We start from the raw sequence: 57671 nt of genomic DNA, 5'->3' as shown, positions 1-57671 counted from the left end.
ACTAGTTTTAGTTTCTCGAAATAGTTTTCTTTGTTCTCAAACCAGCCAATGGCAGCCGAAAACTGGGTTTTCCAACTATCTGTACTTACAGGTGGGTCGATATCTGTTGTTCTCTTTTTGATTCTTTGCAAAGATTCCAAACCCAGTTTCCTACTGCTGCTAGAATCAGCAAAGAACATCTTTAAATGATCCTCATCCGTATAATTTTCTTTCACAGCAACATCTTTAAATCCTTGAGAGACAGGTACAAATTCAGGATTTCCTGGTGGTGTAGATGCTACTAAGATCGCACGACGGATGAGTTTCGGATATTTAATAGCCATCGTTTGAGCCACCATTCCACCAAGCGACCAACCAAGAATATCTACTTGTTCATATCCCAGCGCTTTCACGAAATGCTCTGCATCAACCGCCATGTCTGTGATTGTGGAAGGAACCTTTCCATTAGAGGAACTAATACCTGTATTGTTGAAGACAATCACTTGGTGCTTTTGTGCTAAACGTTCCAAAAATAAAGGGTCCCAGTCATCCATCGTACCTCTCAGTCTTTGAATGAGCAGTAGTGGACGACCGCTTCCGAGTATTCGATACGCAAAATTATGTCCATCGCTCTCTACATAACGTGTAGGAATATTTGTCGCAGATAATTGACTTTTAGCGGTATTTTTCACATGAGGTATGGGGATATCTGTTGCATATATATGATTATTGGGAGCATTGACAATCAGAAAATTTCCCAAAAGTCCCACTAAAGAAAAAACTAAGAAAGATTTTCGCAAATTAAAGATACGCATAATACTCCTGCAAAATGTTGGCATGAGATTGATTTTTTTGCTGATGTAAATCGTAATATCGCGCATTTTATTTGCTTGAATTGGGCGGGCTTTTCGGCCCACCCTCGCAAGACTTCAGTTAGTTACGGTATGCAAATTAGATAACTTTCAGCTTATCCTCCATTGCAACCAATCTCTGGATCAACCATGATGTAACGGTGTTTGAATGCAATCGGCGTTGACTCTGCTCCAGGTATAACAGCGATTGCAACATCGTTACGCCAGACTAAGGGCATAGCAAGTTGCTGTAAGCGGTGAACAGAAACAGCTGAGTTATGCCAGGGGCAAACGATCGCATTGTTTTGACAATTAAAGTACCCTAGATGAAGTGGGCCACCACGATGAGGACAATTATCTCTCACTAAGAATGTGCTGTTATACAAAGATATGAGGAAGAAACGCCGATCGCCATGAATCATAAAATTTGATTGATGCGGATCAAATTTTATGACAGGCATTTTTGATAGTCTCCGATTGAATAGATGTTGTACACGCATTCTTCGGATTCAATGATGGCTCCGTGGAGTCGATTGTGCTGAATAACCGTGCCTTCGCCAGCATTAAGTATTGTATAGCGATCGTTACCAGTAACGAATTTCATTACCCCAGACTGAATGTAACAAAGCTCATCACCATCATGAACGTGAGTAACCGACAATTCACCATGAGGCTCAATAAACTGCTGCATCTTCGGATTAATGCTGCCATCTTGAATTTTCCCATAAATCGGTAATGCTAAGGCTTTGTACTTAAGTCCGTCGTCAGCCCAATGCACCTGGTCGATAAAATCTCGATCGGCAATTTCGGATATCAGCTTGGCTTCTTCAAAACCCCGCACAATCTCAGGAATTATTCCTTCACCATAAGTAGTTATCGCTGGTTTAATCAGTTTTTCCAACACCATTCGACTGTGATGACGATCGATATGGACATGTTCCAGAAAATAGCGGTTGTTAATCGTTGAACCAAAGATTTTCTTCATTGTTTTAGCAGTAAGTTCGCAGAATTTGATGAAAGTAGTTTCTGCGTAAAAAATAGCTCCTAAATAGCGGAAGAACTTCGAGTGGTCAGTGCAAATGTAATTGAAGTAATTATTTAACATCAGGGAAGATGTTAAATAGAACTGCCAATAACTATGTGGTGTCGATTCTAAGCCAATGCTAAGAAGTGTTTCTTCAAATAACTTGCTATGCTTTGTCTGATGAACACCATAGCCGTATTCGTCAATCACAACCTTAAATAGCTCTGATTGCAGAGAGCCATAGTAACCCAAAATATTCCTAGACATTGCTGAAGATTCTACTAGGAAGTCGCCAGCTAGTTGGATCAAAAATGTTTTGGCAGCGTGGACTGGATCTGTAGAACCTTCGATGGTTTCCATTACCTGATTAGTTTGTGTTTTCTTGACAGTTTCAATATATTCTTGGAAATACTCCTCAACAGCAGCAGCACTCCAATTACCAGTCACAGATATTTCACTATCAAGGAATGAGAAAATGTAGCGTTCCAACCAAGGTCGGATAATATTGCCCAGAGTTAGAATTTGGGTGTCATAAAAATTTTCAAAATCTTGGCGTTTATGAGCAAAATCATGTTTTGGCAGAAATACAAAGTTGCTTTCATACACAGTCAGCAATGTTCGATTAGCAGTCAAACTATTGTAAGTCAGCAAATTATTTCGGTTTAGAGGTTTTGAAAAGTCCAAATGATGGAAAATATGCGGTCGCAAGGTTCGACGATAAGGATTGTCTTGCAACAACCATTCTTCTGTATCCTTAAAGAGATTGCATTTGCCATATTCAACTAAACATGACTTGAAAAAATCATAGTCAATAATGTTCAGAGCAGCAGAGGTTTCTTGTGAGAATCTAGTTTTTGCTTGCATGATGTATCTAACCTACTTAACCTAAATAGAAATCACTAACACTTTCGTTGGCTTAACAAACAAGCGAATTAGAGGATATTTTAAAAGTTGAAATAACTCAAAAGACGATCCGAATCATCGCTATATAGATAACAGTCTCTTGGCTTTGCAACAGTATTTCTCTTTTAAAACTTCCTCTTATTTTTCAGTGCTTTGGTAATCTGAAAATCGATACTGGTATCACTTTGTATAACCGTTAATTTCAACAGTTCGCCTTGTTCAACAATCATCGGTTTTTCAAAACATTGCACTGCTTGCATCCAGTGTGATTTTTCGTTATCTACTGCATTGCTTAAAATAACTCCGTTACCTAAATCCAACTCAAACCAAAAAACAACACCATGAACAGTCCCCTTGTGTTCAACTTCCACAGATATTTCTTTCTGACGCGATTCCAGCGAATCGACTCGGAAATCGAATTCAAATGCTGTGGTGGGTTTACTTAACAAGCGATGTGGCCAAATCCACAGCCGAACTGGAAAATACCCGGCTGTAGAGAAGATATTGAATGGCGAAACATCAAAGTTAGCTGCCTCGGATGCAGAATTCAGATTATGTACTACACTGCTCTCTAACAAGCTAAACTTAACCACTGCTTTAGCTGGAATAATCGTCGCATCTGGAGTCAACAATGCTTGCCGAGCGTGGCGAATGGTTGGCAATATACCTTCGCCGACAAGCCCACAATCAACCGTTTCAGTGATTAAAACATCGGCTCGTTTAGCTAAATCTAGACCAACGACAAGATTATCTGACTTTTTCGGGACAATTTTAATCCGGTCTTCAAATCCATTGATAGCAATAATTTTATTAGCTATATGTGCGATTGGTTGCATCATTTCACAGGATGTCACACAACTAGCTCCATGACGAGCAGCCATCATCGCCAGTAATCCCGAACCTGCTCCTATGTCTAGCACTGTGCAATTTGGACGCACGACGTGTTTGATGGCAATTTCAAATGCTTTGTTTCGTTCCACATCATTGAGCATAGCAAAGTGCCACCGTGGAATCAGCTTTCGATAAACCTGATTGAACCCAAGATTAATCTTCGATTTATCAAAGACAAGAATCTTTTCCATATCCTCCGACATTTGCTGTAAGAGGGCAAGAGGTATCAGGCTCTGTTGTTGTAACTGTAACGTGTCAAATGTTTCTATTTCTAAATCGAGTTTTTGGTGTTTTTTGACAACAGATAAAGTCATATCGTTTGACCTTCTAATTAAAGTTGTTATAGGCAATGTGATTTAACAAAACAGAATTCAGGAATCAAGAGCCAGAATCCTCTTGCTTGTATTCTGTGTGACTCGCGGATAGCACTGTGTAAAGACTTCTCTACGAGAGAGAGGCTGTGCCAACGGCATAGCTTCGCTTAGAGCAAGTTCGCGAGCGTCTGGATTCTGTATTCTTCTTCAAGCGCTCTTGACAAATCTCAAGGACTTATACCTTTAAGAAGCAAGCTACAAATAGCAGATCGCTTTTTGTCCGATGCGATCGCAAGTATCTAGTAGTATTGCTATTACTCCCTGAACTGCCTAGATTTGGCAGAGATGGTGCGTGAATATGTGTGATACCCAGTCAGGTTAATTTCCGAAAATTCTTCAAAGCTATCTACACTCAGTCGTCAGCCTTTACTACTACAGCACTTGAGTGGTGGAGTAGTCGAAGGAAAGGGTATAGTTGGCGGGGTCGCCATTAACCTGATAAGCTTGCAAAAAGTAGTTACCAGGAGTATTCACTCGAATACTATCAGTCTGAGTATCGGGATTTTTAGACCCTAAAATTACATCGTTTTTATCTACGATGTGATTTCCGTTATGGTCTGCAATCAATCGGATATCAACATTACCGTCTACCGGATTCAGGACAATATTGGTAGCTTCAAAACTGTCAAGAGAGAAAGCAAAGATATCAGAAGTGTCATTGTTGCTGATGTTAGCGTTGACGGTTAGACTGCTTGACAGGTTTCCCAGAGGAATTTCATTCAACAGCAGATTACTGGGATTAGCAGTAGACAAGGATAAACGGTAAGAAACATCACCTAAACTATCTTGAGCAGAACGGCTAACTTCCGCAAAATATGTGCCTGTAACTAAATCACCAACATTGATTGAATCATCTACATTGGTTCTGCGAGCAGCAGTTGAAACGAATACATCATCCGTGTCTGGTTCAAATGTCTTGTCACCATCGTCTCGAAAAAGTCGGAGATTAGCATTATCTCCTGCACTGATATTAGTCAAAGCGAGGTTGATATTACCAAGACTTTTAGTATCGAACACAAAGATGTCTTGAGGATCTGTTGAAGTCAAATTACCATCGCGGACAACAGGGTTTTTTCCCAAGTTACCAAGACTTATGAGATCCTTTTTTTCTCCCTTAGTCGGTACAGCGCCAGGTGTGGTGAAGTAGTCGAAAGCAAGATTATATTTGGTCGAGTCAGCACCACCTTGATAAACTTGCAGTAAGTAGTTACCAGCAGCGTCTACTCGAATACTATCAGTCTGAGTACTAGGATTCGTAGAACTTCGGAGTACATCCCCTGGGTCAACAACGCCATTTCCATTCACATCTTGAATCAGTCGGATATCAGCATTACCACCTTCTGGAGTCAAATTGATGTTGGTTCCTTCAAACTTGTCCAGAGAGAATGCATAAACATCAGCAGTGTCACTATTGCCTACATTGCCAATGAAAGTTTGACTAGCTGATAAGTTTCCGACGCGGAATTCAATGGGTAGAAGGTTGCTAACACTGGTATTAGACAAGGATAAACGGTAAGAGGCATCACCGAAACTGCCTAGATCGAAACGACTGACTTCTACAAAATAAGTGCCTGCTGCCTGATTGGCTACAGTAATTGAGTCATCCTGATTACCTGGACGAGGACCTGCTGAAATGTATGTATCACCTGATGTTGGTTCAAAAATACCGTCACCATCGTCTCGAAACAGCTGAATATCGATATCATCACTAGCGCTGATGTTGGTCAAAGCTAGGTTGATATTACCAAGACTTGTGGTATTGAACACAAGAACGTCACTAGAGTCTGTTCCGGTGAGAGTCGCATTGCGGACAATAGGGGTACTACCCAAATTACTTAGAGCAATGGGAGCTTTGACGAAAGTGAATTGGTCTGGATTAGTCAAGCTAACATCAGAAGATGATATACCCTGTAAAATAGCAATCAGTTCTTGCGTGGAAGAATCGTTAAAAAATATCGCCGTACCAGATGGTAGTCCAGTGGGAGATGAACCTAAAGAATAATTTCTAGATGAACCTGACAATTGGATTTTGTCTACCCCACGATTGAGATTGTTGTTAACTAATCCAAAGTCCGTAATCAGTGCGTAGTCTTCGCTTCCCAAAGATTTAGTATTACCGTTATCGTAAAAAACAATATTTTTGTTATTTAATACCTGCCCCAGGACAAATATGTCGTCATTTTGATTCCCAGTAAGGGTATCAATCTCACCTCTACCAAAATTTAAATTTGGCAAAAAAGGATCGACACCAATCAAAAGGTCATTACCTGAGCCACCAGACAAAGAGTCATTGTTACCACCACCAATCACAACATCATTACCAACATTACCTCTAACAACGTCATTACCAGTCCCACCAAAAACAATATCGTTACCACTTCCACCATCGAGAATATCATTCCCGATATCTCCGTTTAGTTGGTCATTGCCGTTCTCACCAAACAGTTGGTCGTTACCATTACCGCCAAACAATTTATCATCTCCTAGACCTCCTCTAAGAGTGTCGTTTCCCGAACCTTCATCAGTAGTGAAGTCGCCAATAATAGTATCATTTCCATCATCACCTAAGAGGCTATCATCACCCTCTTCACCGATGATAATGTCGCTATCTGCACCACCAGCAATCGTGTCATTTCCTGCACCACCTATTAGAAGGTCATTTCCTGCATCTCCATTAACTAAATCGTCACCAGTTCCTGCAACAACTAGGTCATCACCATTACCTCCATTGGCTGTATCATTGCCACCGATAAGCACGATGGTGTCATTGCCACCTAATCCAGAAATTTGGTCTGGATTATTAGTTCCTAGAAGGGAATCATTGTCGGATGTGCCAACTACGGTGTTTGTTGAACTGGTAATTTCTGTGAGAGTCTTTACTTGGCTTGTTATCGAACTAGATTTTGATGCAAGAAGTGCTTCTTGCTCTAATTGCAGAGCAGTTTCTAATTGAGATTTTACCTTTGCCATATTTTTCCTCTTGCGTTTGATGAATGTTGTTTAGATAAATGGAAGTTATTTTTTGATCGGCATTGGGTAGTACTCAGCCAACCAAAATTTGCTGGGAAAAGCAAGTTGGAGAATCTGTAGGTACAGCAGAAGTTGGGGAGTGAACAATTATTGTTCAATAATTCTCTTTCTTCCTAGCTTTTGCCACCCGTTAATATGGATTTTGACGTAAAAAGCAAGGAACTAATTAGCGGTAAGTAGTTTTACTGTTGCCGATGAGTTACACAATATCTGACATATTCACGCCACACATCGACTTTTTCTGCTTGTTTATGTGCAGTTTTCACACCTGGAGAATGCAAGAATGCGATCGCCTCATTGCAGAAAAGTGCATAATTAGCGAATATCCTCTTGCCTATTTGCAATAAGGGTTCAAAAATTTCCCATTCTGCATAAGTGAGGTTGCTGGAATACGCCATTAGCATAGGATTGTAGATGCTGAGGAGTAACTTAATTCAAAACCTCATAAGCTGTCAAACGGGTTCTATGTAAGCAGTGGCAGAGGTAACAAGAGAATAAGTTTGCAGGCAAGTTAGTCTGATAATTTAGCCTATTTACCTCCATAAATATAAAGGTATTGATAATGGCTTTATCTCTATTAACTTGATATCCAACTGAACAGGTAGACTATATTTTTAATTTAAATGCTTTTTTATGAATAAGCAATACTTTTATTAATTATTTGAGAATTTAAATGGAGACTTGTTTCCTATTTTATTAAATCGAAAATTCTAGAAATTTACAAGATTTTAATTAGATGATGCTTTGAAAGTCCCTTTCGCTCTCATATATAGTTTGAAAAGTTTTGGGCGAATATAATTCGCTACTACACAGGCAAAGTCTGCCTCCGCGGACTAACACTAACACAAAATTAAGGGTTTTAAACCCACGCAGGTGGGTAAAGTCTCGTGTAGCTGCGACTTTAAGTCGCCCAGTGTGTAATAAATTAGACTTTTAAAACAACCTCTCACTATATATAGATATAGCTAAAACCTTCTTTTTTGTTGGAGTTTATCCAGTCAAGATGGCAGAACTATACATTCTAAGAGTTTCAACACATACTCTGAGAGAAGGCTATATTTAGCTATTTTGAATTATTATTTTAGAAATAAGTACTAAATTTATTTCTCATTTATTGTTTATGCTGTTAGCAGAACTTTCTATAGTATTAGGTTTTGGACAAGTAGAAAGTCCCATTCGTTTCAGTAACTGGTTGACATAGCGATCGCTCACCTCAATACCCAATTCTTTTGCTAAATGCTTACTTAACCATTTTCCTGTCCAACGTTTAAAGGCATAGCCGTAGTCACGGGGAGTGTGATTCATCAATTCTTGTAGCCTATCGAGATATTGCTCATTTATTGTTTTGGGTCTACCGATAGGAGGTTCATTCCAGAGATGTGCTTTACCAGCACGTGCCATAGCTATCCAATAACGTGCTGTGTCTTGAGAACATTCCAGTGTTTGGCAAATTTGTGCTTGAGATTGTCCTGCATCTACCATGAGCATAATTTCAATCCGACAACGGTACTCTGGACGTAAATCCGGTGTGAGACATCTGAGTAAAAATTGGCGCTGAAAAGGTGTTAATATCATTTCCTGTTTAACTGACGTGCAATTGAGAGAAACAAATAGATTGTTTGCTTGCGGCATAGTTGCATTAATTGCTTCTAAGTAAGTAGAACGGCGTAAATATTTGTAGTTGGGATAAGGCAGAAGTCAGGAGGGAAGGAGGTTTTAGCCTCGTTTATCTTTCAAAACACATAGTTATGTTTTTTCCCACCGACTTACTTAATAGCGATGAATCAGTATTGATAGGGAAATTTTTACTGCCTCTGTTTTTATGTATCTCCAGGTACTCGGGAGGGTATGCAAAAATTCTGGTTTGCTCAATCTCGTCTCATCTACCAAGGCACGCAAAGTTACCTTACAGTTTTAAGATCCTAAGTTTTTGTCCTCAATGAGTTTTTGCCATACAAGCTGAAACTGCATAAAATCAGTGAGTCTAGAGTTAAGACTGAATGTCAGGCGATACTGCTGTTGATGGTTTAGTTCAAATACTTATGGGTGTGGCATCACGATATTGGCAACTAGTGAAAATTGATGGGGCGGGACGGCGACAGGTTCAGGAAATTAGTCCAGCTAAGGCGTTTTTTGTAGACGTGTTCCCAGCGATCGCCTACGGTGGGCAAAATGCCATCGCAGATAATACAGATCGTCATGTCCCAGATGCAGAAATTCAACTCCAACTGCTGCAACTATCGCGGGATGCGCCTACTGATAGATACTTGTTAGCACAACGTTGTCTACTGTGTTTTATATCTTGGCAGATTGAGCAAGTTTGCTTACAATTGGCAGCCAACTTTGGGAGTGTTCACGGTTTCGGTTGTGCTGATTTGCTGCCTTACGTCCTAGATGATGATGGCAGGTTACAACCGCATGGCACTTATCAATCTCTTTCTCAAAAGATTTTGCAGAGTTTTGACCCACAACAAAGCAGTCTCACAACCTGGACAACTACCAGAGTCAAACACGATGCAGCACTCAATCAATTTTTGCTGGAGTGCGGAGTTTACATGGTGAGTGACTGGGCAATTCTGAATGATACTCGACCTCAACAGCTAGAGCGCATTTTCAGAGAATTTTACGCTTTAACACCTCCAGAAATTCAACAAGCACAACAGCTTTTAGAAAGCTATCATGCTATTTATCGGACAGCGCGTCTGCAACAGCGATCGCTCTCCATCGGGGGAAAATGTACTACACCAACAACACAACAACTACAAGAAATCGCCACTCTCCTCCAAAGTCAAACTAGTCAAACTCTCAAGAGTGAGACTGTGATGACACAACTGCAAAAACTCGCCACTCAACTAAGAGAATACCGGATTCATGTGCGGGGTGGGTCTTTACCGACAAAATCTCTAGATGCTATTACTGTTGATGAGTATACTGACACTACTAAAGCGTTAGATAATGAAGATGAACAAACAGAGTTTTTGCAATTATATCGCCCCCAATTTCTGGCTTGTTTAGAACAAGCATTGGCTGTAGTAACTCAATCACGGGTAAATAGATTACAACGGAAAAAGGGTGAAAAAGCTAAAAAGTTTTTGCAAGCACTCAAGTTATTTCACTGTCAAAATTTACGCATGACCGAAATTGCTGAGAGTATGGGATTACGCGCCCAAGATGCAGTAACTCGTTTGCTAAAACTAAAAGAATTTCGTGCTGATGTCAGACAACAGCTTTTATTATTGTTATGCGATCGCGTTTTAGATTTGGCAAAAAACTACTCTTATCCAGACAGGCTGATAACTCTAGAACAGCAAATTAAACTTGCTCTTGACGAACAAATTACTCAGGTTATAAAAGAAGCAGGAAATCAATCTCAAACAGCAAAAATCAACACAATAGAAAATGGTCTGTTTCGGGAAAGACTCTGCCGTTATCTCGATTCGCTTAATGAGGAAATATGACTAATTTATCCCAAAATACTCCGCAGATGCGGCTAGATTTTGAATCTTTACCAACAGCCGCCATTACTCTCTCTGCCGATCAAATTACTCAAGCAGTAGAAGTCAGTAGTCAAATCAAAAATTCGTCTCAGCAGTGGCAAACTTATATTCATGCTTTGGCGTTATGCGCTTTTGAAGAATGGTTAGCAGAACGGGCTAATTCTCTGACAATTAACCGGGAAAGATGTACAATTTTCCAGCCGGCACTTGCAAAGGCGATTGGGGCTGTGGCAAATTTACAGATAGGTAAATTTAAAGTTTGTTTAATTACCACTGGTAGTCTGACTGACGATCAAATTTATTTGCCGCAAGCAGTTGTAGATTTACCAGAATATATTGCTCATTTTTATGTGTTGGTGGAAGTTTTAGAAGAAGAAGATGCAGCAATGATTTCGAGATTTTTATCCTATCAGCAGTTAAGAGAATACCAGACAACAGTTAATTTCCAATCATCAGCAGATTGGAATTATCAAATACCTGTGAGTTGGTTTGAGAATAATCCAGACCGCTTATTGTTATACTTGCGTTGTTTAGAACCAGAGGCAATTACTTTACCATCTAGAAGGGACAACACACAGATTTTATCGACAATACAAAGTGAATTAATAGCATTATTACCCCAATTGCGATCGCCTGGAATAGAACTATGGCAAGTGTTGACTTGGGAACAGGGAAAGGTAGTATTGACTCATCCAGAGTTGCTGAATTGGATTGATAATTTGCAACAGCAAACACACACGTCTTCAATTAGTGATAGTTTAAAAGATTTACTTAAATTGTTGACACAGCCAGCACTGAATGTGGGACGTTGGTTGTGGGATGAATTAGATGAATTAGCAGAGGAATTTTCTTGGCGATTATTGCCCAGTTTGACACCGACGGCGGCGATGCGAAGTCCAACAGAAGAGTTTCCAGCCATTATTAACCAACTTCAGCAGCGAGGTTTAGAAATTCCGGCTGTGGCGCGGGGTGCGTATCAAGATTTTCTCTTAACAGCAATTCCACTGCGGTTGTATGCTGTAACTTGGCATTTGTTAGCGGAATCAGAATCAAATTTGTGGACATTATTGTTAGTTCTTGGAACAGCTTCTCACACAGCTTTACCGGGTCATTTAAAGCTGCGGGTGAGTGACCAAACTGGGGTTTTAGTAGAACGGGGTATAAATCCACAACAGGGTGATTCTTATTTATTTACGCGTGTGGTGGGGAACTGGGATGAGAAGTTTTTGGTGAGTGTAAGTTTAACAGATGGTGTTGAAGTGAATTTACCTCCATTTACATTTTCTCCCAGGCGGTCGGTTTAAGTTCTCCGGTTACATTTTTGGGAACAAATATTTTGTGTATAGGTGTTAATGTATATAGTCGGTTAGGAGAATTTTTGGTCAAGCGCTTAACGCACCGCTATACAAAACGGTGCGTTAGGCTAACGCCATAACTTACTTAAAATTTAAAATCAACTCTTAACTTTCTCATGATGGCTGTTCAGCAAATCTTGCTAACAATTCCTCACGAGATAATTGTGATAATTGGAGTAGCAAAGAAGTTAAATCTTTAGGCGTTAATGACAATAGAGGCTCAATAATTGCAGATAATTGCTCATCTAATTCACCAAAACGAGCTTTGAGTAAATTTTCTATAACTACACGCTGTCCTTGCTGAACTCCTCGCTGAATTCCTTGCTGATTTCTGTAGCCTAACAAAACTTGTTCGTGAGAAACTTTTGTAGGTTAAATTTGGCAACCAGAAACAAAATTTTTGCATAACTTCCCCAAGCGTGAGAGATATAGATAATCAGCCAGTAAATACTCTCACTTCTGTTGGAGAACTGCTAACCGTGCATTACCGTCTCAAATCCCTGTCTCTTGCTACTTTAGTGCTTTCCGTATCCTTCCCTGTATGCGTTGCGGCATCACAGACAATGGGAAATATGCAAACTACCCTGACTGCACAGGCGCAAACGATACAACAACGCAAAGCTGAAGCAGAACGGCTATTACAACTAAGTAAACAACAAGTACAGAAAGGGCAGTTTCGAGAATCGTTAGAGACACTTCAGCAGGTCTTAGCGATCGTCAGAGAAATTCGGGATCGCAAATATGAGGGAGGAACTCTCAATAATATTGGAGTAGTCTACCGTAAAATGGGAGAGTATGCTAAAGCCTTAGAGTTCTATCAGCAAGCTTTAGTTATTTTTAAAGAAATTGGCGATAAAGCGACCGAAGAAGCAACTCTCAACAATATTGGAATAGTATATGAGCGATTGAAAGAGTATAGCAAAGCTTTGGAGTCTTATCAACAAGCTCTAGCTATTGTCAAACAAATCGGCAACAAAGCAAGGGAAGCAGCAACTCTCAACAATATTGGAGATTACTACAATAATTTAAGAGATTATGCCAAAGCCTTAGAGTTTTATCAACAAGCTTTAGTCATTCAAAAACAAATCGACGATAAAGCAGAGGAAGGAAATACCCTCAATAATATTGGTGAAGTTTACAATAGTTTAAGAGATTATGCCAAAGCCTTAGAGTTTTATCAACAAGCTTTAGTCATTCAAAAACAAATCGACGACAAAGCAGGAGAAGGAATTACTCTCAACAGTATCGGGAATATTTACAACGACTTGCGAGACTATGCCAAAGCCTTAGAATTTTATCAGCAATCTCTAGCTATTCGTAAACAAATTGGTGACAAAGCGGGTGAAGGGCAAGCTCTAAATAACATTGGAAATGTTTACAACAGCTTGCAAGAATATACCAAAGCTTTAGAGTTATTCCAACAAGCTTTAGCCATTCGCAAACAAACTGGCAATAAAGCAGGGGAAGGAAACACTCTCAACAATATTGGGGCAGCTTACCAAAGTCTAGGACAGTATAGTAAAGCCCTACAGTTCTTTCAACAAGCTTTAGCCATTCAAAAACAAATCGGCAATCAAGCAAGAGAAGGTGCTATTCTCCACAATATTGGGGAAGTTTATGCAAAATTGGGAGACCATACAAAAGCTTTGGAGTTCTTGCAACAAGCTTTAGCTGTTGAAAAACAAATCGATGACAAAGCAGGGGAAGGAATTACTCTCAACAATATTGGGGATGTTTACAACACCTTGCGAGACTATACCAAAGCCCTAGAATTTTATCAGCAAGCTTTAGCTATTCGCAAACAAATTGGCCAACAACGGGAAGAAGAAATTACTCTCAACAATATTGGGAACGTTTACGAAAAATTGCGAGACTATACTAAAGCTCTAGAATTTCATCGGCAAGCTTTAACCATTAATAAACAAATCGGCGATAAAGCGGAAGAAGCAACTACTCTCAACAATATTGGAATAGTTTATGCCGACTCGCTAGACTATACCAAAGCCCTAGAATTTTATCAGCAAGCTTTAGCCATTAACAAACAAATAGGCGATAAATCAAAAGAAGGTTTTATTCTTAATGATATTGGATTAGTTTATCGCAAATTGGGGGAATATACCAAAGCCTTAGATTTATTGCAACAAGCTTTAGCCATTAGTAAAAAAAATGACGACAAAGCAGGGGAAGCAGGAACTCTCAACAATATTGGCTTAGTTTACGACAGCTTACGAGACTATAACAAAGCCCTAGAATTTTATCAGCAAGCTTTAGCGATTAACAAACAAATCGGCGACAAAGCTGTGCAAGGAACTATTCTCTACAATATTGGTAATGTTTATACAAATTTGGGAGAGTATGCTAAAGCCTTAGAGTTCTTACAACAAGCTTTAAGCATTCGTAAACAAATTGGCAACAAAGCAGGGGAAGCAGCAACTCTCAACAATATTGGTAATGTTTATGCAAATTTGGGAGAGTATGCTAAAGCCTTGGAGTTCTTACAGCAAGCTTTAGCTATTCACAAACAAATCGGCAACAAAGCTGAGGAAGGAACGACTCTCAATAATATTGGGGGAATTTACCGGGAAATTGGACAGTATGTCAAAGCTGTAGAGTTCCATGTAAAAGCTTTAAATATTTGCAAACAAGTAGGACATAAAGAATGTGAAGGAACTGCTCTACACAATATTGGCTTGATTTATGAAATTGGGGGAGAGTATAACAAAGCCTTGGATTTCTATCAGCAATCCTTAGCTATTAAACAAGTTTATGAAGTAGAGCGAGTAAGTACTCTCAACCGTATTGGAGCAGTTTACTACGGACAAAAAGAGTATATAAAAGCTCTAGATTCCTTCCAACAAGCCTTAGCTATACGCAAAAAAATTGACGACAAGAAAGGGCTGGGGACAACTCTGGACTTTATTGGATTAGTTTACCAAGGTCTGGGACAGTATGACAAAGCGTTAGATTTCCATCAGCAAGCTTTAGTTTTTGTCAAACAAATTGGTGACAAACCAGGTGAAGGGATAACTCTCAGTAATATTGGTTCAGCCTACAAGCGTCTTGGTAAGTATGCCGATGCCGAAAAAACTCTATTCGCTGCAATTGACATTTTAGACTCCCTACGACCTGGGTTAACTGATGATCAAAAAATTTCCATTTTTGAAACTCAGGCTAACACCTATCAGAAACTGCAACAAGTCTTGATTAAGCAAAATAAAATTAATCCAGCATTAGAAATTTCTGAACGTGGGCGAGCTAGAGCATTTGTTGAGTTATTAACCGCAAAAATATCTGGAAATATCAACAATCAACAGACTGTCAAACCACCTAATATTGAACAAATTAAGCAAATTTCTAAAGCACAAAATGCTACACTTGTTGAATATTCAATTAATGAATCCAAGCTTTATATCTGGGTTGTGAAGCCAACTAGTGATATTGCATTTAAGCAAGTAGACTTGAAATCTTTGAATACACCACTTACAGGCCTTGTGAACAAAAGCCGCCTGTCCATCGGTGCTGGGGGGAGAAGTGTTATAAATGTAAATCCTACAGGTAAAGTAGTTCAAAAAGAAAATTTACAAAAGCTGTATCAGATATTAATTGAACCCATTGTATCTCTTCTCCCTACAAACCCAGATGAACACGTCATCTTCATCCCTCACGAATCACTGTTTTTAGTTCCATTTGTTGCACTGCAAGATAAAGACGGCAAATACCTGATTGAAAAACACACTATCTTAACTGCACCAGCAATTCAAGTATTAGACCTCACACATCAACAACGCCACAAGGTGACAGGTAAAGATGTGTTAGTTATGGGCAATCCTATCATGCCAAAAGTAGGTATTCCACCTGTGCAACTTCCACCATTAGAAGGTGCAGGGAGGGAAGCAGTGACAATTGCAAGTTTATTCAAGACTAAAGCTATCACTGGTAAAGATGCAACAAAAGCAGCTTTCAAACAAAAATTATCATCTGCGAGGATTATTCATTTAGCAACGCATGGATTGTTAGATGATGCTGATAAGAGTATACCAAGTGCGATCGCTCTTACACCCACCAATAACGATGACGGTTTACTCACCCCTGCGGAAATTGTCGATTTAAAAATCAACGCAGAGTTAGTAGTTTTGAGCGCTTGCGACACGGGGAGAGGCAAAATAACAGGCGATGGTGTGGTTGGATTATCTCGTTCTTTGATTACGGCTGGCGCGTCTAGTGTGATTGTCTCTTTGTGGGCGGTTCCTGATTCACCGACATCAGAATTAATGACGGAGTTCTATCAGCAATGGCAGAAAAATCCTGATAAGGCGGCGGCGTTACGCAATGCGATGCTGATTACTATGAAAAAGCATCCTCAGCCTCGTGATTGGGCGACTTTTACGTTGATTGGGGAGTCTTAGGAAAAGTTCACGCAGAGGCGCAAAGAGGGAATGGAAAGGGTTTACAGTGTATTTTATCGGTGTTTATTGGCGGTTAATTAATTATGACTGCTTCTAATTTTAATTTAAAAGTTCAACAATTCGATCAACTTTGTGCATTTGAACTATCTTGGGGTAAGGGTCAGCAACTTGGTGTGACACTCGCCTATCCTGATGACCTGAATTTCAAATATCAAGAATGGCAGCGAATTTATTTACGTTTTTATAACACAAAATTGCGAGGAAAAGTAGCAGAAATAGGCAGTTTTACTGCACCACCTGTTGATTGGCATTCCCAACTAGTCCAGGCAGAAGCACAACTTTTATCGGAATTTCATCACTGGTTACGCAGTGCAGAATTACATGAAATTCGTGCAAAAATTGCTCAATCAACTAGAAATGACGCTTATCCTAATGTTGATGTTTTTCTCACTTGCAATCCTTTAGATTTAGCACGATTACCTTGGGAGGCTTGGGAAATTGGCACTGAATTTAGTTCATCATCTAGTAAGATTAGGATTGTTCGTACACCAATAAATAGGCGAGAAACTACTTCTTATCCTAATGTTCGCTGTTCTGGTAAAGCCAGAGTTTTAGTAATCCTTGGTGATGAAACTGGTTTAGACTTTCAAGCAGAAAAGCAGGCTATGATTTTTTTAAAATCAGTGGCGACAGTAGAATTTATTGGTTGGCAACCTCAAGAAAGTATCCCAGAATTAAAAACTAATATTGTCCAGGCGATCGCCTCAGCGCCAGGATGGGATATTTTATTATTTGCAGGTCACAGTAATGAAACTAATTTGACTGGGGGAGAAATAGCGATCGCTCCCAATACAGCTTTATCAATTAGTGAAATAGCACAGCCATTAATTATTGCTAAACAAAGAGGATTGCAGTTTGCTCTTTTCAATTCTTGTAATGGTCTAAGCATTGCTAATAAACTGATTGATTTAGGTTTAAGTCAAGTAGCCGTCATGCGCGAACCTGTTCACAATCAAGTCGCTGGCGAATTTTTATTAGAATTTATCAAAGCTTTATCTGAATATCAAGATGTCCAAGAATCGTTAATTACTGCTGCTCAACATCTTAAACTAGAAAACTATCTGACTTATCCGAGTGCTTATTTAATCCCTTCTTTATTTTGCCATCCAGAAGCAACCTTATTTCGTCTTCAAGCTTCTGGTGTCAAGCGATTTATCCAATATTGGCAACCTAGCCGCAAAGAAGCGATCGCACTGACAATTTTATTATTAATGAGTTTACTATTACCAGTACAAACTTTCTTATTACAGTGGCGTGTATGGGTACAAGCTATCTATCGTGACGCAACAAATCAATCTATCACCTCAACAAATCCGCCACCAGTATTATTAGTAAAAATTGATGAGGATTCTATTGTCAAAGCTAAAATACCCGATCCTAAACCAATTGATTATCAGTATTTGGCAAGTTTAATTAACCGACTCACAGCCGATAAAGCTAAAGTCATCGGTATTGATTATCTACTGTCTAGGCATCAACCACAAAGCGATCGCATTCTTGCTAAGTCTATTCAAACTGCTGTTAGTTCTCCCAATCATACATTGTTTGTGTTTGCAGCCACCCGGAATCAGAACAAGAAATTGTTACAACCATTGCCTGAAATTGCCAACTTTAACTGGAGTTTGGAAGGTGAAATTGAGTTTCGTCCTTGGTATGTACCATTATTACCTCATGATGATTTTCAAACTCAGCCTTGGAATTTTGCTAACTTACTAGTTCTGGGACAGCAATTACAGCAAATTCCTGATAGACCACAGCCAAAATTAGATAGTAAAACAGATTTTTTTCAACAAATTGGAGATTTTTTTCCAGGCAATTCCAAATCTCATCAAACTATTTTACAATCACCGCGATCGCGTCTCCAATTAATAACAGCTTTGAGTTACTGGCTGAATCAAATGTGGTTGCACCCAATCGCTGATTTTTCAATTCCACCCAATCAGATATACCATACTATCCCAGCTTGGAAAGTCCTAGAAAATCAAACTCCACCTCAAAACTTACAGCAGCAAGTTGTCATTATTATTCCTGGTGGATATGACGAAGCTGGTATTTCTCAAGATGGAGAAGATAATTTCGCAGATGTAAATTTACCACCAGCTATTAAATACTGGCAGCCTAACACTAATTTATTCACAGGTGGTGAGTATCATGCTTATATGATACATCATTTACTGAATCAGAGATTGGTTGTACCGATTCCTGATTTCTGGGTAACTGGTATAGCTCTATTATTAGGAAAAATACAGTATTTACAACAAAAAAATAGAAAATATCGTTGGCAATGGTTGTTGCTGATGACAATATTCACAGGGATTTATGGAATAATCAGTTTGCAGTTATACATTTCAATGACGGCGATACTTTTGCCTTGTTTCTTACCATCAATCGGCTTGTGGGTTTACTTTGTCCCTAATCTTTTATCAAGGAAAAAATCATGAATAAATTGCTGTTTCATACGTTATCACTATCAGTAATAGCTTTGAGTACTACACCTGTTTTATCAAATCAACCAATACCTACTCAACCAAAGCAACCACAGTCATTTATATCTTGGATTTCCCAAGCTATCTTTAAAAAAGAACCACCGATCCGACCACGCAAAGGTGGTTCTCGCCCAACTGTACGTAATCCTAATGATATCTGTATGATTTCTCCAGATAAACCAGAGACTACTAGAATTGTTTGGAGCGATCGCCCTTTATTTATTTGGCAAGGTCAAGTAAATAAAATAGTATTACTTAATAAAAATACTGGTAAAAAGTGGACTCAACCAGTAACTGAAACTCAAAATATTTCTACTTATACAGGAGATGAACCACTACAACCAGGGCAAACCTACGAATGGCGAGTGTTTTTTGAAGATAGTCTGTCTAAAGAAGAGTTGTCTAGTGGCGTTAATTTTCAGGTTATGGAGGCGCAACAAAGCGATCGCATTACCGCCGACTTACAGATTTTAGAAAAACAACTCAAAGCTGAAAATAAAGATACCGAAGCGATCGCTCTTGCCAAAGCCAAATACTTTGCCGAAAATCAGTTGTGGTCAGATGTATTACAGCAAGTATACTCTGTGCAATTCCGCTCAGATGAATTGCAAAAGACGATCAAAAATATCGATAAATTGTGTGACTTACCCAATTTAAGCGGTAATAATTCCCTAATTCGTTAGCAAATAGCTCTGATTCTGCATAATCTCTGAACACTCAGAGATATATATATAGCTGTGAGCAGCAATAAAACCTCTGTGATTAGGAGATACAAAAATGAAAGGTTTGAAATTAGCAGCAGCAATTCTAGTATTTGGAACACTGACTTGTACACCCAAATCTGAAGCTAAAAGCTTGTCCAATACTCAACAATTCATAGCACAAGTTCCTGACTCGGAAACTGAAAATCCGAATGATACCGAAACATACTTTAAACGGGGTTTTAAGCGGATAGAATCGAAAGATTATCGAGGAGCAATTGAAGATTTTAACCAAATCTTGAAGATTGAACCTAAAAATGCTTATGCCTACGTTGGTAGAGGATTAGGTAATTTTGGTTTGGATGAATATCAAGCAGCAAAGACAGATTTTGACAAAGCTATAGAAATTACTCCCGATATAGGACTCCTATTTGATTTTTGAAAAAACTCCGTACATCTGAAGAGTGGGGAAATCAAAGGTAGTGTGTCGAATAAACCACTCAAACATCCACTTCAAATGCGAGAATTTTGGGATCAAGGCACAGAAACGTCGAACCCATGTTTTAGCTTGCAACCAAATATCCTCGATAGGGTTTTGTTCTGGACAATTAGGAGCAAAGCGAACGCAGTGTATTTTCCATTGCTCGGCTGGTAGACCAAGATTTACCTCATCTAAGAAGCCTCGAACTTCGTTGGAACGGTGATAACTAGCGCCATCCCACAAAATTAGCAATCGCTGGTTGGGGGAGTGAGCTAGCAAATACTGTAGGTAATCAATAGTATTTTTAGAATTTCCGCTATCGTAGGCTTTTAGTAGCAATTCTCGTTCGAGATAGTCAACTGCTCCATAGTATGTCTGTTTATCTCGTTCGTTCACAACTGGAACTGCTATTTCTTGGTCAGTTTTCCCCCAAACATATCCACTTAAATCTCCCCATAGCAAATGGCATTCATCAAGCAGCAACACTCTCAATAAGCCTGTTTCAATTTCCTCTCGGTGGTTTGCCAGCAGTGTTGCAATCTCTTTTTTTTTGCTGCGACAGCATTCTCGTCGGCTTTGGGATTTAATTTTGTGGTTTTCTTCCAGCTAATTCCTGCTGCATCAAACAGGTCGTAGTAACTTTGCTTTGATTCATAAATTACGTCGTACTCAAAAGCTAATTTGTACTCTAGTTCACCTAGCTCCCAGCAGTTTTTAGTTTGCAGCCAACTCAATACTTCTTCTTGCTGTTGAGTACTCAGGTAGCTCTTTCTCCCTTTGTAGTTCAAGCACAGTCCATTAATTCCATCTTCCTCATAGGCTTGTTTCCAGCCTGTTATCGAGCCTAGAGACACATCTAAAATAGCTTGGATTTCTTCGTACAAGTAATCTTGGTAAACCAATTTGACTGCCAAAGCTTTTCTTGCCTCACGGGCATCACGACAAGCTGCTATAAAATCTTGTAACTCAGCGATCGCAGTTGCCACTCCTCCAGGTAGTGTTGCCGTTTGTAGATGCTGATTTATCATTGTCTGCTCTTACACTTGTAAACTCTTGCGTATTATCTCGTAATCTTTTTCAAAAATCAAATAGGAATCCTATATTCCCTATGCCTATTATTTCCGAGGTTTGACAAATTTTGCTTTAAAAGACAAACCAGGAGCGATCGCTGATTTACAGAAATCATTCACACTGTTTAAACAAGAAGGGAATCAGGAATTCGCCCAAAAAGCCACCGACGCAATTGAGAAGATACAGCAGAGTTAAACTCTATTGCATAATTATTACGACCTATGCAGCCAACCGGGTTTTGCAATTGTTTGTCCGTAAAATCCGGTTTTTATTGAAATATTCGCCCAATTTTTGCATATCCTTTAAAAGCTGAGAAATATATATCACTAAGTCAGCCTGCTGGAGTTTTTGCTTATAGACTATCGTCTGAAGTACCTCATCTTTCCTACTGTAGCGATTTTATTATGCATAAAAAATCAATTTATCAAATCACCTCAATTAGCCTAATTATTCTAGCAACTATCTCTTTGTCAAATCTAGCCAAACATCCCAAAGTTTTGGCACAAACAACATCTAAAAATTCAACTATATTAGAAACTAAAACATCAAGTTACCACCAGGTACAAAAAAACCTCATTTCTCAAAACAAATATCAAGCAGCCTTAGAAATTTCTGAACACAGCCGTAATCGAACATTAGTAAAATTATTAGTGCAGCAATTAACAATATCAGAAGTTAATCCGCCAAGTACCGAGCAAATTAAACAAGTAGCTAAACAACAAAATGCCACACTTGTGCAATATTCCATCATTAATGATGAAGTGATTATTGATGGTAAAAAACAAACTCAAGAATCAGAATTGTATATTTGGGTGATTAAACCCACAGGTGAAATAGCATTTCGTAGCGTTGACCTTAAACCCCTATGGCATAAAGAAAACACATCTTTAGCTGATTTAATTATAAAGAGCCGTCAGTCTATTGGTGTAGTAAGTAGCAATCTTAAAGGCGGCATTAAAGTGCCGGATCAAAATTTAACTAACTCTAACCAAAGACTACAGAAACTACATCAATTGTTAATTCAACCCATCGCAGACCTTTTACCAACTCAACCAGATGAACACATCATTTTTATTCCCCAAAGTGAATTATTTCTTGTACCTTTTGTAGCCTTGCAAAATGCCAAGGGTAAATATTTGATTGAGCAACATACTATTGCTACTGCACCATCAATTCAGGTATTGGATTTACTTTATCAGCGACAACAGCAAAATAAAGGTGTAGCTAAAAATGTTTTGGTAGTCGGAAATCCCACGATATCATCTCAGCCAGGGAAATCGCATCAGCTACTAGGTGCAGAACAAGAAGCAAAAGCGATCGCACATCTTTTTAACACTCAAGCACTCATAGGCGATACCGCAACCGAAACCGCAGTTGTACAACGAATGCCACAAGCAAAAATTATTCATCTAGCAACGACAGCATGTCCACACGATCGGCAAGGGTTAGCTTTGACACCATCTGCTAAAGATGATGGTTTGCTCACATCTGAAGAAATTCTCAACTTGAAATTAAAAGCAGAGTTAGTCGTGCTGAGTGCCAATGATACAGCACTAGGGAAAATCACTAATGATGGTGTAATTGGCTTATCACGCTCTTTCTTTTCGGCTGGAGTTTCCAGTGTTATTGGTTCTTTATGGGATATATCGGATCAACAGACAGCATTTTTAATGATAGAGTTTTATCAAAAACTCAGTAAAAACCCAGATAAAGCAGTTGCCTTGCGTTATGCAATGCTAGCAACGATGAAAAAATACCCAAATCCTCAATATTGGGCGGCTTTTACCCTGATTGGTGTGTTGTAGTTCTAGATAGGCTGGTAAATTATGAGCGATCGCCGCAGGTGGGGCATAGCCCATCGCACAAGCAGAATCATTTTAATCGCTTTGAGTGCTTTTTTGGTAACAATTGCACCTACCTGTACTCAGAATTTTTCCGGGGTTTTGTTTGCACCCCAGGTGTTAGCGCAAACATCTATACACCGTAAAGCTGAAGCAGATAAACTCTGGCTCAAAGGTACTGAGCAGTTTGATAACATTCGCTTTCAAGCAGCATTACAGTACTGGGAAAAAGCATTGTCTCTGTATCGTAAGAATAACGATCCTCAAAGCGAAGGGAGAATTTTAGGAACCTTAGGAATTGCTTATAGCTATTTAAATAATTACAACAAAGCTATTGAGCTTCTGCAAAAATCTTTACTTATTGCCCATAAAATTAAAGACCGCAAAGGTGAAAGTTTGGCTTTAGGATATTTAGGATTTAGTTATTCTTATTATTTATTTAATGATTACAAAAAAGCTATTAAATATCAAGAGCAAAGTTTAGCTATAGCAAGAGATATAAAATATTCTCAAGTTGAGGCTTGGAATCTAGAAAATTTAGGTAATATTTATTTTTATTATTGGCCAACAACATTAACAGATTTTAGAAATTTTCATTTGATTGATATAGAAAAAGCTCGTAACTATTATCGGCAAGCTTTGGTAATTGCTCAGAAAATAAATGATTACCAAGGGCAGGTATCTGCTTTGATGAATTTGTATAAATCTTCTCTGACTTTAGGTGATTATGCAATAGCAATTACATACAAACAAGATTATCTAGATTTAATAAAAAATCTCCAAAAACCTTTGGTACTTGATTTACTATCACCATTAAGAACATCACAAGCATTAGCTCGGACTACTGCTTATCGTAAAGCTGAAGCAGAGCGACTCATAGGAGAAGGATTTAATTTCTATCGAGATTTAATTTTTGAAGCAGTATTAGAATCTTGGCAGCAAGCTCTGGTTCTATACAGAGAAATCAAAGACTAGTACGGGGAAAGCAAGACTCTGCGATATTTAGGTATGTCATATATTGATTTAGGCGATTTTCCTGCTGCAATTAACTATTTTCAACAGAGTTTAATTATCGCCAGAAAAGCAAAAGATCATTACAATGAAAGTTTGAATTTGGGATTTTTAGGAATTGTATATATCAAACTGGGTGAACCAGTTAAAGCTATTGAATTTCTGAACAAGAGTCTAGTATTTAAAGAATAAATTAAAGATACTCGTCCAGATTTTTTTATATTAGATAATTTGGAAAACCCAGAATTATGGCTAATCATTAATTTGGGTAATGCTTATCTTTTAGAGGGCAACTATACTAAAGCTATTGACTACTATGAGCAAACTTTGAAAATAGCAAAAGCAACTCAAAACACTTATATGGAAGCAATGGCATTAGGTAATATAGGAAATCTTTATCTTCAAGAGAGTAATTATGAAAAAGCCATTGAGTATTTAGAAAAAAGTTCAGCAATTTTTCTAGAAAGATTTTTAACAGAGACGAATGGTATTCAAGAAAGAGGTACTGTTCTAACAAATCTAGGCAATGCTTATCGCAAATCTGGCAAGCTTGATGAAGCAGTCAAGGCTCTATATTACGCGATTGATACGTGGGAAAGTGTAAGGGAAAATTTAACAAATATCAATCAAGTGTCTGTTTTTGAGACACAGGCTGATGCATATCACCTTTTACAACAAGTTTTCATTGCACAGGAAAATTACGAAGATGCTTTAGAAACTGCTGAAAAAGGACGTGCTAGAGCTTTTATTGATTTACTCAATAAACGATTATCCCCTAGTCAAACAGAGCAATCGAAACTTCCAGCAGTGAATATTGAACAGATTAAACAAATTGCTAAAAACGAAAATGCAACCCTGGTTCAATATTCAATTATTACTGATGAATTTAAGGTTGATGGTAAATTGCAAACTCAAGAATCGGAACTATATATTTGGGTTATCAAACCCACAGGTGAAGTGAGTTTTCGCTCCTCTGATCTCAAACCCCTGTGGCAAAAGGAGAATACAACATTAGCAAAACTCGTTACCACGAGTCGTCAATCCATTGGTGTCAGAGGACGCGGTGCAATTGATGTGAGTTACAAACCTGATGCTCCCAAAGCAAAGCAAAGATTACAGCGATCGCATGAATTGCTCATCAAACCCATTGCAGATATCCTTCCCAGTAACCCCAATGACCGAGTTATCTTTATTCCTCAAGGTGAATTGTTTCTTGTTCCTTTCCCAGCCCTGCAATATGACCAAGATAAATACTTAATTGAAAAACACACTATCCTCACTGCACCATCAATTCAGGTATTGGATTTCACATCCAAGCAAAAACGACGTGTAGAGACATTAAGTGCCAAGTATTTAATTGTAGGTAATCCGACAATGCCGAAAGTAGAGTTGGAACCAGGAAAACCCCCTGAACAATTAAAAGATTTACCTTGGGCGGAAAAGGAAGCTAAAGATATTGCCTCAATCCTCAAAACGCAAGCCTTGACAGGTAAAAAAGCTAGCAAAACTGCAATTTTACACAAGATTTCCCAAGCCGGAATTATTCACTTTGCCACCCACGGTTTACTTGATGATAACCGGGGATTGGGAAGTGCGATCGCTCTTGCACCTTCTTCTCAAGATAACGGTTTACTAACCGCCGAAGAAATCCTCAATCTGAAGCTAAATGCAGATTTAGTCGTTCTCAGCGCTTGCGATACCGGACGCGGACGCATTACTGGTGATGGTGTTATCGGCTTATCTCGCTCTTTAATTAGCGCAGGTGTCCCCAGTGTAATTGTCTCCTTGTGGGCAGTTGATGATAATTCCACATCTTTTCTGATGACCGAGTTCTATAACAATCTGCAACAAAAGCTTGACAAAGCTACCGCATTAAGAGGAGCGATGCTGACAACAATGCAAAAATATCCTGAACCCTTAAATTGGGCTGCATTTACCTTGATTGGGGAATCTTGAACAATTTTGAGACGGGATAAATCGCCGTCTCTACAAAGATGGGGATTTATCAAAAAACTGAATTTTGCATATCTTCCCACCGACAAGAGATATATATTTGTAAATTTCTAAACACTTATGAAACGTATTACTTCTGGCATCTTACTCACTGGTTTTATTTGGTCTAGCTTGGGTCTGTTCTCTCTCCCACCAGAAGTTACCGCAGTTGCCCAAACCCAAAAGGATGGTGATTTATTTTACCTTTATAAAGGACAACATATTCCCCTAAACCAACGGCAAGATACGATCGCAGTTGCCTTTAAAAAAGTAGCAACCCGTGACTTAGCGGCTACCCCTCTATACCTCCAACTTCAAAAAGACCTCCAGAGTAATATTCGCGCCATTACTCCACCAAGGGTCAGTCCTTTGGGCGAGAACTATGCAGTGGTCAGTCTGCCAACGGGAACTAGGGATGTTGTGCAGCAGAGCATTCAACAACAACCTTATGTACAAACTACCCTACCCGTGCTGAGTCGCAGCCAACGCCAAGAAATTATCGTCATCCCCAACGAAATTATCATCAGCTTTGATGCTAAACTGACTGAGACTCAAAGACAGACAATTTTAGAGCAAAATAATTTAGCGATCGTTCGTCCATTGCGCTTTAACCGCGATCGCTATATAGTCAAATCCACTGTTGCTTCTGGTATAAAAATTCTCAGCACCGCTAATCAGCTAAACGAGGTCAAGGGAGTAACTTCTGCTGCACCCAACTTCATCCAATCCATTACTGACCAAAATCTCCAAACAGCGACCAAACAAATTGCTAATTTGAAGGCGGCTGGGGATTGGGGATTTGGAAAAATCTTACCCAGTTCCCAGCCCTCAGTATCAAGCCCTCAATCTACCAGAGCTATTTCCCCGAAAACCAACTTACTAGGATTGGCGTGGCATTTGGATAGCTTACCCCTCAAACAATGTCTGCAACAAGAAATATCTAGCTTAGAATCACTGCAAACTTGTCTGCAAAAACCAAATGCAGCGACAAAATCGACTATTTCTCGCACAGATATTCGGGTTACAGATGCCTGGAAACATAGCAACGGCGGACGCGGTGTAGTTGTCGCAGTCATAGACAGTTTAATTCAATGGGATCATCCCGATTTGGCAGATAGTTTGTATACAGTGAAAGCTGCTGATAAATGTCCAGGGGAAGTCCACGGTTGGGATTTCTCTACTGGCGGTGATAGCAGTGACCCCTGTAAAAACGGTGATGCCGATACTCGTGTAAACCCAGTAGAACTGGCTATTCTCGGCGCAAAATTTCAAGATACCTTCCAATTATCTGATGCCAAATTAGTTCAGCAATACTCCCAAGAAGCGCTGGAGATAAAGCAAAAAAACCCAGATTACTCTCTAGAGCAAATCGCTAATGTTTTACGTTATGTTTTTCGCACTTATAAAATCGGCGGGGAATTTCATGGCACTTTTGTGAGTGGAACCATTGCTGCTAAATCGCAAAATGGTGAAGGACTAGTAGGCGTGGCTCCCAATGCTCAAATTTTACCAGTGCGGGTGTTTGGGTTAAATGGTAGTTTTGTGCCTTCTGCATATATTGAAGCCATTGGCTATGCAGCCGATCGGGGTGCTGATATCATTAATCTTAGCCTGGGTGGTAGTTTGCCAACTCCGGGAGAAGAAGAAGCGATCGCTGATGTTCTTAAAGCCAATCCTAAACTAGTAATTGTGGCTGCTGCTGGCAACGAAAACTTTAACCAAGTATCTTTTCCTGCTGCTTACACAGGAGTAATTGCAGTTGGTGCAACTAATATTGTGGGTAATCGTGCGCCCTACAGTAACTACGGTAAAGGATTAGATGTAGTTGCACCCGGAGGCGACTTAGATACACCAGGATTATTGGGTGGAATTCTTGCCACAGGCGGTACTTGGCTGAATGCGTTCTGGCAAGGGATGCCGAATCCTGAATCTCGTTGGTCTTCTGTACTCGATCCTAAAGGAAAATACTGGTGGGTGCAGGGTACTTCCTTTTCTTCGCCAGCTGTAGCGGGGGTTGTGGCATTAATGAAAGGAGAAAATAAAGAAATTACCAGAAAACGCTTGGTCAGTATCCTGAAATCTACAGCCACTTATCAAGGGCTGAGTATGTCTGAGGAAGATACCAAATTATATGGTTCACTGCGAAGTAAAGGTGCAATGTCTTCCTCGGTTAAAGGTCAGCAGTACTTCTTTGGTAAGGGATTAGTTAACGCTGATGCGGCGGTGCAGGCGGCGAAAAAGAGACGATAAAGAACATGGTTAATGGTTTGTAGTAAGGACTTTAGTCCTTAAAAAATCAGGACTAAAGTCCCTACTATGAACTATTGATGAAAAAGGCGATCGCCTGATTCCCCAAAGAAAACAGCGTAGGCGCAGCCCGTCGTAGACATTGCTGTTTCTAAGCACTTACAACCGTAGGAAAAATCCGGCTCAAGTCTAATAAGACATCTTCAAATCCAGGAATCGCCACTGACTGATGGGGCAAAGATATCTGCTTGCTGAGATAATTGAATTCACCTTGAGCAGTTTGATCCGGTTGGCTGTAACGCTCAAGTTGGCGAAAATTTAAGTTGACAATCCAATAATTAGAAATTCCGGCTTCTGCGTAGACTTCTAACTTTGTTGTTTGGTCGTAATCTAGGGTTGAGTCGGAAATTTCGATCTCTAAAAAAATATCTTCGGGATAGGGATGATGGGGAAGATAGTCAGTCTCATTTCCTCGTGCGATCGCCACATCTGGTTCAGGTTCACTATCTGATGGTAGTATGATTGGCTCTTGACAACGCACAACAAGGCATCGCCCATCAATCGATCCAGTTGTCTACAAAGTCGAGTTGTACAAAATATATGGGGTGTGCCTTTTACTACCATTTGAATTAGTTCTCCACGAATCAACTCAATGCGTTCGGCTTTGCCGTCTCGAAGAGAATCGCTCTCTTTTAGAAATTCCAGTTCAATCAGCCGATGATATTCGTCAATCGTGAATCGCTTTGGTGTGACAATGTTCATGAGACATCACCGATTTAGCTGTAATATAGCAATCCTATTTGATTTATAAACTACTTGCTGAATTTTGCATATCTTGCGATCGCCTAGAGATATATGTTGTTAAATTCCCCGCTCCTGTATAAAAACTCCTAACCCTAAATCCCAACTATGCGCGATCGCAAACTTAGTTTAACCCCATTGATCGTTCTCATCTTGACTGTTTCACTGCCGATTGCAAATTTGCCTCCACTATTCCAGGTGTCGCAGGTATTGGCGCAAACACAAGCAGACCGCAAAGCAGAAGCAGACCGACTGTTAGAGCAAGGTATTGAACAGGGTAAGACCAGTCAATTTGAAGCTGCATTACAGTCTTGCCAACAGGCACTAATTATCTATCGTGAAATCAAAGACCGAAAAGGCGAAGGACAATCTCTGGGCAATCTGGGAGTTGTTTACTATTCGCTGGGAAACTACGCCAAGGCCATTGAGTACTACCAGCAGAGTTTGGCGATCGCTCGTGAAATCAAAGACCGTTTAGGCGAAGGTAAAGCTCTGGGCGATCTGGGAGGTCCTTACTTTTCCCTGGGAGACTACAGCAAAGCCATTGAATACCAACAACAGAGATTGGCGATCGCTCGTGAAATCAAAGATCGTTTAGGCGAGCGCTCTGCACTGGGCAATCTGGGAGTTGTTTACTATTCCCTGGGAGACTACGGTAAGGCGATTGAGTACTACCAGCAGAGTTTGGCGATCGCTCGTGAAATCAAAGATCGTTTAGGCGAAGGTAATGCTCTGGGCAATCTGGGAAATGCTTACTATTCTCTGGGAGACTACGGCAAAGCCATTGAATACCACCAGCAATATTTGGCGATCGCACGAGAAATCAAAGACCGTTTAGGCGAAGGTAAAGCTCTGGGCAATCTGGGATCTCCTTACTTTTCGCTGGGAGACTACGCCAAGGCGATTGATTACCAGCAGCAGAGTTTGGCGATCAAGCGAGAAATTAAAGACCGTCAAGGTGAGGGCAATGCTCTGGGCAATCTGGGAGTTGCTTACCGTTCCCTGGGAGACTACAGCAAAGCCATTGAATACCACCAGCAGAGTTTGGCGATCGCACGAGAAATCAAAAACCGAAATGGCGAGGGCGCTGCACTGAGTAATCTGGGACTTGCTTACTCTTTCCTGGGAGACTACAGCAAAGCCATTGAATACCACCAGCAGAGTTTGGCGATCGCACGAGAAATCAAAAACCGAAATGGCGAGGGCGCTGCACTGAGTAATCTGGGACTTGCTTACCAAAAATCTGGCAATCTAAAAGAAGCAGAAAAAACCCTCCGTGCTGGAATTGAGGTATGGGAATCTCTCAGGGGACAGTTGGGTAAAAATGATAGCTACAAAGTCTCAATTTTTGAAGAACAAGCTCGTACTTACCGTATACTGCAAAAAGTCCTAATTGCTCAAAATAAAACCAAAGAAGCGCTAGAAATTTCTGAACGGGGGCGTTCTAGGGCATTTGTGGAGTTATTGACTTCACGCTTGTCTAGCCGAAATTCAAGTCAAATCTCAGAACGTCCTGTTGATAAACCTACACTATCGCTGGTGCAACAAATCGCCAAACAACAAAAAGCGACGCTCGTTGAATATTCAATTATTTATGATGACTTTAAAATTCTAGGTAAACAAGAAACTCAAGAATCAGAACTCTATATTTGGGTAATCAAACCCACAGGTGAAGTTACCTTCCGCAAAGCTGACTTAAAATCCCTGTGGCAAAAAGAGAATACAACTCTTGATAAGCTTGTTACCACCAGCCGTGAAGCGATCGGTGCAATAAGTACAGCTTTTCGCGGTGGTGGTATTATCCCCAGTGAAGATATTGATAAACCCAAAGCCAAACAAAAATTTCAGCAACTCCATAAACTGCTGATTGAACCCATCGCTGACTTGCTTCCCAAACAAGAAACCGAAAAAGTTATCTTCATTCCCCAAAGTAGCCTATTCCTCGTCCCCTTCGCCGCATTACAAGACTCAGACGGTAAATACCTGATTGAAAAACACACCATCCTCACATCACCATCAATTCAGGTTTTAGATTTAACCCACAAACAGAAACAACGGATCGGCACACAACCCATAGAAGGGAAAAATACGCTGATTGTTGGTAATCCTACCATGCCTTTTCTCGCACCAAAAATCGGCGAAACTCCGCAACAATTAATTCCTTTACCTGGTGCAGAACGAGAAGCGATCGCAATTAGCAAATTACTCAAAACCGAACCTCTCATCGGCAAAAAAGCGACAGAAGCAACGGTGGTGAAGCGTTTACCCCAAGCACGATTTATTCATTTAGCAACCCACGGTATATTTGATGATATCCAAGGATTAAATAGCGGTATTGCTTTGACTCCATCCGGTAAAGATGATGGTTTATTAACAGCCTCGGAAATCCTGGATCTGAAGCTCAATGCCGAATTAGTCGTTTTAAGCGCTTGCGACACTGGACGCGGACGCATTTCAGGGGATGGGGTAATTGGTTTATCTCGTTCTTTAATTAGTGCTGGTGTACCCAGTGTCTTAGTGTCGCTGTGGTCGGTTCCAGATGCGCCCACAGCACTATTAATGACGGAATTTTATCAAAATCTGCAAAAAGGCTCTGACAAGGTGCAAGCACTGCGGCAAGCGATGTTGACGACGATGAAAAATAATCCAAATCCCGTTGATTGGGCAGCTTTTACTCTCATTGGCGAAGCAGAGTAAGTTTTTAATAATTCGTAATTAGTAATTTGTATATGTTCCAACCACATTCTTTAAGATTAATCCTGTTGCTGTGCTTATGTTTGTGTTCACAAACAGCCAGCGCCTATCCCAAACCAACATCCTCGCCCTCTCAACTAATAACCCAAACCAATACCGCAGACACCAACCGGGCTGCGGCCGAAAAAGCAGAAGCAGGAGCCGAAAAGTTAAAATTAGAAACCACACCCATTACTCAAGTCATTGCTAAATGGGAAGAAGCCTTAAAATATTGGCGTTTAGCAGGCGATCGCCAAAAAGAAGCCAATACTCTCGATCGCATTGCTAAATTATACTGGTTTCGGGGAGAATATCCCAAAGCTTTGGAATATGCTCAGAAAGCGTTACCTATTTGTCAAGCTTTAGGCGATCGCGATTGTGAGGGAGCAGCCACTGGTTCACTTAGCCTGATCTACCAGAAGATGGGGGAATATGAAAAGGCGATCGCTAACAAGGAACAACTTCCATCACTGTTTCCTGAAACGAAAATACAACCTAGTGTTTTTTGGACAACTGGACAGATTTACGCTCAAAACTTAGGCGAAAAACAGAAAGCACTTGATCATTACAACAAAGCTTTGGATTACTGGAAAGAAAAAGGTAATGTCGTCGAACAAGCTCAAATACTCGATTACATAGCTTTAACTTACGCAATCTCCTTCGGTGAAATCAACAAAAGCTTTGATTACATCACACAGGCGAATAATCTCGATCCAGAATTTAAGAGAGATAGAAGCATACTCGATTTGATTTATCCCTCGTTACAAAGTTCAATTTGTTCTGATAAATTAGCATCAATAAAAAAACCTCCTAAGATTGATAAATCAGGGAGTTCGTCGAATCAATCAGCTACCAAGAATAATATCGAAGACTTCAAAAAAAAAGCTCAAAAGTGGCGCACGAGAGGAATTATTGGCGCTGAGGCAGATTTCCTAGAATTGCTTGGTAGTTCAGGATACAGCAGAGTTGGGGAATATCAAAAAGCCCTTGAAGTTTATAAACAAGCACTCAAACTAAGACAAATAATGGGTGATAAGCCCAACGAAGCAAAGATACTTACCTATATTGCTGATATTCTAAACAGACAAGGGAAAAAACAAGAAGCAATTAATGCCCTCAATCAAGCCTTAGACATTCAACGTCAAATTAAAACTCGTCCAGCAGAAGCGGCTACTTTGTCGACTCTCGGTGATGTTTACTTGTCTTTAGGGGCATATCCTGAGAGTGTAAATGTTTACAAGCAATCATTAGGCATCTCGCAAATTATTGGCGATCGCGGCAATGAAGCAGATACTCTACATAAACTTGGTGCTGTCTATCGAAAGTTGCAAGATTACCAACAAGCCCTAAATTATTATCAGCAAGCCTTGCTTGTATCCAAAACAACGGGAAACTGTAATAGTGAAGCCTTATCATTAGGCTATATTAGTCAAACTTACTTGAATTCGGGAGATTATCAACAAGCAATTAGTTTTGGTAATCAGGCTATAACTTTATCTCGTAATTTAGAGATTGATGAGTATAAATTAGCCATAGAAGCAGGAACACTTAATTTCCGCGCTCAAGTTAAGATTAAACAAGGAAATTATTCCCAGGCTCTGGAAGACTCTGGAAAAGCCAGAAAACTGGGGCGAGAATCAGGCTTCAAGGAAGTAGAGGCGAGAGTGATCGCCCCAACTGCTGAAGCTTACGCAGCCCTCAAACAACCAGAGAAAGCTATACAAGCCTATCAAGAACAACTTGCTCTTTATACTCAAATGGGCTTAAGTTCTGAACAAGCCCAAAGTCTCTACAACATCGCTAAACTGCAACGTCAAAATAACCAACTCCAAGCAGCCCTTACCCAGATAGATAAAGCAATAAAAATCATCGAAAACATCCGCAAAGAAGTTGCTAGTTCAGACTTCCGAACCTCCTTTTTTGCCACCGTACAAGATTATTACCGACTCAAAATCGACATCTTAATGGAACTCCACAAAAAAGACCCATCAAAAGGATATGATGCCCAAGCAATTGAAACAAGCGATCGCTCTCGCGCTAGAGGACTTGTAGAACTGTTAACCGAAGCACGCGCCAATATCCGCAAAGGTGCAAACCCAGAACTCCTAGCAGAAGAAAGCCGCTTACAAGCCTTAATTGATGCTAGAGAAAAACTGCGGTTTGAGATGGTTAATAGTAACAAAATTAAAGACCCCATTTCTCAAGCCAACGCTGACAAGTTGAAAACAGAAATCGAGCAACTCCTAAACCAACAAAAAGAACTAGAAACGAAAATCCGCCAAAGTAGTCCAAAATACGCCAACCTGAAGTATCCCCAACCCCTGACTTTACTGCAAATTCAGCAACAACTCGACAAAGACACGCTGCTGTTACAGTATTCATTGGGTGAGGAACGCAGTTTTCTATGGGTGGTTTCTCCCAATTCTCTCGACACTTACGAACTTCCCAAAAAGCAAGAGATAGAGAAAAGCGCCATCAATTTATTTTGTCTGATTAGCCAAAATACTTCTAAACCACCTTCGGTAACAAATAAAGAAAATCCTTGTGCAGATATCAAAAATCGGCGGATTGACAAAGCAGCGACTGAACTCAGTCAACTCATTCTCGCACCTGTAAAAGATAAATTAAGCACTAAACGCTTAGTTATTGTTGCAGATGGAGCTTTGCAATACATTCCCTTTGCAGCGTTGGCTGATCTAACCCCCCAACCTTCTTCTGTGAAAGGAAAAGAGGGGAAAGATAAAGATAAACTCCCTACTAGGCGAGAGGTTATCCCGATAGATGATAACAGAGGAGGTATTAATCTTACTCCAGATATTCCAGTATCAAATAACTCTAACTACCAACCGCTATTTGTTAATCATGAAATAGTCAATCTACCTTCAGCATCAACGATCGCCATTCAACGCCAAGAACTCATCGCACGCAAACAAGCACCTAAAACTTTAGCTATCCTCGCTGACCCAGTATACATCGCTACCGATATGCGAGTTACCAACGCCCAAAACAACCAACAATCTCTTGATTTAGAGCTAGAACGCTCTGCCCTTAAACGTTCTGCTGATATTTCCAATTTCCAAGGTTGGGGACGACTGCTAGGTACTCGCCAAGAAGCCGAGACAATTTTAAAACTCGTACCTGACTCTAACAGTTTGCAAGTCTTCGATTTTGCCGCTAACTACACCTGGGCTACCAGCAGCAGCCTCAATCAGTTCCGCATTTTACACTTTGCTACCCACGGCTTTGTCAACGACACGAACCCAGAGTTATCAGGTATTGTACTTTCTCTGGTAGATAAACAAGGTAAAAATATCCGAGGATATCTGCGATTAGGAGATTTGTTTAACCTTGATTATCCAGCCGATTTAATTGTTCTAAGTGCTTGTGAAACCGGATTAGGCAAGGAAATCCAAGGTGAAGGCTTGGTAGGATTGACAAGAGGATTGATGTATGCAGGTGCAGAAAGATTGGTGGTGTCCTTGTGGCAGGTTAGCGATGAAGGTACATCTGTGTTTATGCAGGAATTTTACAAACAAATGTTGCAGCAAGGCAAGCCAGCGAATCAGGCGTTGCGAGCAACGCAGTTGAAAATGTGGCAGCAGGAAAAATGGCGTAATCCCAATTATTGGGCGGCGTTTACGTTTTTGGGTGAGTGGCGATGAGCGCATGACACCGATCTACTCAATTGCAAGGCGCTGTAATATTTTGCATAACCTTACACAATCCAGAAATACAATGCTTTAAAGCAACTTTAGCCAAAATAGATAAAAATCATAATGTCTGACATCAAACGCCGTCATTTTCTCCAATTTTGTGCTTCCACTCTCGCAACGTTGGGCTTAAGCCAATTGGAATTTATGCAGCAGGGGGAACGCATTAGCCAAGCCCTTGCCCAAAATGCACCCCGTAAACTAGCGCTACTGGTGGGCATTAATGAGTATTCTGGTACAATCCCAGCTTTAAAAGGTTGCGTAAATGACGTTCTTTTACAGAAACAATTATTAATTTACCGCTTTGGCTTTAAATCAGAGGATATTCGGATCTTGACAGATAAACAAGCTACCCGCCAAGGTATCCTCACAGCATTTGAAGAACATTTGATTAAGCAAGCTAAACCTGGCGATGTAGTAGTGTTTCACTTTTCTGGACATGGTTCCCAGGTAGAAGATCGCGATCGCGATTCTCCAGATGGACTCAACAGCACTTTTGTACCCATAGATAGCCAATTACCCCAAGGGTATCCGGCTGTTGGTGGCGCAGTTCAAGATATTACGGGACACACACTGTTTTTATTGATGTCTGCGCTGAAAACAGATAACGTTACTGTTGTGCTAGATAGCTGTCATTCTGGCGGTGGTACGCGGGGAAATTTGCGAGTGCGATCGCGCAATGGTGGGACTCTGTTGCAACCGAGTCAAGCAGAACTCGATTATCAACAACAATGGCTTGGAAAACTGGGACTTTCACAACAACAATTTATCGAACTCCGCAGAAAAAACGTTGCCAAAGGAGTTGTCATCGCCAGCGCCAAACGGGAACAGTATGCCGCCGATGCAGCTTTTGACGACTTTTATGCCGGAGCTTTTACTTATATATTCACTCAATATCTATGGCAGCAAACTGGGAATGAACCTGTCAATAGAGCGATCGTCAATGTGGCTCGGAATACGAAAATTCTAGCTAGAGAGCAAGGAAACTTTCAAGAGCCAGAATTAGAAACGAATTTCAGCAAAGAAAATACCAACGCACCCATCTATTTCTCTCGCTTTTCATCTCTCCCGGCGGAGGCTGTGGTGACTCAAGTTAACGGAGACCAAGTGAAATTGTGGCTTGGCGGGACAGATTCACAAAGTTTGGAAGCATTTAAAAAAGATATGATTTTAACCGTCTTAGATCCTCAAGGCGGTGAAAGAGGACTGGTAAAGTTAGGCGATCGCCAAGGATTAATTGCCAGTGGTAAACTATTGTCGAATACCAGGGCACAACTTCAAATCCAACCAGGAACTTTATTACAAGAACGCATCCGCAGTATTCCCAGCGATTTGACTTTAAAAATTGGGCTAGATAATTCTTTAGATCGAAATACTAGCCAACAGGCAGCACAAGCTTTACGATCTATCAATCGCATTGAACCCAAACCATTAGGAACTCTTGAGGTACAATATATTTTTGGTTGCATCACTGAGGCAAAACATCAAGAATTACAAAAACAACGCATAGCTAATCTCCCAAGTTTGGGTAGTTTTGGTTTATTTTTACCCAGTCAAGACCAGATAGTTCCGGCTTCTTTTGGTAGTAGCACAGAAGCAGTAAGTGAGGCAGTAAAGCGCCTGCAACCCAAGTTAAAATCACTGTTAGCTGCCAGAATTGTCAAGCAAATACTAGGAAATACTAACACCTCTCAGATTGCAATCACGGCATCCATGAATATTGCTGGCAATAACGAGTTACTTGGCGAAACTTTTACTATTCGCGGTGCTGTGAAGAAGGAAGCTGGAGAAACAAAAAAACCAGCGCCTGTACAAGTGATAAAATCCTCTGATTCTGGTGTTGCCAAATTACCAATTGGAACTACAATTAATTTCCAAATTCAAAATAACGAATCTAGCCCTCTCTACGTCAGCATTTTGGTGATTGATGCCCAAGGAGAAATGACAGTGATTTTTCCCAATGATTGGTCAGCCTCAGAAGATGCGGCATTAGTAGAAGCTAAACAAAAACGGGTCATTCCTCAAGCTGATGATGGGTTTAAACTCACCATTGGCGACCCTTTAGGATTATCAGAAGCACTGATTGTTGCTAGTACAACACCTTTACGAACTTCTCTTAAAGCATTGCAAACAATTGCTAAAGCAAGAGGACTAGAAAATCGCAACGCCCCAGTTGCTCTCCCTGATGAAGTGTTAGATGTTACTAATAGTTTGCTCTTTGACTTGGATGCAGGGACTCGTGGCGGGATTAAGGTTGAAGGGATCGCTCTCCCCGATGGAGTTCGGGGTATTGATACCAAAAAACTGGCAGCAATGGCGATCGCATTTGAGGTGGTTGCTGCTGCTAGTGGGCTTTAATGCGTTCCACGATCCGCTCTACCACGTCTTTGACAACACCACCTGATGGTATTTTTCCACAATTAAGTTAGCAGGAACGAACACAATTTATCTTCGAGTTCCATTTCGCGCTCTTGGGTGGCGAGAATAGCTTGGGAGACGACGCGCTGGGTGTCAAAACCGACTGTGTGTAACTGCAACCACTGTTGAGCTTCATTGCCTTCGCGAAGGATTTTGTGCAATGGAGAAAGGAAACAGCTAAAGCCTTGTTGTTTAGCGATCGCCCAAACATCTTGGTACATTTCCGAAATCCAATCTCTGGCTAGAATGGTTCTACCATCTTGCCAATGTCTCAAAGGAGCATCGAGACTAGCAGCAGCAGCCGCCGCTTCGTTTTCAGCAGTTAGGGTGACAAGTTCTTCACCAGAGAAAATACTTTGGGTTAAGGGATCGATGCTGGGATTTTCGATTATTTGCAACAAACGCGCTTCTAATAAGGCTGTAATGGCTAGCAAAGCAATGGGATCTGTGACTAAATCGCAAATTCGCAATTCTAGCCGATTTAGATCGTAAGGACGGCGATCGCCATTTGGCCGGACTGATGTCCACAAATGCCGCACGTTTTGCATAGTTCCCGCAACGAGTTGATCTTCCACCCACTGGATATGATCGGCGTGGCTGGCAAATAACGGCACGTGGTTAGGCGTTTGCGGAAATAAGCCCCATCGGGTGGAGTGATAGCCAGTAGTTTTACCATCCAGGAAGGGAGATGAGGCGCTGAGGGCAAGAAATAGAGGTGCTTCCATCCGAATCGCTCGACAGGCCCGCATCAATACTTCTGGATCGCTGATGCCTATATTAATATGTACGCTGGCGGTGACTACCTTCGTCCCGTAGGTGTTCTCAATATAATCATGATAAGTGTTGGCTGGATCGGAACGTTGAAAGCGATCGCCCCCACCTAAAGATAAAGTACTTCCCGGTATCAAGGTGTAATCGCCCAAGCCATTCAGGTAGCTTCGCAACTCCCGCCGGGGACGCAGCAACGCACACAATAAATTATCGTAATTATGGGATGGTTGGGTTATATATTCGACGTTGCGGCTATCTGGCTCCCGCATAAATCCATCCAAAGCTGCAACAATTTTGTCGGAGAGGCCGACGATTTCACCTTGAGGCGTGCCAGTATACATCTCAATCTCAAAGCCTTTTAATAAGACCACCTTGTTCTCCTCGGCTCTCTCTACTTATAAATTGTATCGAATTAGACGTATCTCTGGATCTATCTTTAAGTCGATCAAAGGTTAAGAATCATTTTATTGCCAACTCACCTGAAATCAGGACAACAGATTTCTGGGCTATTCTCCGAAAAATTCCAGATTTACGCAAAAAATCGCTAAAACCCTAGTACAGCGCGGCGGAAATATACATACCATTTTTAAGCCTTGCAGTCTACTGAATTTTCGTGGCAATGGTCTGCTTATTTTTGCCAAGCTGTACTAGCCGCAGGGTATTGCTCCTACAGCATCGAGTTTTGCGTAACTTATCAAGGCAATGCTAAAAACCTTTGAGAGTGGGTTCGACTCAAGAATTTTTGACTATCTAACAGAATGCTTGAAATTACCACAATTTTCCAGAATTCATCCGAAAAAAGCATTTACCTACTTAATAACAGCTTTCTTAAAAGTCTGATTCTTTCTTTATAAATCATGCTTGATATTTCTTCGGCTCCCAAATGTAGCACTAAATACATTTTCGATGCTACATTTGGGTTTTAATACATATACAAGTAAAAAAAACATGTATCTTTAGTTTGATAAAATATCTATTTTCAAACATAGATGCTTAATGGAAAATTCCTAAAGAGCCACTAATAACAATCAATAGTCACACAATTTTTTGAGTGGATTTATACTGTCATCCCTAGATATTTGAAGGGCTTGCAGACCAAAAATCAATCCACATTTTTCTCAACACGAGAGTTGCTTCAGGTGGAAAGCCAAAGGATGAAATACTGGATAAGTAAATTAGCAATCTTTATAGTATTACTGTATAACTTGTTTCTCTCAAGTGATTACGCAGGAGCAAACCAACTTTTAAATGATGTGCAGCAAGTAAATGCACTCCCAGTAGTTGAAAACTTAGTAAGTACTGATAATAATCTTGCTAAGAATAGAAAGCAAGATTTTTGCCGACTTAATAAGGTTGTCAAAGAAATAGATAAACTAGAAGGACTCTTCACACTTTATTGCACGGATAATTCGGGCAAAATTTACTTAGAAATCAAACCAGAGCAGCTAAATAAAGATTACCTAGCTATAGTAACATTAGAATCAGGCATTGGGGAAAGGGGAATTTATAGTGGATTACCTCTCTCTGATTTTCTCTTCTACTTCCAACGAGTAAATAATAGATTACATTTTGTTGTGCGGAATGTTAAATTCCGTGCAGAAAGTAAACCAGAAAAGCGATCGCTTGCTCGTTCATTTAGCGACTCAGTTCTTTATTCACTCGAAATAGCTAATATCGATCCACAGAATGAAAATATTCTGATAAATCTGGATGAACTGCTAATGCAGGATTTTCCAGGATTAACTCCCTTCTTAAAATCCTCTTTGCAAGCTGATTACCGCTTGGATGGACGCAAGTCATATTTTGGTGAAATTAACAGCTTCTCAGAAAATGTAGAAATTGATTCTATTTATGGTTTTTCATCATTAGAAGGATCAAATTTAGTCACAATACCCGATAGTAGGGCCCTGACTCTGAAGGTACACTATAGTTTTTCTCAGCTTAGAGAAAACAATGGTTATATTCCCAGACTTGCCGACGATCGAGTGGGATATTTTATTACTGCTTTCCAAGACTTATCTAATAATAATCCTCACGAATCATTTGTCCGTTACATTAATCGCTGGCATCTAGAACCATCTAACCCTAATGCTGCTTTATCCCCACCCAAAAAGCCAATTGTCTATTGGATTGAAAATGCTGTGCCACTAGAGTACCGCGATGCAATTCGTGAAGGCATTTTGATGTGGAACAAAGCATTTGAAAAAGCCGGATTTCAAAATGCCATTGAAGTGCAGCAAATGCCAGATGATGCTGATTGGCAACCCGCAGATGTACATTACAATACTATTCGCTGGTTCAACTCTTTGGATGAAGGTTTTGCTAGAGGGCCGATGCGCGTTAACCCATTCACTGGGGAAATATTGGATGCAGATATTATTGTGGATGCCAATATGGTGCGTTCAATTCAGCAAGAATATCATGCATTGATGGAAGTAAATTCATCTTTAGCGGACAAAAAATCATGTCGAGTATTCTGGCGAAGACAGAATGCAGATGCTAAGAATTATCTTCTGCCAAACTCTGAGTTCTGCTATAGTATGGAATCTTCAAATCAAGCCCAGATGGGGGCGCTGGCGTTGTCAATTTTGCCAAATATTACACCCATCAGTGAAACAATGAAAGAGTATGTGCATCAATATTTGCGTTCTCTGATTGCTCACGAAGTTGGGCATACTCTTGGGTTGCGCCACAATTTTCACGGCAGCACGATGTTAACGCCTGAAGAATTAAATAATACTGAAATCACTCACACCAAAGGTTTAGTGGGTTCGGTGATGGACTATCTACCTGTGAATATAGCACCACAGGGAGTACAGCAAGGTGACTATTTCCCAGGAGTTGTTGGGCCTTATGACGAATGGGCAATTGAGTATGGTTATAAAAAAAGCCCATCAGTAGAAATTGAGGGAATCATTCCAGAATCAGAAAAAAGTTTTTTAGAGCAGATTGCACTGGCATCGCCTCAACCAGAATTATCTTACGCAACTGATGAGGATATTTGGGACATTAATCCTTTAGCAAATGTCTGGGATATGAGTAGTGATGTGCTACTTTATTCGCAGTGGCAAATGGATAATGCCCGCGTGATGTGGGAGCGTCTTGACAAGGGTTATCTATCGAAAGGAGAAAAATATAGTAACCTGCGCGTCTCATTCAATAGAGTTTTTAAATATTATTTTCGGAACGCCACCTTGCTTTCTAAATACATTGGTGGACAATCGTTTCGCCGCCTCCATACTAGTGATGATGCTTCTTGGACATTTGTACCAGTTTCACTTTTAAAACAACGTCAGGCATTGACTAAGTTGCAAGAGTATGTATTTGCTGAGGATGCTTTCAGTTTTTCACCACAATTGCTCAATCAACTAGCACCACCGCACTGGGAACACTGGGGTAGTTCTGTACCTAATAACCGCCTTGATTATCCGATTCACGAAAATATTTTGAAGTTTCAAAGTGCGGTGCTGCGATCGCTATTAGACAGCGATCGCCTAAATCGTTTACAAGATATAGAATTAAAAACGCTGCCTGGGCAAGCACTTTCTATCCCAGAACTGTTTGACACTCTGCAAACAGGCATCTGGACAGAAGTTTTAACCCCAGGAGAACCAAAGCCAATTTCTAGCGTCCGCCGTTCGCTGCAACGGGAATATTTGAATATTCTGCTAGAGATGATGTTGGGTACTACTAATACACCTGAAGATGGACGGACATTGGCTTGGTATGAATTGCGTCAACTGCAAAAAGCCATTGATGTCAGACTTAAGCAACTTACTGAAAGCCTTGATATTTACACCTTAGCCCACTTAGAAGCTTCTGGCGATCGCATTAATAAAGCATTAAACGCGCAGTTACTCTCTAAGTAGTCGTCATTGGTTATGGGTTATGGATTATTCTCCTTGTCCCCAGTTACCTAAGATATTGTTGCAATAGGCCAATGACAACTTCTGGCATTTCTAAATGAGGTAATATTCCTGCATCTGCGATCGCATAAAAATCTCGAATTGCATTTGGATTTAAATTTGCCAAGCGTCGTCCTAATTTGATGTTGGTAAATTGCGCCTTTTCTCCCCACAACATCACAGTGGGAATTGTCAATTGTTGAATATATAAACTCAGATCGAAGTAAAGATCGCCCCGTAAAAATGCTAAAGCGGCAAACTTGCCATTAGGCTGTTGTGCAGAGGTTAAATAAGCCTCTACCATTTCTTGGGATACTCGTTGCGACTTAGCAAACAGAAAACTTTGTAAAAAATTTCTTACTGCAATTTCATTTTCAGCACCAAGGATATAAATAAAATTGTCCAACAGAGGCGCATTGATTACCGAAAGCGGAAGTCTGCGTCCAGCACCTTGCCCAAAATCATCAAATCCAGAGGGAGACACCAAAAACAGTGTTTTGAATAAATTGGGTTGAACAATAGCTAGGCGGATAGCAAAAGCGGCTGTTAATGATGAGGCTACCACAGTCACCGGCTGGCGACAAGTTTCGATGATAAACTCTGCGATCGTGCTAAGATAATCCCTAATTTTATAATCCCGGACAGGATGAGCCGATTCTCCCCAGCCGATTAAATCGGGGGCTAAAATCCGGTAATTAGAGGCAAAAGCTGGGTAAACTTTAGACCATTCATAAGCAGATGCCCCACCACCAAAGTTATGAAGAAACAAGAGTGGAGGTAAATCTTCAGCATCAGCGTTCGTCCAAGGTGCATTGGTTTGGGTATAGTAAACCATTGCCCCTAATGATGTATGGATAAGTTTATGTCCAAAGCCAGAAGGTTGAAACTGAAGCATAAAATTAAAAAGTTAGTTTAATAGCACTTTACCCGAAAGCAAAATTATTCAGCAGCGTTCAGAGGGTGTAAAGAACACGAAAAACAACCCCCAAAATTAAGCAATAAAAATCGGCAGCTTTCAACAAGCTAATAATAAAATTGCGTTCAGTCATAGACACCCTATAAAACTTGGTATGTTACTCATGCTCAGACACTTACGCAGCCGAAAAATTTCCTTAATGGCTATGCTTGTACTTGTTATATGCTTTACTCTGGTAAGCGTGCGTTCATTTGGGCAAACAATTATGACATCAGCACCCCAACTACTCACCGACCCATTTTTGCAACTGCCAACTGAAACCTCAGTGCGAGTAGTTTGGTTTACTGAGTTTGCTGGTGTTAATCACACCGTAACCTACGGTGAAAATCTCAAACTAAGTGTTAAGGCAGATACTACCAAACTTACTCGCACGCGTGAAGACCAAGAATCAAGAGTTGGAAACCAAACCAAAGACGGCGAAGTTTATCAAAAACCCGTCCAGCGTGACATTTGGCGACATGAAGCTGAGGTAACTGGGTTAACTGCTGATGTGCGGGTAAATTATCGTGTTAGGAGTGTGCGAGAAGACAACGAAAGTGCTAGTAGTAATGTTTTTAGCCTCGCAGCTACTCCCAAACCAGATACACCATTAAAAATTTTACTCACCTCAGATCATCAATTAAAGCCAATGACAGCAGCAAATCTGCAAAAGGTGGTAGAAACTATTGGACGAGTCGATGGAGTCTGGTTTGCTGGCGATTTGGTCAATGTTAGCGATCGCGCCTCAGAATGGTTTGATGATAATAGTGGTGGTGCGTTGTTTCCTGGTTTACAAGGTCGTGCTAAATATAAGATGACGCACGACGGTGTTAAAACAACCTACACTGGCGGACAAATAATTCAAAATGCACCCATGTTTACTTGCATTGGTAATCATGAGGTGATGGGACGCTTTGCTAGGGCGGGAAGTTTAGATGGTGAATTTGATGATACAATCCCTCGTTCAGTTGCTCAAAAAATCTATCGAGACAAATCTTTAATCGATAATTCTTTTAATACTAATACCTACGAAGAGATTTTTTCTTTACCCAAAAGTAAAGAGGGAGGAAAAAGGTATTATGCAGTTACCTTTGGTGATACGCGTTTGGTGGTACTGTATGCTACGAATATGTGGCGGACTCCTAGCTTAAATGGAAAGCGTAAGGGGAGATATCTCGAAGCCGAAAATGATTTAAATAATCCTGAAGATTGGGGTTATGGACAGGTAATTTATGAGCCAATTGCTAAAGGTAGCAAGCAGTATAATTGGCTAGAGTCGGAACTTAACAGCCCTGAGTTTCAACAAGCAAAATACAAAGTTGTGATGTTCCATCACCCACCCCATACTTTGGGTGATAATATAGTTCCTGCTTATACAGATCCAGTTCAAATAATTGAACGGGATGGGAATAATATTAAAGCTGTGCGTTACGAATATCCAAAAGATGCAGATTATATTATCCGCGATGTTGTGCCTTTATTAGAAGCGGCTAATGTGCAATTAGTATTTTATGGGCATTCTCATTTGTGGAACCGCTTTATTAGTCCCAGTGGAATGCACTTTCTGGAAACATCTAATGTAGGTAATAGTTACGGCGCTGCTTGGGGTGATAGAAAGCGAGAAGTTCCAATTGGATATCAAGAGGATTATGTTAAGCTTGGCGATCCCAATGGGTTAGAACCGATAGTGCCAACAATTGCCCCCTTGCTGGGTGAAGATGGTAAGCGGATGCCTTATATTGCGAGTAATGATATTACGGTTTTTAGTATCTTTGATACGGGGACAGGTACGATAAGTAGTTATCGTTTTGATACTCGCAAGCCTGATTCGGAAGTATTGAAGTTTGACGAATTTAAGTTGAAATAGCCGGGGCAATGGAATTCGCGGCTACACAAACAAAGTCCGCCTCCGCGGACTAAGAAGAAATTGAGGGTTTGAACCCACGGAGGTGGGTTTTGCCTATGTAGGCGCGGTTTCTAACCGCCGATTTTATTTAAGTTCACAGGAGTAGATTATAGACTAGCGATCGCTTCGGAAACTAGTTTAGAAACAAAGGGTAAAATATCCCGACTCTTAGCTTGGGCTTTACCTTCAGTAAATACCACTAAGAGGTAAGGGCGCTGTTCTGGTAATTCAATATACGCGGCATCATGGTGAACTTGACTTGTCCAACCTGCCTTTGACCAAATTTGAGCATTTTTAGGGAGTCCACCGCCTAAAAAACCTGCTACCTGATCTTCCTCTCTGTCAGTGGGCAAATCGTTGAGAGGACGCTTCAGTAAAGCCATCATTGTTTGCGATCGCGCACTTGAAACCGCCACCCCACCTACAATACTATGCAGTAACCTAGCGATCGCATTTGTGGTTAACATATTGCGATTTTCTAGTAACTCCCCCACAAACGCCCGTTCCCGCCCATAAGGGCCATCACTCCAAGTTTTTTGACAGACGTTAATCGTCTCCATTTCTTCCCAACCCAAAGATTGGTAATAGCGGTTAACAATATTACGCTGATATTTCCAGGTTTCAAAGGGTCCGGTTGGTAATTGTGGCCCTGATGTGGTGCCACTCAAAATATCCACAACCAAGCTGGTAGCATCGTTACTAGAATCGACAATCATATCCCGCAAAGCTCGCTCCAACTCCTTGGAGGTTTGACTCATGCCTTTTTCTAGCCATTCATTTACCGCCACCAAGTAAAATAGCTTGACTACACTGGCGGGATAAATCCGCTCAACACCCCGATAAGTGAAACCACGAACTGGGTGATCCCAAAAAGCGTTGGGAGTCAGCGCCCCACCAGTATTTACTCGCACTGGGGGATCGTAAACAACCCAAGTCAAGGCAATTTGGTTACGTGCTAAGGTCGGAAATGCTGCCCAAGTTGCATCTAAAATGCCATTACCAAGATTTTCGAGTTGTTCGTCTTTATTAAAAAAAATCATTCTCTGATAATGTCCTTTAATCTAAAATCCAAAATCCAAAATCCAAAATCAGGGGAGTATCAGTGTTTAGCTGACCTGAATTTATATGATTCTCCTGAATGTACGCGTTTAGCAACTCAATCTGCATCTGGAAGACATTTGTGGGTAACATCAAATCATCAAAATTTAGCGGTTGAGGTGTATTTATGTGAAGATGACTATCCGGGATGGGTATCTGTTTCAGATTTTGATTCATTACAATCTGCTACTGTACCTTATCAGGCTGCAACATTTTCTGAATCGGAGATTAAAAAACTCCTAGCAGAAATTATCGCCTTTACCCAAAATGCGATGCAACAATCAAATTATTACCTTTGGGGTGGTACGGTTGGGCCAAATTATGACTGTTCTGGGTTAATGCAGGCGGCGTTTGCTTCGGTGGGTATTTGGCTACCTAGAGATGCCTATCAACAGGAAGGATTCACTCAACCAATTACAATTGCAGAATTAGCAGTTGGGGATCTGGTATTTTTTGGAACTAGCCAAAAAGCCACCCATGTCGGGCTTTATTTGGCCGATGGTTATTATATCCATAGTTCTGGTAAAGAGCAGGGGCGGAATGGGATCGGCATTGATATTCTCTCGGAACAGGGAGATGCGGTTAGTCAGTCGTACTATCAGCAGCTGCGAGGGGCTGGGAGAGTTTTTCAGAGTTACGAACCACGAAGACGCAAAGGGCGCGAAGAAATATGAGGAGTGGGTTGGTCGATCAGGGATTGAGTGACGAGAATGGGACTATTTCCGTAATTGTCCCAGATGTTTCGGTGGTAGTGCCGATACATGACGAGGTGGAGAGTTTGCCACTTTTACTAGAAGCGATCGCATCTACTTTATCTTCTAGTCAGGTAAATTATGAAATCATCTGTGTGGATGATGGTTCTACAGATGGTTCTGGGGATTTTCTGAAAAAAGAGGCGCAAATCCGCACTGATTTAAAGGCGGTGATTTTGCGTCGCAATTACGGACAAACTGCGGCGATGGCTGCTGGGTTTCATTATGCAGTCGGTAAAGCGATTGTCACTTTAGATGCCGATCTCCAGAACGATCCGGCTGATATCCCCATGTTATTAGCAAAGCTGGATGAAGGTTACGATTTAGTGAGTGGTTGGCGGCAAAATCGCCAAGATGGTGCTGTAAATCGGTTACTTCCTTCCAAAATTGCCAACTGGCTAATTCGCCGCACCACTAGCGTGAATATTCATGATTATGGCTGTTCGCTGAAAGCCTATCGTGCAGAACTGTTGGCAGATATGAATCTCTACGGCGAACTACACCGATTTTTACCCGCTCTGGCATACATTGAAGGAGCTAGAATTACTGAAATACCCGTGCGTCATCACGCCCGTCGCTTTGGTCATAGTAAATATGGAATTTGGCGGACATTCCGGGTATTGATGGATTTGTTAACCATTCTGTTTATGAAAAAATTCCTCACCCGTCCGATGCACGTTTTTGGACTGTTGGGCTTGATTTCAATGTTTTCGGGCACTGCGATCGGAATTTACTTGACTTTCGTCAAATTAGCTTTAGGTGAGATGATTGGCAATCGCCCCTTGCTAAGTTTAGCAGTTCTGCTGCTAGTAACGGGAGTGCAGTTGTTTTGCTTCGGTCTTTTAGCAGAATTACTCATGCGTACATACCATGAATCCCAAGGGCGGCCTATCTATCGGGTGCGAGAAGTAGTAGCAAAAAATGTTAAGTAACGTAACAATAGTCATTAGTCATTGGTCATTGGTCATTAGTAAAGAGTTAAATCTCGTCCATTTTGAAATTGGAGTTTTCAGGAGAGTATATTATTCTCTCGTGGCTTAAATTCTGAGCTTTACCCAAAAACTAAGGTTTTCAACGTAGATGCGGTTTAAGAATAAATATTAGTTGACTCTAAACAAATGACAAATGACAAATGACAAATGACAAATGACAAATGACAAATGACAAATGACCAATGAAAAATGACAAAAAACAATTAAATTAGCATCTACCTTGAAAGCATTTAATACTTTTGATACCGAACTACGGCGCAACCTGCTTGTTTTATTTACAGCAGGTTTATTATTCTGGTCGAGTTTGTCTGCACTCTTACCAACCTTACCGCTTTACATCGATGATGTGGGCGCAAGTAAGCAAGAAATTGGGATTGTAATGGGTAGTTTCGCCATTGGCTTATTGTTATCTCGCCCGACGCTGGGACGATTAGCCGATGAACGCGATCGCAAAATTGTCTTGCTGATTGGTACGATAGTAGCTGCGATCGCACCCTTTGGTTACTTGGCAACCCAATCAATTGGGCTATTAATCCTGGTGCGAATTTTTCACGGCATTAGCGTTGCTGCTTTTACCACTGGCTACAGTGCCTTAATCGCAGATTTAGCCCCCACAGAAACTCGTGGTGAAATCATTGGTTACATGACTCTGGCAACTCCCCTTGGTTTGGCAATTGGCCCTGCCTTGGGTGGGTATTTAGAAGCTACAAGTGGCTACGGGATATTATTTCTCTTCTCTGCCGAATTGGGTTTTGTCGCTCTTTTGGGGATTGTACAAGTTACTAAGGAGCCAGTGCCGACACAAGAGCAAACGAAGACTGAGGATCGCAATTTTTGGCAAATTTTGAGCAGCCCACAGGTGAAAGTTCCAACTATAGTTATGTTGCTGGTTGGTTTGTCTCTCGGTGCTGTACATACCTTTGTGTCATTGTTCCTCAAATCCAGTCAGGTAGACTTCAACGGCGGACTGTTTTTTACAGCTTCGGCAATTTCTAGTTTTAGTATCAGGGTGTTTGCTGGTAAGGCAAGCGATCGCTTTGGTCGTGGTTTATTTATCACCTTTGGTATTTTTTTCTACGTTCTAGCGTCAATACTGCTATGGCAGGCTCATAGTGCGATGTTTTTCTTATTGGCTGCGATCGCTGAAGGTGCTGGTGGTGGTACACTCATTTCCATGATGATTACTCTGATGGCAGACCGCTCGCTGCCGCAAGAACGGGGGCAAGTTTTTGCTCTATGCGTAGCTGGACTTGACCTGGGAATTGCGATCGCTGCTCCTGTTTTGGGTAGCATCGCAGAACTTGTAGGCTACCGCGATATGTTTGGCTATGGTGCTGCGATCGCTTCTGTTGCACTGGTTATCTTCCTCACCCAATCGAGCAAAGATTTATCCAACTCCCTGCGCTTTGCACTAGGTCTGGCTCCAGATGCTTATGCTTTGAAAAACTTAAAAGTCAGGAGTAAGGAACTTTAATTCCTCACTCCTGACTTTCAACTTTAAAATACGGGCGAGGAGGGATTCGAACCCCCGACACCGTGGTCCGTAGCCACGTGCTCTAGTCCACTGAGCTACACACCCTCACTGACAATTTATATTAACACGTTCTAACTAAATGACGCAAGATAATTTTTCATCTAATTTTGCCAGCTTAACCCATCTAGATCGCCAAGGACAGGCACAGATGGTAGATGTGACGGGTAAAGCACCCACCATCCGCCAAGCAGTAGCTGCGGCAAATGTACGAATGCTGCCAACAACCTTCGCTGCCATTCAAGCCGGAAATGTCCCAAAAGGTGATGTGCTGGCAACTGCAAGATTGGCGGGGATTATGGCAGCCAAGCAAACAGCCGCTTTAATTCCTCTGTGTCATCCATTGCCTTTGCAAAAAATCGCAGTCGAAATTACACCCGATCCGCATCTACCCGGTTATCAAATTCAAGCCACAGTCAAAACTAAAGCTGAAACTGGTGTAGAGATGGAAGCCTTAACTGCCGTTTCTGTGGCTGCACTGACTTTATACGATATGGCAAAAGCCTTAGAGAAGTCGATTCAAATTGAATCGATTCGTTTAATAAGTAAGAGTGGCGGGAAATCAGGAGATTATTCCCTGTTAGAGCAATAACTTTTTGGGGAATGGGGAATTGGGAATGGGGAATTGGGAATTGGTTATTAATTCTTCTCCCTCATCCCCACTCCTCATTCACGGCAGATTGTCAGGATCAATGCCGAGATTACGCAAATATGCTGCTAACTGTTCAGCGCGTTGACGTTCTTGTTCAGCGCGTTGACGTTCTTGTTCTACCAATAACTCAGCTTGTTCTGCCCGTTGATTAAGTTCCAGCGAATTCAAAAATCTTTGTCCATCTGGATGGTAAATTACTAACTCCCCAAGCCCCGTTTGAAATCTAATTCCTAAGCGGGGGCTGACCCAACCATCCATTTGCCATAGCTTATTCAAATGGTTATTTTGCCGCAACCAGCCATCTAGTTGAAAGCTTTCAGGATCGTATAAATAATATTCTTCAACACCGTAAGTATCGTAAAACTCCAGCTTCCGCTCCATTTCCTTGGTATCGTTACTATAAGAAAGAATCTCAAAGACTACTTGCGGTGGAATATTATCTTCTTGCCACTGACGGTAGGAACGACGTTTTCCCTTTGATCTACCGAAAACAACCATTACATCAGGTGCAGTCGGTGTAATCAGCCGAGAACGAACAGGATACCAAAGTAAATCTCCCGCAATCAAAACATTCTCATTATTAGCAAACAGAATCTCTAAATTCTCCTTAATCAGGACAATCCAACGATATTGTTCTGTATTGTCTGCCATTGGTTTGCCGTCACTATCTGGATAGAGGAGATCGGGGTCTATTTGCTCAAAGATCGTCATCTGATTTAACCCAGTGGCTCTTGACTTCCAATTTAATTATGACTGGTTGTAAGGGTCTAATAGCAACCACTGCCACAAAAACCTTAGAATAAATAGGGTGTATTTAAATCTGTAACAAATATTTATGCCTCCTCGTTGGCCTCGCAAACCCGATCGCAAAGACCCTGATTATCGCAAGATCGATGACCGGATGAATTTTGCCACCCATGTAGCGATCGCTGCTACGATTAATTCTGGCTTGTGGTTTTTCCACATTTTGAAAGATACTACCTGGGAGTGGCTGCCTTGGGTAACTTTAAGTTGGACAGGAATAGTGCTGGTGCATTTGATTTATATTAGTGCGATCGCTAACTACACCGAAGCTCCACCCAAATCCACCTGAAGATGGATTACTCATGCTGGGGCGATTGTAACCTCTGGTAGTAGGATTAGCCTGTTAATTGAGCCATAATGTAAAAAAGCCTGAGATTTCGCACTTTTTCTTAATGTAGGGTTATTTTTATGGCTAAGACTAACACCACAGAACTACTGGAAGCCCTAGCAGCTGAAATTGGCGAAAGTGTCTATATGGACATTGCCAAGTGGCATCTTTATTTATCTAATGCCAAACTGCATACTCTTGTTGCCGAACGACTGTATCCTTTAATTACTTCTAACAGTGTAAGTGAAGACCAAGTTTTAAAAGTCTTGCAATCAATTACAGTGAAAATTGGCGGTGGTAGAAGTGAACTTCCTTTAATTGATTTACTGCCACTGCAATGCCAGGTTACTTTAGTTGATATTTTGGAGAAATATCAACGCGATTCATAATTGCTAAAACCAAGATTATCTTAGTTGGACTATTTTATTAATCAGCATTTCCTGATTCGATTTTAGCTAATGAATTAGGTAATATTTTTCTGTGCCAACTCTATAAAAATAAAATCTACAGCTACACATAGATTATCGTGTAATTTCTGTGTGGATTTTTAATAAAAATTTCCTTTAACAATTAAGGGATATCCGCGTTCAAAATCAGTTTAGATTTGAGCGAGTTTATGTTGAGACTCGCTTTGAACTTTCATGCAAACTCATTGAGGCAATTTCTATGCTTTTACAAATCAAAGATAGTGACAAATTGGTGAAAATTCTCGAAATTCAAGAATTGCTCGATCCTAATAGTAACGTCGTTCAAGGACGAGAACAAAAAGGTGAAGAAGAACAACCACCTGATAGTTTTAAAAAAGAAAATCTCGTTTTTCCTTCTGGTGAAGTTCTACCACGCTGTTGGTTAGATGCCGATTATAGACACGACAACGGTTAATCAACTAGATCCCCGACAATTTTTACAAAGTCGGGGATCGATTGTTCGCAAACAATTTATGATTGTTGGCGTTGTATAAATGCGGGATGAATCAGGTAAACACGGGTACTTAACGATCCTTTAAATAATGGACATTGCACAATAGAACACCTCAACTCATCCCTTGATTATGCAACGCCAGAATTCCTATAGATTCCAAACTCTTCACGCTAACATTTCTACTTACCCGCCTAAAGTCCGTGTATAAATTACCTGACCTTTAGAATCGTAGAGGAAAAGGGGCAAGTTGGCATTTTCACCAATTACAGCTAAAGCTTCCCGTAAGATTTGCAAGTGATTGGTAACGTCAATAGCAGTACTAGAATTTTCAGAATAAGGATTAGCCAAGTTATTTTGCCTTATTTGGTCATACTCAGGGGTTAGCCGGACAATAATTCCTGCATTATCTATGCTAAAGATGCAAATCCGAATTCCATTAATACAGGTTTTATCCAAGTCAGTGCGGGTTTGTTGGAAACTACTAACAACTTGTAGTTTTTCTTGTGCTTGTTTAAGGGCTATTGAATAGGGTTCAATCAGAGACTGAGCCTGAGTATAGTACAAACTATCTTGGGAAACTTTTTTAGCAGTTTGCAAAGCCTGATCCCAGTATGTAGCTGCTGCTTGCCATTGGTTTTGTTGCTGATATATTTTGGCTTGGTTGGCAGCGCTAACGGCTTGTTGGTAGGTTTTAGTGGCTAATTGTTCTTTCGTCGCGCGATCGCGTGCTGCTACTAACTTAGGTCTATAATCTATCAACAGCTTTGCAGCTTCTTGGTATCCAGAGCTAGTTAGGGGAATGCTATTCAAAGCATTAATTGCCACCAACCAAGTAGACTTCACCTTTTGCCAATCATTCAAAGATTTTGCAGTAGTTTCCCGGTTCTCAGCAACACTAGCTACAGCTTTTGCTGCTGTGAGTTTTTTGAGCCATTTTTCCTCAATAAATATCTGCTGATTTACAGCGTGCAAACGGACACGATAATTAAGTAATTTACCCTGTACTAGCCCATAGAGTTCGCTACTAGAACTTATAGTTTCTAGGGGCGCTATAGCTTGTCGCCATAAATGCTGTCTAGCTTGTAATTCCTCTAGGCTAGATGCAGGAGTTTGAACTTTTTGTGTCGCCAAAGCTCCCGTCTGCAATGCCTTAACCACCTGGTTGATTTTTTCTGACCGTCCCGACAAACTTGCTTTTAGTTCTTCTGACTCTTGGTAACGGGGCGACCAACTAGGAATTACATTTAGGGTGGCGCTGGCTGCTGCAAGTTGTTGTTGTATAGCTACTAATTCTTTTTCAGACTTGGCGCGGCGCATCAGTTGTGGAGACTTTATTTTTAATTGCTCGGCGGTTTGTATTTCTTTACACTCAGACATCACACAAGGGCGAGTCAATAAATAAGCACCACCGCCTAAAACTACAATCCCCACTAAGGCTGCACCCAGCAAGATGGGTTTGATTTGAAATCCTGCCTTTGAAGTCGGAAAATTTGGCGCATCTGCAAATGGGTCAAACGGTTCCTCTTCCTCAGCCTCATCGAATGATGGAGAATAAGTCAGAGCCGATGAAGAAAGTGGAGAAAAGTATTCCTCCTCTGTTTCCCCTGCTCCTCCATCCCCCCATCCTCCCCTCTGCTTCAAAGCCAAGAAACATTTGGCATAAGGGAGTTGTTCGCCAAAAACTCTCAGGAAACATTGCACTTGCCGATCTGTGTGGGGTGTTACAGACTGAAGTACTTCCTCAATTACTGCAAAGATGATCTGAGCGTCAACTATTACATCTGATTCATGTTGCGTTAAAACCATTAGCCCGTCTTTATTGACGGCGCATTTAACCTCGAAGACTTCAGCCGATGAGACTTCTACAAGCAATTGTTCCTGCAAAGTTTTGGCTAAAAGCTGTAAATCTTCCTGCTGGACTGCTACCTTCATAGAGCTTTTCCGCTCAACTTCTATATTGTTTTGATTATCTTTAAGGGAATGAAATGAACTTTTGAGGTTTGTTGAATGCAAATGCACAGTTTAACGAACCACAGCCGGAAATATCTGAACGACCAACTTTCTAACACAAATTCTGACTTTTCACCAAAAATTAAAAAAGCAGTTATTGTTCGCGGCGCTACATTTTTAACTCCCTAGATCCAAAATTAAATAATCTGTCTTCAGATATAAATTACAAATAAAAAATGGGAATAATAGAGTTTTTGAGTATTTTCACTGCATTATTTTGCGACAGTTAAATTCACAATAGCTACTAAGTAGGCAGGCACAAATAAATATAACTATGTAACGAGAAGTAAAAGCGGTGAAAACCTTGTGATTGCTTCACTTTACTTCGTTGCGTTCGCAATGACATAGTTATAAATTTTCTCACCCACCTACTTACTCTGCAAAATCATAGTTGCAGAGCAGTTGTGAAAAACTTATCTAAAGGTTAAGGAAACGATACTAGGTCAGAGGGTTTTGACAGAAATGCTAGTTATCTTCTATGCTGGGGAACTTACTGAAAAGATTAATTACGTGTTGTGGCTCTGGCACAACCAGGTTGGCGAGCAAAATTAATGTGTCTCTTATGCTGAATTCGATAAAATCGATCCGTGAAAAATAAATTTTTATAGCTGCCAAAAGCTTAACTTTGAAATAAAAGTGCTGCAAAATATTAAGACAGCACTCACCAAAAGCTTGGAAAGTGTAAATACAAGGTGTATCAATGGATTTATTAGAGTATCAAGTTAAAGAATGGTTTGGGAAGATAGGCATTCCGGTATTGCCTTCCCAACGAATTGACCATCCTACAGATTTGAAACGTTTAAAAATTCGCTTTCCAATTGTACTGAAATCTCAAGTACATGGAGCGGAACGGGCAAAAGCGGGTGGAGTCAGGTTTGCCGAAACGACAATAGATGCGATCGCAGCAGCGCAAAATATCTTTAGTCTACCAATATGGGGCGAATTGCCAGAAGTTGTGCTGGCAGAATCGCAATACGACGCAAACCAGGAATTTTATCTCGCGGTGGTTTTAGATACTGCTGTTTGCCGGCCAGTCCTTTTAGGTTGCAAAGAAGCAGACATTGATTGGGAATCTGCTGGAGAAAAAATGCACCATGTTGTCGTGGAACAGGAATTTTCGCCATTTTATGCCCGACGGCTGGCTTTAAAAATGGGTTTACAGGGAACGCTGATGCAGTCGGTAAGCAGCGTTTTGGAGAAAATGTACCACTTATTTGTGCAAAAAGACCTGGATTTAGTCGAAATAAATCCCTTGGCAGTCAGTGCCAATGGTCAGGTTATGGCTCTTAATGGTAAAGTCAGGATTAACGAACGGGCAATCAAGCGCCATCCAGACCTCGCCGAGATGGCAGCAAAAATTATCAGCCGTCATACCAGTACTGAAATCAATGGGATTTTGGGTGATTGGGATAGTATAAAAATTCATGGAAAAATCGGTATTTTAGGTAATGGTACTGGTTCAGTAATGGCAACTTTGGATTTAGTAGCCAATGCTGGTGGCAACCCAGGTGTTTGTTTAAATCTACGTCATGCTTTCCTTACAGATACTACACCAACGACCTTCCGCGATCGCCTAGAGACAGGTCTGAAAATCCTGGAAGCTGACAAAAGCATTCAAGTAATCCTCATCAACTTTCTGGGTAGCATTCCTCAAACTGAGGAAGTGGTTGAAGTTATAGCCAGAGTTGTGCAGCAAGACAACAGCGAACTGGAATCACAAGTTGTGCGTTCTAATGGCAGTAAAAGTCGCCAAGAACGGAATTTTAAACCCTTAGTTGTCCGTCTTGCTGGTTCTGAATTTAATGCTGCGAGAAAATATTTAGCAACACTAAAAACCCACAGCGATGCGCTACTCGTGGTAGAAAATTTAGATGAAGCAGTAGCGGCAGCAGTTCGTCTTGCTAAACCAACTGCTAATAAAAAGTAGTGACTATCATTTTGTTCCAAATCAAAAATTATTAATTTTTACCACGAAAATATATCGTTGGGCATTGGTCATTTCCCTTGCTCCATGCTCCCTGCCCTTCTTGCCTAGTGGCTTAATTCACTGGGTTGTCAAACTTACGGTAATTTTTTATGAACCTAACGCCAGAAAGTAAAGTATTAATTCAAGGCTTTTGTGAATTTATATCAGGTACTCATGTTGCTCAAATGCAAGCTTATGGCACGAATTTGGTCGCTGGTGTCAATCCAGGATGTGGCGGACAGGAATTGCATGGACTGCCAGTATTTGACTTAGTAGAGGAGGTAATAGAACAATTTGGGGTAATTGACACAACAATTATTTGTGTAGATCCTTACGACGTTCTAGATGCGGCATTAGAAGCGATCGCATCTCATATTAGCCAAATCATTATTATCACTGCTGGCGTGCCACCTTTGGATATGGTGCAATTACTCCGCAAAGCCGAAGCCTGTGAAACTTTGGTAATCGGGCCCAACAGTCCGGGGATCATTGTACCGGGAAAAATTCTTTTAGGTACTCAACCTAGCGAGTTTTATACTCCTGGATCTGTGGGGATCGTTAGTCGTAGTAGCACTCTCACTTATGAAGTTGCTTACGAATTAACAAAAGCAGGTTTGGGACAGTCCATTAGTGTCAGTATTGGTAGCGATCCGATCGTTGGTTCCTCATTTCTCCAATGGTTGCAAATTCTGGATGAAGACGAAACTACAGAGGCGATCGTTTTAGTCGGTCAACCTGGTGGTGGTAGTGAAGAAGCAGCAGCCCGGTACATTGCTGAGGCAATTGATAAACCAGTCATTGCCTACATTGCAGGAAGACTTGCGCCACCAGGAAAAACTTGGCGACAAACAGGGACTTTAGCAACCGTTATCGGCCGCGAACCGAACTTTGGTACAGCCCAAAGTAAATTAGCTGCTTTAAAAGAAGCGGAAGTTCCAGTCGCTGAACGCCCTTCTCAGATTCCAGAATTATTGAGAAAGGAGATTAATTAATTACAAAAAGCGCCCTAAAGCAGCATAGGTAAAGCACACCACACACTCATCCCCATTCCAGCCAGCAGAACGCAACCCCGCTAAGTAACCCTCAAGCACAAGTTTTTCCAGGGGTATTAGTGATGATATCATGTCCGCATAATTAGTTATGCTAACCACAGTCATTACACCCCACCCCCAACCCCTCCCCGCTCTTCGGGAGGGGAGACAAAGCGTAGCTTTGGCG

The 57671-nt window shown here is 40.8% G+C and carries 41 protein-coding genes, 1 tRNA gene and 1 pseudogene (1 of these 43 running past the window's edge); 26 read left to right on the top strand and 17 right to left on the bottom strand.

The genetic code is table 11. The features are described 5' to 3' along the window. From CDG77_RS11540 to CDG77_RS11510, 7 genes are all read right to left on the bottom strand, one after another. A protein-coding gene (locus CDG77_RS11540; protein WP_190233960.1) for an alpha/beta fold hydrolase crosses the window boundary here: on the bottom strand, window positions 1-794 show its 5' portion. The gene continues 187 nt to the left of window position 1, outside the view; 794 of the gene's 981 nt are visible here — the first part of the coding sequence; its start codon is at window positions 792-794; the stop codon falls past the left edge of the window. A gap of 152 nt (window positions 795-946) precedes the next feature. Continuing rightward, window positions 947-1291, bottom strand: coding sequence for a Rieske (2Fe-2S) protein (locus tag CDG77_RS11535; RefSeq protein WP_190233959.1), 345 nt, complete (start codon window positions 1289-1291; stop codon window positions 947-949). Further along, window positions 1279-2718 carry an iron-containing redox enzyme family protein gene (locus tag CDG77_RS11530; RefSeq protein ID WP_094329510.1) on the bottom strand — a complete coding sequence of 480 codons (1440 nt, stop codon included), beginning with the start codon at window positions 2716-2718 and terminating at the stop codon, window positions 1279-1281. The genes CDG77_RS11535 and CDG77_RS11530 overlap by 13 nt, the downstream gene beginning before the upstream one ends. Window positions 2719-2882: 164 nt before the next feature. Then, the gene (locus tag CDG77_RS11525) at window positions 2883-3962 is read right to left on the bottom strand and encodes a 50S ribosomal protein L11 methyltransferase (protein ID WP_094329509.1); all 1080 of its coding nucleotides are present in this window, start codon (window positions 3960-3962) and stop codon (window positions 2883-2885) included. Window positions 3963-4394: 432 nt separating this feature from the next. Continuing rightward, the gene (locus CDG77_RS11520; RefSeq protein WP_094329508.1) at window positions 4395-6992 is read right to left on the bottom strand and encodes a calcium-binding protein; all 2598 of its coding nucleotides are present in this window, start codon (window positions 6990-6992) and stop codon (window positions 4395-4397) included. Between the two features lie 242 nt (window positions 6993-7234). Further along, a complete protein-coding gene (locus CDG77_RS11515; protein WP_094329507.1) occupies window positions 7235-7456 on the bottom strand; it encodes a hypothetical protein in 222 nt (73 codons plus the stop codon). 703 nt (window positions 7457-8159) lie between these two features. Further along, the gene (locus CDG77_RS11510) at window positions 8160-8684 is read right to left on the bottom strand and encodes a helix-turn-helix domain-containing protein (protein WP_143857007.1); all 525 of its coding nucleotides are present in this window, start codon (window positions 8682-8684) and stop codon (window positions 8160-8162) included. A 368-nt stretch (window positions 8685-9052) separates the two neighbouring features. On the opposite strand from CDG77_RS11510, the gene CDG77_RS11505 reads away from it, so the two are divergent. Beyond that, entirely contained in the window at window positions 9053-10510 is a 1458-nt protein-coding gene (locus CDG77_RS11505) for a hypothetical protein (protein ID WP_190233958.1), read from the top strand. After that, a complete protein-coding gene (locus CDG77_RS11500) occupies window positions 10507-11853 on the top strand; it encodes a DUF1822 family protein (protein WP_094329506.1) in 1347 nt (448 codons plus the stop codon). Before CDG77_RS11505 ends, CDG77_RS11500 begins: the two co-directional genes overlap by 4 nt. Window positions 11854-12018: 165 nt before the next feature. Here CDG77_RS11500 and CDG77_RS11495 read toward each other — a convergent pair whose 3' ends face one another. Continuing rightward, on the bottom strand, window positions 12019-12249 hold the full coding sequence (locus CDG77_RS11495; protein ID WP_094329505.1) for a hypothetical protein: 231 nt from the start codon (window positions 12247-12249) through the stop codon (window positions 12019-12021). Between the two features lie 74 nt (window positions 12250-12323). On the opposite strand from CDG77_RS11495, the gene CDG77_RS11490 reads away from it, so the two are divergent. The 4 genes from CDG77_RS11490 to CDG77_RS11475 all read left to right on the top strand — a co-directional run bounded on the left by CDG77_RS11490 (window position 12324) and on the right by CDG77_RS11475 (window position 19999). Further along, window positions 12324-16310, top strand: coding sequence for a CHAT domain-containing protein (locus CDG77_RS11490; protein ID WP_143857006.1), 3987 nt, complete (start codon window positions 12324-12326; stop codon window positions 16308-16310). Between the two features lie 83 nt (window positions 16311-16393). Beyond that, window positions 16394-18811: a CHASE2 domain-containing protein gene (locus CDG77_RS11485; RefSeq protein WP_094329503.1), complete on the top strand. Its 2418-nt coding sequence runs from the start codon at window positions 16394-16396 to the stop codon at window positions 18809-18811. After that, window positions 18808-19539, top strand: coding sequence for a DUF928 domain-containing protein (locus CDG77_RS11480; RefSeq protein ID WP_094329502.1), 732 nt, complete (start codon window positions 18808-18810; stop codon window positions 19537-19539). Before CDG77_RS11485 ends, CDG77_RS11480 begins: the two co-directional genes overlap by 4 nt. A 94-nt stretch (window positions 19540-19633) precedes the next feature. Next, window positions 19634-19999, top strand: coding sequence for a tetratricopeptide repeat protein (locus CDG77_RS11475; RefSeq protein WP_190233957.1), 366 nt, complete (start codon window positions 19634-19636; stop codon window positions 19997-19999). Here the strand turns inward: CDG77_RS11475 and CDG77_RS11470 are convergent. Beyond that, a protein-coding gene (locus CDG77_RS11470; RefSeq protein WP_094329501.1) for an IS630 family transposase occupies window positions 19985-21066 on the bottom strand; the annotation gives its coding sequence in 2 pieces (ribosomal slippage) (window positions 19985-20592 and window positions 20592-21066; 1083 coding nt in all). The two genes, CDG77_RS11475 and CDG77_RS11470, sit on opposite strands and share 15 nt — an antisense overlap. 100 nt (window positions 21067-21166) lie before the next feature. Here CDG77_RS11470 and CDG77_RS36440 point away from each other — a divergent pair. The 6 genes from CDG77_RS36440 to CDG77_RS11455 all read left to right on the top strand — a co-directional run bounded on the left by CDG77_RS36440 (window position 21167) and on the right by CDG77_RS11455 (window position 28203). Beyond that, window positions 21167-21304 carry a hypothetical protein gene (locus CDG77_RS36440; RefSeq protein WP_190233956.1) on the top strand — a complete coding sequence of 46 codons (138 nt, stop codon included), beginning with the start codon at window positions 21167-21169 and terminating at the stop codon, window positions 21302-21304. 209 nt (window positions 21305-21513) lie between these two features. Continuing rightward, complete coding sequence (locus tag CDG77_RS11465; RefSeq protein WP_094329500.1) at window positions 21514-22914, top strand: CHAT domain-containing protein; 1401 nt, start codon at window positions 21514-21516, stop codon at window positions 22912-22914. 153 nt (window positions 22915-23067) lie between these two features. Continuing rightward, entirely contained in the window at window positions 23068-23925 is an 858-nt protein-coding gene (locus CDG77_RS37520) for a tetratricopeptide repeat protein (RefSeq protein WP_223269788.1), read from the top strand. A gap of 18 nt (window positions 23926-23943) precedes the next feature. Then, a complete protein-coding gene (locus CDG77_RS37515) occupies window positions 23944-24153 on the top strand; it encodes a tetratricopeptide repeat protein (RefSeq protein ID WP_223269790.1) in 210 nt (69 codons plus the stop codon). A 39-nt stretch (window positions 24154-24192) separates the two neighbouring features. Beyond that, window positions 24193-25917 carry a CHAT domain-containing protein gene (locus CDG77_RS37510; protein WP_223269787.1) on the top strand — a complete coding sequence of 575 codons (1725 nt, stop codon included), beginning with the start codon at window positions 24193-24195 and terminating at the stop codon, window positions 25915-25917. 117 nt (window positions 25918-26034) lie between these two features. Continuing rightward, the gene (locus CDG77_RS11455) at window positions 26035-28203 is read left to right on the top strand and encodes a S8 family serine peptidase (RefSeq protein WP_094329499.1); all 2169 of its coding nucleotides are present in this window, start codon (window positions 26035-26037) and stop codon (window positions 28201-28203) included. A 148-nt stretch (window positions 28204-28351) separates the two neighbouring features. Here the strand turns inward: CDG77_RS11455 and CDG77_RS11450 are convergent. Beyond that, window positions 28352-28962, bottom strand: a pseudogene (locus tag CDG77_RS11450) (Uma2 family endonuclease). A gap of 147 nt (window positions 28963-29109) precedes the next feature. Between CDG77_RS11450 and CDG77_RS11445 the strand changes: the two are divergent. The 3 genes from CDG77_RS11445 to CDG77_RS11435 all read left to right on the top strand — a co-directional run bounded on the left by CDG77_RS11445 (window position 29110) and on the right by CDG77_RS11435 (window position 37802). Next, window positions 29110-31698, top strand: coding sequence for a CHAT domain-containing protein (locus CDG77_RS11445; RefSeq protein ID WP_094329498.1), 2589 nt, complete (start codon window positions 29110-29112; stop codon window positions 31696-31698). 32 nt (window positions 31699-31730) lie between these two features. After that, entirely contained in the window at window positions 31731-35396 is a 3666-nt protein-coding gene (locus tag CDG77_RS11440; RefSeq protein ID WP_094329497.1) for a CHAT domain-containing protein, read from the top strand. 114 nt (window positions 35397-35510) lie between these two features. After that, window positions 35511-37802, top strand: a complete 2292-nt coding sequence (locus CDG77_RS11435) for a caspase family protein (protein ID WP_094329496.1) — start codon at window positions 35511-35513, stop codon at window positions 37800-37802. Between the two features lie 62 nt (window positions 37803-37864). Here the strand turns inward: CDG77_RS11435 and gshA are convergent, their stop codons facing one another. Beyond that, window positions 37865-39004, bottom strand: a complete 1140-nt coding sequence (gene gshA, locus CDG77_RS11430; protein WP_094329495.1) for a glutamate--cysteine ligase — start codon at window positions 39002-39004, stop codon at window positions 37865-37867. 783 nt (window positions 39005-39787) lie between these two features. On the opposite strand from gshA, the gene CDG77_RS11425 reads away from it, so the two are divergent. After that, window positions 39788-42502: a zinc-dependent metalloprotease gene (locus tag CDG77_RS11425; protein ID WP_094329494.1), complete on the top strand. Its 2715-nt coding sequence runs from the start codon at window positions 39788-39790 to the stop codon at window positions 42500-42502. 43 nt (window positions 42503-42545) lie between these two features. On the opposite strand, the gene CDG77_RS11420 is transcribed toward CDG77_RS11425, so the two are convergent. Further along, window positions 42546-43433: an alpha/beta fold hydrolase gene (locus tag CDG77_RS11420; protein WP_094329493.1), complete on the bottom strand. Its 888-nt coding sequence runs from the start codon at window positions 43431-43433 to the stop codon at window positions 42546-42548. 286 nt (window positions 43434-43719) lie between these two features. Here CDG77_RS11420 and CDG77_RS11415 point away from each other — a divergent pair, with 286 nt between their 5' ends. Further along, window positions 43720-45360: a purple acid phosphatase family protein gene (locus CDG77_RS11415; RefSeq protein ID WP_094329492.1), complete on the top strand. Its 1641-nt coding sequence runs from the start codon at window positions 43720-43722 to the stop codon at window positions 45358-45360. 146 nt (window positions 45361-45506) lie between these two features. Here CDG77_RS11415 and CDG77_RS11410 read toward each other — a convergent pair whose 3' ends face one another. Beyond that, window positions 45507-46439 (bottom strand): serine hydrolase, encoded by a 933-nt coding sequence (locus CDG77_RS11410; protein ID WP_094329491.1) that lies wholly within the window; start codon window positions 46437-46439, stop codon window positions 45507-45509. Window positions 46440-46448: 9 nt separating this feature from the next. Between CDG77_RS11410 and CDG77_RS11405 the strand changes: the two genes are divergently transcribed. From CDG77_RS11405 to CDG77_RS11395, 3 genes are all read left to right on the top strand, one after another. Continuing rightward, a complete protein-coding gene (locus CDG77_RS11405; protein ID WP_094329490.1) occupies window positions 46449-47171 on the top strand; it encodes a C40 family peptidase in 723 nt (240 codons plus the stop codon). After that, a complete protein-coding gene (locus CDG77_RS11400) occupies window positions 47168-48181 on the top strand; it encodes a glycosyltransferase family 2 protein (RefSeq protein WP_094329489.1) in 1014 nt (337 codons plus the stop codon). Before CDG77_RS11405 ends, CDG77_RS11400 begins: the two co-directional genes overlap by 4 nt. Window positions 48182-48461: 280 nt before the next feature. Continuing rightward, window positions 48462-49715 (top strand): MFS transporter, encoded by a 1254-nt coding sequence (locus tag CDG77_RS11395; RefSeq protein WP_094329488.1) that lies wholly within the window; start codon window positions 48462-48464, stop codon window positions 49713-49715. A gap of 31 nt (window positions 49716-49746) precedes the next feature. Here CDG77_RS11395 and CDG77_RS11390 read toward each other — a convergent pair. Further along, window positions 49747-49820, bottom strand: a tRNA-Arg gene (locus CDG77_RS11390). Between the two features lie 34 nt (window positions 49821-49854). Here CDG77_RS11390 and moaC point away from each other — a divergent pair. After that, on the top strand, window positions 49855-50364 hold the full coding sequence (moaC, locus tag CDG77_RS11385) for a cyclic pyranopterin monophosphate synthase MoaC (RefSeq protein WP_094329487.1): 510 nt from the start codon (window positions 49855-49857) through the stop codon (window positions 50362-50364). Window positions 50365-50442: 78 nt separating this feature from the next. Here moaC and CDG77_RS11380 read toward each other — a convergent pair whose 3' ends face one another. Beyond that, the gene (locus CDG77_RS11380; RefSeq protein WP_094329486.1) at window positions 50443-51135 is read right to left on the bottom strand and encodes a Uma2 family endonuclease; all 693 of its coding nucleotides are present in this window, start codon (window positions 51133-51135) and stop codon (window positions 50443-50445) included. Between the two features lie 124 nt (window positions 51136-51259). On the opposite strand from CDG77_RS11380, the gene CDG77_RS11375 reads away from it, so the two are divergent. The 3 genes from CDG77_RS11375 to CDG77_RS11365 all read left to right on the top strand — a co-directional run bounded on the left by CDG77_RS11375 (window position 51260) and on the right by CDG77_RS11365 (window position 52438). Continuing rightward, complete coding sequence (locus CDG77_RS11375) at window positions 51260-51517, top strand: 2TM domain-containing protein (protein WP_094329485.1); 258 nt, start codon at window positions 51260-51262, stop codon at window positions 51515-51517. A gap of 119 nt (window positions 51518-51636) precedes the next feature. Further along, the gene (locus CDG77_RS11370) at window positions 51637-51945 is read left to right on the top strand and encodes a DUF3181 family protein (RefSeq protein ID WP_094329484.1); all 309 of its coding nucleotides are present in this window, start codon (window positions 51637-51639) and stop codon (window positions 51943-51945) included. A gap of 277 nt (window positions 51946-52222) precedes the next feature. Beyond that, window positions 52223-52438, top strand: a complete 216-nt coding sequence (locus CDG77_RS11365) for an acetyltransferase (protein ID WP_094329483.1) — start codon at window positions 52223-52225, stop codon at window positions 52436-52438. A 222-nt stretch (window positions 52439-52660) separates the two neighbouring features. On the opposite strand, the gene CDG77_RS11360 is transcribed toward CDG77_RS11365, so the two are convergent. After that, the gene (locus CDG77_RS11360; protein WP_094329482.1) at window positions 52661-54409 is read right to left on the bottom strand and encodes a phage tail tape measure protein; all 1749 of its coding nucleotides are present in this window, start codon (window positions 54407-54409) and stop codon (window positions 52661-52663) included. A gap of 778 nt (window positions 54410-55187) precedes the next feature. On the opposite strand from CDG77_RS11360, the gene CDG77_RS11355 reads away from it, so the two are divergent. Together CDG77_RS11355 and CDG77_RS11350 are read left to right on the top strand one after the other, a co-directional pair. Next, window positions 55188-56414 carry a succinate--CoA ligase subunit beta gene (locus CDG77_RS11355; protein WP_094329481.1) on the top strand — a complete coding sequence of 409 codons (1227 nt, stop codon included), beginning with the start codon at window positions 55188-55190 and terminating at the stop codon, window positions 56412-56414. Window positions 56415-56563: 149 nt separating this feature from the next. Continuing rightward, window positions 56564-57445, top strand: coding sequence for a succinate--CoA ligase subunit alpha (locus tag CDG77_RS11350; RefSeq protein ID WP_094329480.1), 882 nt, complete (start codon window positions 56564-56566; stop codon window positions 57443-57445). On the opposite strand, the gene CDG77_RS36435 is transcribed toward CDG77_RS11350, so the two are convergent. After that, on the bottom strand, window positions 57446-57671 hold a 226-nt coding region (locus tag CDG77_RS36435), incomplete at its 5' end, for a hypothetical protein (protein WP_223269786.1).

This window comes from Nostoc sp. 'Peltigera membranacea cyanobiont' 213 (assembly GCF_002245975.1).
GTDB lineage: Bacteria > Cyanobacteriota > Cyanobacteriia > Cyanobacteriales > Nostocaceae > Nostoc.
Note: the sequence above shows the minus strand (reverse complement) of the source record. Positions and strands in the feature narration are given on the sequence as shown.

Excerpts from the sequence above, each read along its gene's own strand:
- CDG77_RS11500 (WP_094329506.1), top strand. The coding sequence starts at position 10,507 with ATGACTAATTTATCCCAAAATACTCCGCAGATGCGGCTAGATTTTGAA.
- CDG77_RS11360 (WP_094329482.1), bottom strand. The coding sequence starts at position 54,409 with ATGAAGGTAGCAGTCCAGCAGGAAGATTTACAGCTTTTAGCCAAAACT.
- CDG77_RS11465 (WP_094329500.1), top strand. The coding sequence starts at position 21,514 with ATGCATAAAAAATCAATTTATCAAATCACCTCAATTAGCCTAATTATT.
- CDG77_RS11480 (WP_094329502.1), top strand. The coding sequence starts at position 18,808 with ATGAATAAATTGCTGTTTCATACGTTATCACTATCAGTAATAGCTTTG.
- CDG77_RS11445 (WP_094329498.1), top strand. The coding sequence starts at position 29,110 with ATGCGCGATCGCAAACTTAGTTTAACCCCATTGATCGTTCTCATCTTG.
- CDG77_RS11520 (WP_094329508.1), bottom strand. The coding sequence starts at position 6,992 with ATGGCAAAGGTAAAATCTCAATTAGAAACTGCTCTGCAATTAGAGCAA.
- CDG77_RS11505 (WP_190233958.1), top strand. The coding sequence starts at position 9,053 with ATGTCAGGCGATACTGCTGTTGATGGTTTAGTTCAAATACTTATGGGT.
- CDG77_RS11365 (WP_094329483.1), top strand. The coding sequence starts at position 52,223 with ATGCTTTTACAAATCAAAGATAGTGACAAATTGGTGAAAATTCTCGAA.
- CDG77_RS11475 (WP_190233957.1), top strand. The coding sequence starts at position 19,634 with ATGAAAGGTTTGAAATTAGCAGCAGCAATTCTAGTATTTGGAACACTG.
- CDG77_RS11440 (WP_094329497.1), top strand. The coding sequence starts at position 31,731 with ATGTTCCAACCACATTCTTTAAGATTAATCCTGTTGCTGTGCTTATGT.
- CDG77_RS11425 (WP_094329494.1), top strand. The coding sequence starts at position 39,788 with ATGAAATACTGGATAAGTAAATTAGCAATCTTTATAGTATTACTGTAT.
- CDG77_RS11405 (WP_094329490.1), top strand. The coding sequence starts at position 46,449 with ATGTCCTTTAATCTAAAATCCAAAATCCAAAATCCAAAATCAGGGGAG.
- CDG77_RS11485 (WP_094329503.1), top strand. The coding sequence starts at position 16,394 with ATGACTGCTTCTAATTTTAATTTAAAAGTTCAACAATTCGATCAACTT.
- CDG77_RS11525 (WP_094329509.1), bottom strand. The coding sequence starts at position 3,962 with ATGACTTTATCTGTTGTCAAAAAACACCAAAAACTCGATTTAGAAATA.
- CDG77_RS11380 (WP_094329486.1), bottom strand. The coding sequence starts at position 51,135 with ATGACGATCTTTGAGCAAATAGACCCCGATCTCCTCTATCCAGATAGT.
- CDG77_RS11515 (WP_094329507.1), bottom strand. The coding sequence starts at position 7,456 with ATGCTAATGGCGTATTCCAGCAACCTCACTTATGCAGAATGGGAAATT.
- CDG77_RS11530 (WP_094329510.1), bottom strand. The coding sequence starts at position 2,718 with ATGCAAGCAAAAACTAGATTCTCACAAGAAACCTCTGCTGCTCTGAAC.
- moaC (WP_094329487.1), top strand. The coding sequence starts at position 49,855 with ATGACGCAAGATAATTTTTCATCTAATTTTGCCAGCTTAACCCATCTA.
- CDG77_RS11420 (WP_094329493.1), bottom strand. The coding sequence starts at position 43,433 with ATGCTTCAGTTTCAACCTTCTGGCTTTGGACATAAACTTATCCATACA.
- CDG77_RS11375 (WP_094329485.1), top strand. The coding sequence starts at position 51,260 with ATGCCTCCTCGTTGGCCTCGCAAACCCGATCGCAAAGACCCTGATTAT.
- CDG77_RS11455 (WP_094329499.1), top strand. The coding sequence starts at position 26,035 with ATGAAACGTATTACTTCTGGCATCTTACTCACTGGTTTTATTTGGTCT.
- CDG77_RS11435 (WP_094329496.1), top strand. The coding sequence starts at position 35,511 with ATGTCTGACATCAAACGCCGTCATTTTCTCCAATTTTGTGCTTCCACT.
- CDG77_RS11415 (WP_094329492.1), top strand. The coding sequence starts at position 43,720 with ATGACATCAGCACCCCAACTACTCACCGACCCATTTTTGCAACTGCCA.
- CDG77_RS11355 (WP_094329481.1), top strand. The coding sequence starts at position 55,188 with ATGGATTTATTAGAGTATCAAGTTAAAGAATGGTTTGGGAAGATAGGC.
- CDG77_RS11510 (WP_143857007.1), bottom strand. The coding sequence starts at position 8,684 with ATGCCGCAAGCAAACAATCTATTTGTTTCTCTCAATTGCACGTCAGTT.
- CDG77_RS11410 (WP_094329491.1), bottom strand. The coding sequence starts at position 46,439 with ATGATTTTTTTTAATAAAGACGAACAACTCGAAAATCTTGGTAATGGC.
- CDG77_RS11370 (WP_094329484.1), top strand. The coding sequence starts at position 51,637 with ATGGCTAAGACTAACACCACAGAACTACTGGAAGCCCTAGCAGCTGAA.
- CDG77_RS11535 (WP_190233959.1), bottom strand. The coding sequence starts at position 1,291 with ATGCCTGTCATAAAATTTGATCCGCATCAATCAAATTTTATGATTCAT.
- CDG77_RS11400 (WP_094329489.1), top strand. The coding sequence starts at position 47,168 with ATGAGGAGTGGGTTGGTCGATCAGGGATTGAGTGACGAGAATGGGACT.
- CDG77_RS11350 (WP_094329480.1), top strand. The coding sequence starts at position 56,564 with ATGAACCTAACGCCAGAAAGTAAAGTATTAATTCAAGGCTTTTGTGAA.